General features: G+C 64.2%; 50 protein-coding genes, 2 tRNA genes and 1 riboswitch (2 of these 53 only partly in view). Of the genes, 24 read left to right on the top strand and 28 right to left on the bottom strand.

Annotated features, from left to right (window positions below):
* On the bottom strand, nucleotides 1-297 hold the start of the coding sequence (locus AC1IN8_RS03235) for a methyl-accepting chemotaxis protein (RefSeq protein WP_479758052.1). 1,716 nt of this gene lie to the left of the window's left edge; the window shows 297 of its 2,013 coding nt (coding positions 1-297); it begins with the start codon at nucleotides 295-297; the stop codon falls past the left edge of the window.
* Nucleotides 298-555: 258 nt separating this feature from the next.
* Between AC1IN8_RS03235 and hinT the strand changes: the two genes are divergently transcribed.
* From hinT to secF, 9 genes are all read left to right on the top strand, one after another.
* A complete protein-coding gene (hinT, locus tag AC1IN8_RS03230; RefSeq protein WP_025326574.1) occupies nucleotides 556-906 on the top strand; it encodes a purine nucleoside phosphoramidase in 351 nt (116 codons plus the stop codon).
* The gene (locus AC1IN8_RS03225) at nucleotides 906-2,339 is read left to right on the top strand and encodes a COG3014 family protein (protein WP_479758051.1); all 1,434 of its coding nucleotides are present in this window, start codon (nucleotides 906-908) and stop codon (nucleotides 2,337-2,339) included. The genes hinT and AC1IN8_RS03225 overlap by 1 nt, the downstream gene beginning before the upstream one ends.
* Before the next feature lie 66 nt (nucleotides 2,340-2,405).
* A complete protein-coding gene (locus tag AC1IN8_RS03220; RefSeq protein WP_247626719.1) occupies nucleotides 2,406-2,804 on the top strand; it encodes a YcfL family putative periplasmic lipoprotein in 399 nt (132 codons plus the stop codon).
* Nucleotides 2,804-3,400 carry a penicillin-binding protein activator LpoB gene (gene lpoB, locus AC1IN8_RS03215; protein ID WP_319912968.1) on the top strand — a complete coding sequence of 199 codons (597 nt, stop codon included), beginning with the start codon at nucleotides 2,804-2,806 and terminating at the stop codon, nucleotides 3,398-3,400. The genes AC1IN8_RS03220 and lpoB overlap by 1 nt, the downstream gene beginning before the upstream one ends.
* On the top strand, nucleotides 3,390-4,253 hold the full coding sequence (locus AC1IN8_RS03210) for a phosphotransferase (RefSeq protein WP_479758049.1): 864 nt from the start codon (nucleotides 3,390-3,392) through the stop codon (nucleotides 4,251-4,253). The genes lpoB and AC1IN8_RS03210 overlap by 11 nt, the downstream gene beginning before the upstream one ends.
* Before the next feature lie 51 nt (nucleotides 4,254-4,304).
* Complete coding sequence (locus tag AC1IN8_RS03205; protein ID WP_139436046.1) at nucleotides 4,305-5,165, top strand: DUF6279 family lipoprotein; 861 nt, start codon at nucleotides 4,305-4,307, stop codon at nucleotides 5,163-5,165.
* Nucleotides 5,166-5,233: 68 nt separating this feature from the next.
* A complete protein-coding gene (locus tag AC1IN8_RS03200; protein ID WP_479758048.1) occupies nucleotides 5,234-5,731 on the top strand; it encodes a hypothetical protein in 498 nt (165 codons plus the stop codon).
* A 146-nt stretch (nucleotides 5,732-5,877) separates the two neighbouring features.
* Nucleotides 5,878-7,680, top strand: coding sequence for a protein translocase subunit SecD (gene secD / locus AC1IN8_RS03195; protein ID WP_479758047.1), 1,803 nt, complete (start codon nucleotides 5,878-5,880; stop codon nucleotides 7,678-7,680).
* 100 nt (nucleotides 7,681-7,780) lie between these two features.
* Nucleotides 7,781-8,695: a protein translocase subunit SecF gene (gene secF, locus AC1IN8_RS03190; protein WP_202045164.1), complete on the top strand. Its 915-nt coding sequence runs from the start codon at nucleotides 7,781-7,783 to the stop codon at nucleotides 8,693-8,695.
* Nucleotides 8,696-8,761: 66 nt separating this feature from the next.
* Here the strand turns inward: secF and AC1IN8_RS03185 are convergent, their stop codons facing one another.
* On the bottom strand, nucleotides 8,762-9,364 hold the full coding sequence (locus tag AC1IN8_RS03185) for a DUF924 family protein (RefSeq protein ID WP_479758046.1): 603 nt from the start codon (nucleotides 9,362-9,364) through the stop codon (nucleotides 8,762-8,764).
* A gap of 209 nt (nucleotides 9,365-9,573) precedes the next feature.
* On the opposite strand from AC1IN8_RS03185, the gene AC1IN8_RS03180 reads away from it, so the two are divergent.
* The 5 genes from AC1IN8_RS03180 to AC1IN8_RS03160 all read left to right on the top strand — a co-directional run bounded on the left by AC1IN8_RS03180 (nucleotide 9,574) and on the right by AC1IN8_RS03160 (nucleotide 16,580).
* Nucleotides 9,574-10,488: a DUF808 domain-containing protein gene (locus tag AC1IN8_RS03180; RefSeq protein ID WP_139436055.1), complete on the top strand. Its 915-nt coding sequence runs from the start codon at nucleotides 9,574-9,576 to the stop codon at nucleotides 10,486-10,488.
* Between the two features lie 173 nt (nucleotides 10,489-10,661).
* A complete protein-coding gene (locus AC1IN8_RS03175) occupies nucleotides 10,662-12,440 on the top strand; it encodes a M3 family oligoendopeptidase (protein ID WP_479758045.1) in 1,779 nt (592 codons plus the stop codon).
* 194 nt (nucleotides 12,441-12,634) lie between these two features.
* Complete coding sequence (locus AC1IN8_RS03170; RefSeq protein WP_479758043.1) at nucleotides 12,635-14,464, top strand: M3 family oligoendopeptidase; 1,830 nt, start codon at nucleotides 12,635-12,637, stop codon at nucleotides 14,462-14,464.
* Nucleotides 14,465-14,673: 209 nt separating this feature from the next.
* Nucleotides 14,674-15,213, top strand: coding sequence for an alpha/beta hydrolase YcfP (gene ycfP, locus AC1IN8_RS03165; protein ID WP_005331594.1), 540 nt, complete (start codon nucleotides 14,674-14,676; stop codon nucleotides 15,211-15,213).
* A 74-nt stretch (nucleotides 15,214-15,287) separates the two neighbouring features.
* Entirely contained in the window at nucleotides 15,288-16,580 is a 1,293-nt protein-coding gene (locus tag AC1IN8_RS03160; protein ID WP_139436062.1) for an NAD(P)/FAD-dependent oxidoreductase, read from the top strand.
* 72 nt (nucleotides 16,581-16,652) lie between these two features.
* Here AC1IN8_RS03160 and AC1IN8_RS03155 read toward each other — a convergent pair whose 3' ends face one another.
* Nucleotides 16,653-17,843 (bottom strand): OmpP1/FadL family transporter, encoded by a 1,191-nt coding sequence (locus tag AC1IN8_RS03155; protein WP_479758042.1) that lies wholly within the window; start codon nucleotides 17,841-17,843, stop codon nucleotides 16,653-16,655.
* Nucleotides 17,844-18,096: 253 nt separating this feature from the next.
* On the opposite strand from AC1IN8_RS03155, the gene AC1IN8_RS03150 reads away from it, so the two are divergent.
* Both AC1IN8_RS03150 and AC1IN8_RS03145 read left to right on the top strand, forming a co-directional pair.
* Complete coding sequence (locus AC1IN8_RS03150; RefSeq protein ID WP_427230815.1) at nucleotides 18,097-18,414, top strand: heavy metal-binding domain-containing protein; 318 nt, start codon at nucleotides 18,097-18,099, stop codon at nucleotides 18,412-18,414.
* 328 nt (nucleotides 18,415-18,742) lie between these two features.
* Nucleotides 18,743-19,753 (top strand): S66 family peptidase, encoded by a 1,011-nt coding sequence (locus tag AC1IN8_RS03145; protein ID WP_479758041.1) that lies wholly within the window; start codon nucleotides 18,743-18,745, stop codon nucleotides 19,751-19,753.
* 145 nt (nucleotides 19,754-19,898) lie between these two features.
* Here AC1IN8_RS03145 and AC1IN8_RS03140 read toward each other — a convergent pair whose 3' ends face one another.
* Complete coding sequence (locus tag AC1IN8_RS03140; protein ID WP_479758040.1) at nucleotides 19,899-22,160, bottom strand: LTA synthase family protein; 2,262 nt, start codon at nucleotides 22,158-22,160, stop codon at nucleotides 19,899-19,901.
* A 249-nt stretch (nucleotides 22,161-22,409) separates the two neighbouring features.
* On the opposite strand from AC1IN8_RS03140, the gene AC1IN8_RS03135 reads away from it, so the two are divergent.
* On the top strand, nucleotides 22,410-23,504 hold the full coding sequence (locus AC1IN8_RS03135; protein ID WP_265436214.1) for a protein kinase family protein: 1,095 nt from the start codon (nucleotides 22,410-22,412) through the stop codon (nucleotides 23,502-23,504).
* Nucleotides 23,505-23,636: 132 nt separating this feature from the next.
* Here AC1IN8_RS03135 and lysC read toward each other — a convergent pair whose 3' ends face one another.
* Together lysC and argA are read right to left on the bottom strand one after the other, a co-directional pair.
* The gene (lysC, locus tag AC1IN8_RS03130) at nucleotides 23,637-24,989 is read right to left on the bottom strand and encodes a lysine-sensitive aspartokinase 3 (RefSeq protein WP_479758039.1); all 1,353 of its coding nucleotides are present in this window, start codon (nucleotides 24,987-24,989) and stop codon (nucleotides 23,637-23,639) included.
* Between the two features lie 86 nt (nucleotides 24,990-25,075).
* A riboswitch (Lysine riboswitch) is annotated at nucleotides 25,076-25,297 on the bottom strand.
* Nucleotides 25,298-25,405: 108 nt separating this feature from the next.
* On the bottom strand, nucleotides 25,406-26,734 hold the full coding sequence (gene argA, locus AC1IN8_RS03125) for an amino-acid N-acetyltransferase (RefSeq protein ID WP_479758038.1): 1,329 nt from the start codon (nucleotides 26,732-26,734) through the stop codon (nucleotides 25,406-25,408).
* 252 nt (nucleotides 26,735-26,986) lie between these two features.
* Here argA and msrA point away from each other — a divergent pair, with 252 nt between their 5' ends.
* Nucleotides 26,987-27,619: a peptide-methionine (S)-S-oxide reductase MsrA gene (msrA, locus tag AC1IN8_RS03120; RefSeq protein WP_479758036.1), complete on the top strand. Its 633-nt coding sequence runs from the start codon at nucleotides 26,987-26,989 to the stop codon at nucleotides 27,617-27,619.
* Between the two features lie 276 nt (nucleotides 27,620-27,895).
* On the opposite strand, the gene AC1IN8_RS03115 is transcribed toward msrA, so the two are convergent.
* The 3 genes from AC1IN8_RS03115 to AC1IN8_RS03105 are packed head-to-tail and all read right to left on the bottom strand — an operon-like array spanning nucleotide 27,896 to nucleotide 29,171.
* Entirely contained in the window at nucleotides 27,896-28,231 is a 336-nt protein-coding gene (locus tag AC1IN8_RS03115) for a DUF3802 family protein (RefSeq protein WP_139436190.1), read from the bottom strand.
* Between the two features lie 11 nt (nucleotides 28,232-28,242).
* Nucleotides 28,243-28,806 (bottom strand): GNAT family N-acetyltransferase, encoded by a 564-nt coding sequence (locus AC1IN8_RS03110; protein ID WP_479758035.1) that lies wholly within the window; start codon nucleotides 28,804-28,806, stop codon nucleotides 28,243-28,245.
* Nucleotides 28,803-29,171 (bottom strand): MmcQ/YjbR family DNA-binding protein, encoded by a 369-nt coding sequence (locus AC1IN8_RS03105; RefSeq protein WP_479758033.1) that lies wholly within the window; start codon nucleotides 29,169-29,171, stop codon nucleotides 28,803-28,805. The genes AC1IN8_RS03110 and AC1IN8_RS03105 overlap by 4 nt, the downstream gene beginning before the upstream one ends.
* Nucleotides 29,172-29,279: 108 nt before the next feature.
* Here AC1IN8_RS03105 and AC1IN8_RS03100 point away from each other — a divergent pair, with 108 nt between their 5' ends.
* Nucleotides 29,280-30,080, top strand: a complete 801-nt coding sequence (locus tag AC1IN8_RS03100; protein WP_479758032.1) for an alpha/beta fold hydrolase — start codon at nucleotides 29,280-29,282, stop codon at nucleotides 30,078-30,080.
* Between the two features lie 161 nt (nucleotides 30,081-30,241).
* Here AC1IN8_RS03100 and AC1IN8_RS03095 read toward each other — a convergent pair whose 3' ends face one another.
* From AC1IN8_RS03095 to AC1IN8_RS03080, 4 genes are all read right to left on the bottom strand, one after another.
* A complete protein-coding gene (locus AC1IN8_RS03095) occupies nucleotides 30,242-31,150 on the bottom strand; it encodes a hypothetical protein (protein WP_479758031.1) in 909 nt (302 codons plus the stop codon).
* A 507-nt stretch (nucleotides 31,151-31,657) separates the two neighbouring features.
* Nucleotides 31,658-32,698, bottom strand: coding sequence for a lipocalin-like domain-containing protein (locus tag AC1IN8_RS03090; RefSeq protein WP_479758455.1), 1,041 nt, complete (start codon nucleotides 32,696-32,698; stop codon nucleotides 31,658-31,660).
* Nucleotides 32,699-32,883: 185 nt separating this feature from the next.
* A complete protein-coding gene (locus tag AC1IN8_RS03085) occupies nucleotides 32,884-35,322 on the bottom strand; it encodes an ABC transporter permease (protein WP_479758030.1) in 2,439 nt (812 codons plus the stop codon).
* A gap of 21 nt (nucleotides 35,323-35,343) precedes the next feature.
* Entirely contained in the window at nucleotides 35,344-36,018 is a 675-nt protein-coding gene (locus AC1IN8_RS03080) for an ABC transporter ATP-binding protein (RefSeq protein ID WP_479758029.1), read from the bottom strand.
* 152 nt (nucleotides 36,019-36,170) lie between these two features.
* Here AC1IN8_RS03080 and AC1IN8_RS03075 point away from each other — a divergent pair, with 152 nt between their 5' ends.
* From AC1IN8_RS03075 to AC1IN8_RS03065, 3 genes are all read left to right on the top strand, one after another.
* Nucleotides 36,171-36,644 (top strand): DUF4357 domain-containing protein, encoded by a 474-nt coding sequence (locus AC1IN8_RS03075; RefSeq protein ID WP_404838215.1) that lies wholly within the window; start codon nucleotides 36,171-36,173, stop codon nucleotides 36,642-36,644.
* 120 nt (nucleotides 36,645-36,764) lie between these two features.
* Nucleotides 36,765-38,189: a sodium:proton antiporter NhaD gene (nhaD, locus tag AC1IN8_RS03070; protein ID WP_479758028.1), complete on the top strand. Its 1,425-nt coding sequence runs from the start codon at nucleotides 36,765-36,767 to the stop codon at nucleotides 38,187-38,189.
* Nucleotides 38,190-38,219: 30 nt separating this feature from the next.
* The gene (locus tag AC1IN8_RS03065) at nucleotides 38,220-38,786 is read left to right on the top strand and encodes a pyridoxamine 5'-phosphate oxidase family protein (protein ID WP_247626697.1); all 567 of its coding nucleotides are present in this window, start codon (nucleotides 38,220-38,222) and stop codon (nucleotides 38,784-38,786) included.
* A gap of 81 nt (nucleotides 38,787-38,867) precedes the next feature.
* On the opposite strand, the gene AC1IN8_RS03060 is transcribed toward AC1IN8_RS03065, so the two are convergent.
* The 15 genes from AC1IN8_RS03060 to AC1IN8_RS02990 form a co-directional block, all read right to left on the bottom strand.
* Nucleotides 38,868-40,070 (bottom strand): Bcr/CflA family multidrug efflux MFS transporter, encoded by a 1,203-nt coding sequence (locus AC1IN8_RS03060; RefSeq protein WP_247626696.1) that lies wholly within the window; start codon nucleotides 40,068-40,070, stop codon nucleotides 38,868-38,870.
* Nucleotides 40,071-40,186: 116 nt separating this feature from the next.
* Complete coding sequence (locus AC1IN8_RS03055) at nucleotides 40,187-41,830, bottom strand: hypothetical protein (RefSeq protein ID WP_479758027.1); 1,644 nt, start codon at nucleotides 41,828-41,830, stop codon at nucleotides 40,187-40,189.
* A 77-nt stretch (nucleotides 41,831-41,907) separates the two neighbouring features.
* Complete coding sequence (locus AC1IN8_RS03050) at nucleotides 41,908-43,227, bottom strand: hypothetical protein (RefSeq protein ID WP_479758026.1); 1,320 nt, start codon at nucleotides 43,225-43,227, stop codon at nucleotides 41,908-41,910.
* A 143-nt stretch (nucleotides 43,228-43,370) separates the two neighbouring features.
* A complete protein-coding gene (locus tag AC1IN8_RS03045) occupies nucleotides 43,371-43,931 on the bottom strand; it encodes a hypothetical protein (protein ID WP_479758454.1) in 561 nt (186 codons plus the stop codon).
* Nucleotides 43,932-44,070: 139 nt separating this feature from the next.
* Nucleotides 44,071-45,492 (bottom strand): FAD-dependent oxidoreductase, encoded by a 1,422-nt coding sequence (locus tag AC1IN8_RS03040; protein WP_479758025.1) that lies wholly within the window; start codon nucleotides 45,490-45,492, stop codon nucleotides 44,071-44,073.
* A gap of 76 nt (nucleotides 45,493-45,568) precedes the next feature.
* Nucleotides 45,569-46,393: an FTR1 family iron permease gene (locus tag AC1IN8_RS03035; protein ID WP_454009443.1), complete on the bottom strand. Its 825-nt coding sequence runs from the start codon at nucleotides 46,391-46,393 to the stop codon at nucleotides 45,569-45,571.
* Nucleotides 46,393-49,362 carry an NHL repeat-containing protein gene (locus tag AC1IN8_RS03030; RefSeq protein WP_479758023.1) on the bottom strand — a complete coding sequence of 990 codons (2,970 nt, stop codon included), beginning with the start codon at nucleotides 49,360-49,362 and terminating at the stop codon, nucleotides 46,393-46,395. The genes AC1IN8_RS03035 and AC1IN8_RS03030 overlap by 1 nt, the downstream gene beginning before the upstream one ends.
* 4 nt (nucleotides 49,363-49,366) lie before the next feature.
* The gene (locus tag AC1IN8_RS03025) at nucleotides 49,367-49,816 is read right to left on the bottom strand and encodes a hypothetical protein (RefSeq protein ID WP_479758021.1); all 450 of its coding nucleotides are present in this window, start codon (nucleotides 49,814-49,816) and stop codon (nucleotides 49,367-49,369) included.
* A gap of 122 nt (nucleotides 49,817-49,938) precedes the next feature.
* Nucleotides 49,939-50,424, bottom strand: coding sequence for a YqhA family protein (locus AC1IN8_RS03020; protein WP_139436110.1), 486 nt, complete (start codon nucleotides 50,422-50,424; stop codon nucleotides 49,939-49,941).
* Between the two features lie 87 nt (nucleotides 50,425-50,511).
* Nucleotides 50,512-51,213, bottom strand: a complete 702-nt coding sequence (locus tag AC1IN8_RS03015; protein ID WP_479758019.1) for a proteasome-type protease — start codon at nucleotides 51,211-51,213, stop codon at nucleotides 50,512-50,514.
* Nucleotides 51,214-51,244: 31 nt separating this feature from the next.
* On the bottom strand, nucleotides 51,245-52,045 hold the full coding sequence (locus AC1IN8_RS03010) for a transglutaminase family protein (protein WP_265436237.1): 801 nt from the start codon (nucleotides 52,043-52,045) through the stop codon (nucleotides 51,245-51,247).
* Entirely contained in the window at nucleotides 52,042-52,968 is a 927-nt protein-coding gene (locus AC1IN8_RS03005) for an alpha-E domain-containing protein (RefSeq protein ID WP_247626688.1), read from the bottom strand. Before AC1IN8_RS03005 ends, AC1IN8_RS03010 begins: the two co-directional genes overlap by 4 nt.
* The gene (locus AC1IN8_RS03000) at nucleotides 52,962-54,398 is read right to left on the bottom strand and encodes a circularly permuted type 2 ATP-grasp protein (RefSeq protein ID WP_041998737.1); all 1,437 of its coding nucleotides are present in this window, start codon (nucleotides 54,396-54,398) and stop codon (nucleotides 52,962-52,964) included. The genes AC1IN8_RS03005 and AC1IN8_RS03000 overlap by 7 nt, the downstream gene beginning before the upstream one ends.
* A 311-nt stretch (nucleotides 54,399-54,709) precedes the next feature.
* Nucleotides 54,710-54,785 (bottom strand) — tRNA-Asn (locus tag AC1IN8_RS02995).
* 2 nt (nucleotides 54,786-54,787) lie between these two features.
* A tRNA-Asn gene (locus tag AC1IN8_RS02990) sits at nucleotides 54,788-54,863 on the bottom strand.
* Nucleotides 54,864-55,075: 212 nt separating this feature from the next.
* Between AC1IN8_RS02990 and AC1IN8_RS02985 the strand changes: the two genes are divergently transcribed.
* The gene (locus AC1IN8_RS02985) at nucleotides 55,076-55,363 is read left to right on the top strand and encodes a hypothetical protein (RefSeq protein ID WP_479758017.1); all 288 of its coding nucleotides are present in this window, start codon (nucleotides 55,076-55,078) and stop codon (nucleotides 55,361-55,363) included.
* Between the two features lie 157 nt (nucleotides 55,364-55,520).
* Nucleotides 55,521-56,069: the beginning of a C4-dicarboxylic acid transporter DauA gene (dauA, locus tag AC1IN8_RS02980; protein ID WP_479758016.1), read on the top strand. Its footprint extends 1,188 nt past the window's final position; the window shows 549 of its 1,737 coding nt (coding positions 1-549); the start codon lies at nucleotides 55,521-55,523; the stop codon falls past the right edge of the window.

Below are 56,069 nucleotides of genomic sequence, written 5' to 3'. Positions count from 1 at the left end.
CTTGTCGACCTGGCCCTTGGCCTGCTGCAGCTCGGCCACTTCCGCCGGCAGTTGCTTGGGATCCTGCTCGGTCAGCACGTCGGTGAGCCACTTGTTGGCGCTGAGCAGGCTGATCTGGGTCTGGCTGCTGGCGATCACCAGCGGCATGGACTCTTGTGTTACCTGGTCCAGGGCATCGCTGAGTTCGCTCTGGCCGCGAAAGGTCAGTACCGCGCTGGCGACCATGACGGCGACCAGGATGGCAAAGCCCAGATAGACTCTCTGTAAGATCGAGAGGTCTGACATTGTTTGTTTCATTATTGTCCCGCTGTCTATGCAAAAGTCCCTTGCCTGAGTACCCCGTCCCTTTGGTACCCTGCATGCCCTCACGGGGAATGCCGCTGGGGTACTCGGGACGTCATCCTCACTATCGGTATTCTTCACAATAACTGAAGTGATTGGGACAACGGCTGTGTCAAATGTCGGCTTGTGTCACACTTGGCGGGCTGTGGCGACATTTTTGGGAGTCGCTTGAGTTTTGCATTGAATTTTCTTTTTCATATAAAGGAGTTACCCATGGCGCAAGAAACCATTTTCAGCAAAATCATCCGCAAGGAGATCCCCGCCGACATCCTTTATCAAGACGATCTGGTGACCGCGTTCCGGGACATCCAGCCCAAGGCCAAGACCCACATTCTGATCGTGCCCAACGTGCTGATCCCCACGGTCAACGACGTGGAAGCGGATCACGAGCTGGCGCTCGGCCGCATGTTCACCGTGGCCCGCAAGCTGGCGGCGGATGCCGGGATCGCCGAGGACGGCTATCGCCTCATCATGAACTGCAACCGCCACGGCGGGCAGGAGGTCTACCACATCCACCTGCACCTGGTGGGTGGCCAGCCGCTGGGACCCCTGCTCAGCCTGTGATGCGTCCCGCCTCATTGACCGGCCTGCTGTTGGCCGGTCTGCTGCTGGGAGGCTGCGCCTCCCGCTGGCAAGATCTCTTCGTCTCCTATTCCGATCAGATGGTGCCCCTGCGCAACCAGCTGCTGCTGGGTCATGCCGCCGAGGCCCTGCCGAAGGTGCGGGAATCGACCCCGGGGGACGACACCTATGTGCTGGATCAGCTGGAGAGAGGGCGCATCGCCTGGCTGGCGGGTCAGGACGGGGTCAGCAAGCAGGGCTTTGCCGCCGCCGACAGCCGGCTCGCCTGGGAAGACAATCAGGCCCAGTATCGCCTGAGTCACGGCCTCGATCAGGCGGGCAGCCTGCTCACCAACGATCAGACCATGGCCTACCGGGCGCCGGACTACGAGCGCACCATGCTGCACCACTATCTGGCGCTGAACTACCTGCAACGGGGGGATGCCGAAGGTGCCCTAGTGGAGGTGCGCCGCGCCAACCAGGTGCAGGAGCGGGCGCTCAAGGCGCGGGCCGACGAGGTGCGCAAGGCCAAGGAAGAGAGCGAAGAGACCGAGGCTGATACCGTAGCAGAGGGGGAGATGCGCCAGCTGATGTCGCGCGGCGCGCCCGAGCTCGATCGCCTGATAGGTCAGGTGAAAAACGGTTTCCAGAACGCCTACACCTTCTATTTCTCCGGCGTGCTCTACGAGGCGGCCGGGGATCTCAACGATGCCTGGGTGGACTATCAGCGCGGCTACCAGATAGCGCCGGACAACCAGAGCCTGCAGGATGCCTTGCTGCGTCTGGCCCGGCTTCGCGGCTCCGTGGATGAGCTCAAGGAGACAGAGAAAAGGGTGGGCCGCAAGGCGCCGCCGCTGCTCAAGGATCAGGGCCAGCTGGTGGTGCTGTTTGAAGATGGCCTGATCCCGGCGCGGCGGGAGATCTTCCTGCCCCTGCCGATTTCCACCTCCAGCGGCGATTTTCGTACCTTCACCGTGGCGGTACCCTATTACGACAACAGGGCCAGCGATACCGGCCCGCTGACGGTGTCGGCGGGCAAACAGGCCGGGCGGACCAGCTCGCTGGTGCGACTCGAGGCGCTGGCGGCCAAGGATCTGCAGGAGCGGCTGCCCGGCATGCTGACCCGCCAGGCGCTGCGGCTGGTGGCCAAGGAGCAGCTCAGACGCTCCGCCGCCAAGGAGGGGGGAGATGTGGGCAACATACTGGTGGGGATCTTCAACACCCTCTCGGAGCGGGCCGATACCCGCAGTTGGCTGACCCTGCCCGCCGAGGCATCGAGCTGGCAGGTAATGGTCCCGGCCGGGGAGGTGCAACTCCGGCTGGGGGCGGGCAGCGCCATGCGCACCCTGCCCCTCACAGTACACGCCGGCCGTACCACGCTAGTCTGGGTGCAGCGCCTCGGCGCAGGACTGAGCACCCGGGTGATGCCCCTATGAGTGTCCGTTTGGGCAAGATCACACACTGACCGGCTCGGCCCATCGGCCGCCGGCAAGGAGAGCAAGATGAAAGCATATGGCTTGGCCCTCGGGCTGGTACTGCTGCTGGCGGGCTGCGCCACCAACACCTCGGGGGTGGCGCTCTATGGCGCGCCCGGGGCGGCGGCGGTGGCCGAGCAGCACCAGAACGTCAATGTCACCCTGACCGAGCTGAGCCGCCGTCAGCAAAACGGCCTGCTGCAGGTCAACGTGGCCGCCGCCAGCACCCAGCGCGGCGACAACAAGCTGCAATACCTGTTCTATTGGTATGATGACGCCGGGCAGGAGGTGGCCAGCGATGGCCGCGGCTGGACCCCCATCAAGCTGCACGGCTACCAGACCCGCACCCTGTCCGCCCTGGCGCCGAGCCCGGCCGCCCGGGGCTACCGGATTTACGTACGCGAAGTGATTGAGGAATCGAACTGATGAGAATGAACCATGCCCTGCTGATCCTGACTTCTGCCCTGCTGCTGGGGGGCTGCTCCAGCACCACCGTCAGCTATGGCGACGCGACCGAGACAGAGACGGTGACAGTGGATTACGGCTCCTCCGACTTGCAGGCCATCGCCGACAAGATGGCGGACTCCATGCTGGCCTCACCGGTCACGGGCGAGATCACCGCAGGGGGCCGTCCCGTGATGTTCATGGACTCCATCCGCAACAAGACCTCGGAGCACATCGACACCGAGGCCATCACAGACACCATCCGCACCAAGCTGCTGCGCGCCGGCAAGTTCCGCTTCGTGGACATGAGCAAGGTGAGCGCGGTCAAGCAGCAGCTCGAGTACCAGCAGAGCAGCGGCATGGTGGATCCCGCCTCCATGGTGCGCCTTGGCAAGCAGACCGGCGCCCGCTACATGGTCTATGGCAACCTGGCCAGCATCGTCAAGGACAACGGCAAGGTGAAGGACGTCTACTACCAGATGACCATGAACCTGATGGATCTGGAGAATGGCGAGCTGCTGTGGGCCGATCAGAAAGAGATCCGCAAGCAGGCGAAGACCTCCACCTTTGGCTGGTGAGGCGATCCGGCAGCAGGGGGATCTGGCGGAGCTGACCCTGCTCGCCAGCCTGCCGGCCCCCTGGAACCAGGGGCGCCTTGAGCCACTGGCGAGCGGCCTGACCAACGGCAACTACCGGCTGCACCTGCCCTCGGGGCAGAGCGGCTTCCTGCGCCGCGGCCACCCGGATCCGGTCCGGCTCGGCATCGACAGGGCCACCGAGTGGCAGCTCTATCAGGGGGCCGTGGGGCAGGGGCTGGCCTTGCCCTGCCATCACGGCGATCCCGCCACCGGCCTGATGCTGCTGGCGTGGTGCGACGAGCCGAACTGGGCCGAGCAGGCGCCGCCCCTCGCCGAGCAACCGCCCTTGATGGCGGAGGTGCTGGCGCGGCTGCATCGCCTGCCGCTGCCCCGGGTGGTGATGGCGGTGCGGGCCCACAGCGCCGGCTATCGTGCCCGTCTTGCCCGGATCCCGGACTGGTTGCCGGCGCTGGAGCGGGCCCTGCTTGCGAGCCGGGAGCCGGACGACTGCTGGCTCCCTTGCCATCACGATCTCAATCCGGCTAACTTGTTGGGCCACAGACCCTGGGTCATCGACTGGGAGTACGGGGCCGCCGGCCATCCCGGCTTCGAGCTGGCCAGCATACAGCGCACCCATGGCTGGAGCGAAGAGCTGCGGTGCCAGTTGGAGAGCTGCTATCTTGAAGGCAGGGGAGGCGCTCATAAGCTGCTCAATGGCAAGGGATTCCAGGCCGATGCCTTCCTGCCCTGGGTCGATTACATCGGCCTGTTGTGGGCGTTGCTGATGGCGGAGCAGCAACCCGGGCCCGACTATCAGGCCCTCATAGACACCAACCGCCAGCGCCTGGAGTGAGTCCGGGCAAGGGCCAGCGCGACGCTTATTTTCTACGACTTGGAGGCATGCATGGTGACCAGATTCTCATGGCGTCAACCCCGCAGCTGGAGCCTGCTGCTGCTCTGCCTGCTGCTGACCGGCTGCGCGACCCGGGTGATCTACTACTGGCTCGACTCGGCCATCGTCTGGCAACTGGACGACTACTTCTCCCTGGACCGCAGCCAGAAGACCCTGCTGGACAGGGAGGTGAAGGGGCTCATGGCCTGGCATCGCCAGCACGAGCTACCCATCTATGCCCGGGATCTCGATGCCCTGGCCAGGGCGGTGGCCAGCCCCATGACCCCGGCCCAGGTCACCCTGCACCTGGATCGCACCCAGGCCAGCCTGACCCGCACCCTGGAGAACGCCATTCCCCGCACCGTGCGCCTCGCCAGCACCCTGACCGATGCCCAGGTGGCGCGCTTCATGACCGACCGGGTGAAGCGCCAGCAGGAGCGCAAGCATGATTTCGCCACCGAACCCAAGGCGCAGATGCTCAAGGAGTTTCGGGAGAAGATGAACGAGCGGCTGGTGTTCTGGATTGGCAAGGTGAAGCCGGCCCAGGAGCCGCTCATCGCCCAGTGGGCCGAGTGGCAATACGAGATGATGCCCCCCTGGCTGGAGTTCCAGGAGGCCTGGACCAAGGAGCTGGAGCGGCTGATGAAGCAGCGCCAGAGCCCGGACTTCGGCAGGGAGCTGACCCGCCTGCTGCAACAGGGAGACGGCCTGATGGATGGCCGCTTCACCGGTTACACCGACCAGTCACGGCAGCGCACCATACAGTGGCTCAGCGCCCTCAGCCAGTCGATGGATCTCTCCCAGCGCGCCCACCTCTACACCCTGCTCAAGGACTATGCCGAGGACTTCGAGGCCATGACCCGCAGCCGCTGATTGACAGGATCCGCGCGGCAAGGGCGGCAGGCGTCATGGCCTGCCGCCCTTGTCCTTGTGGGGGTACTATGGTAATTTACCCTTTCTATTATTCGGGAATTAACTTTTTGAGCCTGCTGGACAAAGTGAAACTGGCGGCGATGACCCTGCTCATCGCGCTCACTCTGCTGCTCTCTACCGTTTCGGTGGAGGGGCTCAAGGTTCCCGCTTCCCAGCTCGCCGCCCAGCTGATGGGGGAGGCCGCGGACTCCGCCGACGGCGCCCGGATCCAGCACGGCGCCAGCGACAGCGACGACGGTGTCGTCAAGTTCATCGGCTCCCACCAGAGTCACCTGCTGCGCCTCGAGCACTCCCTGAGCCGGGATCATCAGCCTGGCAGCGTGGTCTACGAGCTGGTCATGAGCTGGGCCCAGCAGGCGATACTGTTGCTGCTGTGCGGCCTGCTGCTCTACGCCGCCCTCTTCTACCCGAGGACGAGCTTTCGCGATCACTTCGCCAGCATCCACCGGCGCCGCCTGCAGCGCCGGCACCTGCAATACCGCTTCTCCCAGAGCTTCCTCGCCTGACCCCGATGGGGTCAGTCTGCCTGCTGTTGCCTCATCTTCTCTCTGTTGCTGTTCACTTTTAGTGAACGGCTAGGCTGTCTTGTTTCATTTTTTTGCACGGTGCGACCCTGTGTCGCCCTTGCCATCGCCTGACAGAGGCCGATTTCATGAGAAAAAAGAGTCATACCATATTGAACCGCATGAGCCTGTGGCAGTACGCCCTGTTGCTGCTGATGCTGCTCACCTTCACCTTCTACTCCCTGCCCACCTTCTTCGGTGAGCAACCCTCCCTGGGCCTCCATGGCCAGAGCCGCCTGAGCGGGGCGCAGCAGCGCCTGCTGCAGGAGCACCAGATAGCCCCCCAGCTGCAGATCGAGCAGAAGGAGCGGGTCGAGCTGGTGTTCGCCACCCAGGCCGAGCAGCAGCGGGCCAAGCAGTTGCTGGAGCAGCAGGGGGTGGACAGCGCCGCCCTCACCCTGGAGTTTCACTCCAATGCCCCGACCTGGATAAGCCGGCTCGGCGCCGATCCCATCAAGCTCGGGCTGGACTTGCGCGGCGGCTCCCAGCTGCTGATCGGGGTCGACGTGGACTTTGTCATCGACAACCAGACCAAGAACCTGGTGGACACCCTGCGCACCCGCTTCCGTGAGGCCAACCTGCGCGGCGCCAGCGTGATGCGCACCGCCCAGGGGGCCCTGGCCATCACCCTGCCGGACGTCGACGGGCAGGAGGGCTGGCTCAATATCATCAAGGAGAGCGCCGGCACCCGTCAGGATCAGTGGAAGCTCTCCCGCTCCGGCAATGAGCTCAAGCTGGTGCTGAGCGACGCAGAGCGCACCCTGTTGGTGAACAACGCCGTGACCCAGAACCTGTCGATCCTCAAAAAGCGGATCAACGAGCTCGGCATCGTCGAGGCCTCGGTCCAGCGTCAGGGCCAGGACGGCATCCGCATCGAGCTGCCCGGGGTGCACAACCCCAAGCAGGCGAAAGAGGTGATAGGTGCCACCGCGTCCCTGGCCTTCTACGAGGCCAAGGCCGACAGCCGCTTCTTCATGGCGGATCGCAGCGGCCAGGCGGTCGGTCTGGCCCGCAAGCCGGTGCTGAGCGGCGAGCACATCGTCGATGCCCGCGCCAACATGGGGGAGATGGGTCAGCCCCAGGTCAACATAGTGCTCGACACCCTGGGCGGCAGCAAGATGAACCAGTTCAGCCGCCAGCACGTGGGCAAGCCCATGGCCACCGTCTTCACCGAGTACAAGACCAACGCCGAGGGCCGGCTTCGGGCCCGAAGCGAGGTGATCAACGTCGCCACCATACAGACCGCCCTTGGCAACCAGTTCCGCATCACCGGGATTGGCAGCCTGCCGGAGGCCCAGGAGCTGGCCATGCTGCTGCGGGCCGGCGCCCTCACGGCACCGCTCAAGATCCTGGAGGAGCGCAGCATAGGCCCGACCCTGGGCTTGCAGAACATAGAGGCGGGCTTCACCGCCCTGGCGTTCGGCATGGCGGGCATGATGCTGTTCATGATGGCCTGGTATCGCAAGTTCGGCTGGGTCGCCATCACGGCGCTCATCGGCAACCTGCTGATGCAGGTGGGGATGTTGGCGGTGCTGCCGGGGGCCGTGCTGACCCTGCCCGGGATCGCCGGCCTGGTGCTGACCGTGGGCATGGCGGTGGATACCCATGTGCTCATCTTCGAGCGGATCAAGGACAGGCTGCGGGAGGGGGGCTCCTTGGCGAACGCCATCGACTTTGGCTATCGCTCGGCGTTTCGCACCATCTTCGATGCCAACATCACCACCCTCATCTGCGCCATGGTGCTCTATGCCATCGGCTCAGGGCCGCTGCAGGGCTTCTCCATCACCCTGATCCTGGGGCTCATCTCCAGCATGGTGACCGGCATCTGGGGCACCCGCGCCATCATCAACCCCTTGTGGGGCAACAGCCGCGCCAAGCTGCTGAGGGTATGACCATGACTGACCACCTGTGTCATAACACCGCGCGTTCGAGCCTGCTCCGCGCCACTTGCTTCCTTGCGGGAAGCCAGCACCAACTGTCGAGGGAAGAAGAATGCTGAGAATGATCATTGCCATGGGCCTGACCCGCTGGCGTTACATCGGGATGTGGGCCTCGGTGCTGCTGACGGTGGCGAGCATCGCCGTGCTCGCCATCAACGGGCTCTCCCTCGGGCTCGACTTCACCGGCGGCATACTGCTGGAGTTTCGCATCCAGACCCTGAAGGAGGCCCACGAGCTCAACGCCCTGCTGAGCGCCCCCCTGGCGGGGGCCGTGGAGCTGCACGGCGCCGGCGTGCCCGGCGAGTGGCTCATCAAGCTGCCTCCCCACGAGTTGCCCTGGGCGGCGGAGGATCTCGCGACCATGCTGGGGCAGCAACTCGCCCTGCCGGTGGAGCTGCTGCGCACCACCATAGTGGGCCCCCAGGTGGGCGCCGAGCTGTTCCAGCAGGGGATGCTGGCGGTGCTGGTGGCGTCGCTGGCCATCTCCGCCTACCTGGCGGTGCGCTTCGAGTGGCGCCAGGCCATCGGCATCCTGGTGTCTGTGCTGCACGACGGTCTGGTGGCCCTGGGGCTGCTGGCGCTGTTCAACATCGAGTTCGACCTCAACGTCATCGCCGGTCTGATGGCGGTGATCGGCTACTCCCTCAACGACAGCATCGTCATCTCGGACCGGCTGCGTGACCTGCTCGGCTCGCGCACCCAGATGGGGATCCACGACTGCTCCGACGTGGCCATCAAGGCCACCTTCAGCCGCACCATGATCACCTCGGGCACCACATTGTTCACCGTGGGGGCCCTGCTGCTGTTCGGCGGCGACGCCCTGTTCGGCTTCTCCTTCACCCTGTTCGCCGGCATCCTGGTGGGCACCATCTCCTCCATCACGGTCGCCTCGACCGTGCAGGAGCTGCTGGGGCTCTCCCCCCAGGCCTACCAGAAGAAAGAGGAGGCGCTGGCGGAGGCGGCATGACCCCGTCACCCTGCATGCAAAACGGGCCCGAGGGCCCGTTTTTTTATGCGCGTTATGCGGCACGGCTCAGAAGCCGGAGCCCGGTTGGCGCAAGAACTCGGCCTCCTCCGGGGTGCTGGTGCGCCCCAGAACGGCGTTGCGGTGGGGGAAGCGGCCAAAGCGCTGAACGATCACCTGATGGCGGCGGGCGAAGTCGGCGAATCCCTCGAAGGTCTCGCGCGCCTGGCCGTCCACCTGCTCGGCCGCCAGCGCCTCGAACAGGGCCACGCTTCTGGCCTGCTGCTCCCGGGACTCCGCATGCTCCAGCGGCAGGTAGAAGAAGACCCGCGCCAGCGGGGAGAGGGCCTTGTCCGCGCCAAGGGAGAGGCCCCTGAGGCAGAGATCCCGGGCCTTGGCATCCTGGGCAAAGGCCGCGGGTGTGCCACGATGAAGGTTGCGCGGCAGCTGGTCCAGCAGCAGGATCAGCGCCAGCCTGCCCACCGGCACCTCGGCCCAGGGGGCGAGCTCCCCCTCGGCGGCGGCCTGTGCCAGCTCGCCAAAGCGGTGTGCCAGCAGCGCGTCCGTCTCGCTGCTCTTGCCCCACCAGAGGGGGGCTTGCCGGGCGGCGCGGGGAGCGTCGCCTGAGTCGTCGCCAAACCAGAAATCGAGCAGGGGTTGCCAGGGTTGCATGGGTACTCCTTGGGCCTGGGGCCTTCAGGTGAAACAAGGCCGGTTGACCCTGTCATGGGGGGCTGCCGAAAGGGCGGCTTCTCGCTACACTGTGCCATCTTTTGCCTGAAATGCGGAACCCCAGATGAGCAAGGTCGTCGCCAGACCACCTGGGAAGAACGCTGTGCTGCCTGGGGAGATGTTTCCCACTGATATAAGGAATACCTGATATGGCCGGAACCAGTCTGTTGGCCCTGCTTGACGATATTGCCAGCGTGCTCGATGACGTGGCCCTAATGACCAAGATGGCGGCCAAGAAGACCGCCGGTGTGCTGGGGGACGATCTCGCCCTCAATGCGGAGCAGGTCTCCGGGGTGCGGGCCGAGCGGGAGCTGCCCGTGGTGTGGAAGGTGGCCAAGGGCTCGTTTCGCAACAAGCTGATCCTGGTGCCCGCAGCCATCGCCATCAGCGCCCTGATCCCCTGGCTCATCACCCCCTTGCTGATGCTGGGGGGCGCCTACCTCTGCTTCGAGGGGGCCGAGAAGCTGGCCCACAAGTTCCTGCCCCACGACAGCGGCGAGACGGCCTCGTCGGCGCAGGCGATCCCGGACGATCTGGAGGCCTTCGAGCAGCAGAAGATAAAGGGGGCCATTCGCACCGACTTCATCCTCTCCGCCGAGATCATCGTCATCGCCCTCGGCACAGTGCAGGGCTCGAGCCTCGGCCTGCAGATTGCCGTGGTGGCGGGCATTGCCCTGCTGATGACGGTGGGGGTCTACGGCCTGGTGGGGCTCATCGTCAAGCTCGACGACATCGGCCTGCACCTGCTGCAAAAACCGGATGCCGGCGCCCTGCGCCGGGCAGTGGGCCGGGGGCTCTTGGTGACGGCGCCCCGGCTGATGCACCTGCTGGCCCTGGTCGGCACCATCGCCATGTTCATGGTGGGGGGCGGCATTCTGGTCCACGGCTGGCCCTTTGCCCATCACCTCATCGAGGGGGTGGCCGCCAGCCTGGCACCCCTGACCGGGGGCGCCGTGCTGGCCGCGGTGACGCCGACCCTGCTGAGCGCCCTGGTGGGGGTGGTGGCCGGTCTGCTGCTGGTGCTGGCCATGACCCTGGTGGGCAAGCTGACTCCCGCGAAATAACAGCGGCGGTCGCTCAGGAATCGTCCCCTGCCGACAGGGGGCGTCGCAGGTCGGATCTGCTGTCTGTTGACCAGAATGGGGGCTAGGCAAGGGCCGGCCCCCTTCGTACTATTTGGCGGTCACTGCCCACAGAGGCGGGATGCCCACATGGACGCAAACAGACAAGGACAGTTATGACCACCACCCTCTGGCAGGATGATCACATCTATGCCGCCCCCGATTGCCCGGCCATCGACGCCGACTTCCAGCGCGCCGCCCTGGCCCTGACCGAGATCGCCAGCCTGCTGGCCAGCCTGCCAGAGACGCGGGACATCAATGCCTTGCGCCACCTGCTTCGGGCCATTCGCCGCCAGGCCAACGCCGTGCGCAGACAAGCCTGGAACAGCCAGACCTTCGCCTACAACAGGCTCAGCCGCAACGGCCGCGACGAGGCCGCCCGGGTGCTGCTCTCTCGTGGCCAGCAGTTGCAGGCGAGGCTGGCCCAGCTCGTCAAGCCGGTGGCCCTGTTCTGGCTGAACGCCCCCGAGGATCAGGTGCGGGCCCTGCTGCAGGATCCCGAGCTGTTCGAGCTGGCCTACCTCATTCGCCACGATCGCCGGTTGCAGGATCAGGCCCTCTCCCTCGAGAGCGAGCAGCTGATCGAGGGACTGGCGGTGGACGGCCTGCAAGCCTGGGGGGATCTCTACGACAGCCTGGTGGCCAGACTCAGGCCAGAGGTGGCGGGGGAGCCCATGGGGCTGGCCCAGGCGGACAACCTGCTCTCCCACCCGGACAGGGCGCGGCGTGCCAGCGCCTGGCACGGCATTCAGGCCGCCTGGGCTGGCGAGCAGGAGACGGTGGCTGCCATCCTCAACGCCATCAACGGCTGGCGCAACGAGCTCGCCACCCAGCGCGGCAAGGGGCGGCTGCTCGATGCGCTGGATCTCTCCTGCCACCAGGGGCACCTGGAGCGCATCACCCTGGAGACCCTGATGGCGCAGGCCGAGGCCCACAAGGCGCTGGGCAGGCGGGCCCTGCGAGCCATGGCAAGTGCCCAGGGGATAACGGATTTCGCCCCCTGGGATCTCTATGCCCCGCCGCCCGACGGGGCGCAGGCCAGGTTTGGCTTCGGACAGGCGCTGACCCTGGTGGCCGATGCCTTCGCCGCCTTCGATCCCGAGATGGGGGCCTTCGCCCGCATGATGGCCCAGCGGGGCTGGATCGATGCCGCGCCGAGCGACAACAGGCGCAGCGGCGCCTATTGCACCGAGTATGCCGACCCCGCCGAGCCCAGGGTCTTCCTCACCTTCGAGGGCACCATGGACAACGTCATCACGCTCGCCCACGAGCTCGGCCACGCCTGGCACAGCTGGCTGCTGCGAGACCTCCCGCTGGAGCAGCGTGACTACCCCATGACGCTGGCCGAGACCGCCTCCCTGTTTGCCGAGGTGCTGGTGCGAGACGCCCTGCTCGCCCGTGCTCAGACCCGGGAGCAGCGCCTGGCCATCGCCTGGATGGACGGGGAGCGGGTCGCGAGCCTGCTGCTCGACATCCCCTCCCGCTTCCACTTCGAGCGGGCGCTGGTGGCAGGTCGGGCCCAGGGGTATCTGGGGGCGGGCCAGCTGAGGGCCATGATGAAATCCGCGAAGCAGCAGTGGTATGGTGACAGCCTCAGCCAATATGACGAGCTGTTCTGGGCCAGCAAGGGCCACTTCTCCATCGCCGAGTTCGGGTTCTACAACTACCCCTATCTGTTTGGCTACCTGTTCAGCCTGGGGCTCTATGCCCAGAAGGAGCGGGTGGGCGATGACTTCGTCGAGGCCTACCGGGCGCTGCTCACCGACACCGGCCGCATGAGTGCCGAGAGCCTGGTGGAGAAGCACCTGGGGGTCGACATTCGCGAGCCCGCCTTCTGGCAGGAGAGCCTGCGTTCTGTCGAGGAGGCGGTGGAGCGCCTCGAGCGGCTGGTGTAGTCGCGACTCCTCCTGAGCTTCTGGCAGGAGAGCCTGCGCTCTGTCGAGGAGGCGGTAGCGCGTCTCGAGCGGCTGGTGTAGTCGCCGCGTTTGATCCGGCTGGTGTCGCCGCCAGCCTTGGTATTCCTGTGCGTGGCCCTGGGGCCACCCCTGTTTCACGACGGGCCGGACCCGTCTCTGACAATGAGCGTTCGATGCAACAACGAGTCTACCCACAGCAGTGGCAAAATCAGCACATCTACCCCTCCCTCGACAGCAGCGTGCTGGAGGCGGACATGAGCCTGGCCCGCGCCAGCCTCGCCGAGCTGGCGGTTTTCATCGACGGCCTGCCGTTGCGTGATCTGGACGCCGCCCTGCAGGATGGCTTGCGGGATGGCCTACGGGATGGCTTGCGAGAGGTGCGGCTGCGGGCCCGCCGCATCCGCGAAATCGGCTGGAACATCGCCGTGCTGGCGGCCTGCACGGGGAGCCAGGACGCCCGGGATCCCCTGGCCAAGCAGCTGGCCTCCCGGGCCCGGGCCCTCAATGCGGACCTGTTCAAGACGCTGGCCCCCATCGAAGATCTGATGCTTGGGCTGCCGGAGGCCGAGTTCGAGCAGCTGATGCAGGACTCCCTGCTCGGGGAGGAGGAATACCGGCTGCGCCACGAGCGCCGCCTGCAGGATCAGCGGCTGCCGGTGGAGGCGGAGCAGCTGGTCATCGGTCTTGGCACCGACGGGCTGCACGCCTGGGGCAACCTCTACAACGATCTGGTGGGCAAGATCCGGGTACAGGTCGCCGGCCAGGAGCGGGGGCTGGCGGAGGCGAGCAACCTGCTCTCCAGCCCGGATCGGGCCCTGCGCAAAGAGGCCTTCGACGCCATCAGCGCCGGCTGGGAGGGGGAGCAGGAGACGGTGGCCGCCATCCTCAACGCCCTCAACGGCTGGCGGCTGGAGCTCTCGCGCCAGCGCGGCAGGGTGCGGACCCTGGATGCGCTGGATCTCTCCTGCCACCAGAGCCACATAGAGCGGGCGACCCTGGATACCCTGATGCAGGAGACCTGGCAGGCGCGCCATCTGGGTCAGCGGGCCCTGGGGCTGATGGCCCGGCGGCTCGGCATCGAGGAGCTGGGGCCTGAGGATCTGTTCGCGCCGCCCCCGGCGAGCAGCCACCGCAGCATCCCGTTCGAGGAGGCGATCGAGATCATCGCCCTGGCCTTCACCGGGTTCGATCCCGAGATGGGGGAATTTGCCCGCATGATGGCCGAGCGCGGCTGGATTGATGCGGCTCCCACCCCGAACCGGCGCACCGGGGCCTACTGCACCAAGTTTGCCGATCCGGTGGAGCCGCGGGTCTTCATCACCTATGCCGGCACCATGGACAACGTCATCACGCTCGCCCACGAGCTGGGACACGCCTGGCACAACTGGCTCATCCGGGACTTGCCCATGAGCCAGCGCAGCTACCCCATGACGCTCGCCGAGACCGCCTCCATCTTCGCCGAGACGCTAGTGCGCAGCGCCCTGTTCGAGCAGGCCCGAAGCGCCGAGGAGCGCCAGGCCATCGCCTGGGCGGAAGCCGACGGCGCCGCCACCTTCCTGGTCAACATCCCGGCCCGCTTCGCGTTCGAGCAGGCCCTGGTGGCCGAGCGCGAGCAGGGCTATGTCTCCTCGGCCCGGCTCAAGGCGCTCACCGACGAGGCCTGGGGGCGCTGGTATGAGAAGAGCCTTGGCCGCTATCACCCCATGTTCTGGGCCGCCAAGGCGCACTTCTCCATCGCGGGCTTCGGCTTTTACAACTACCCCTACCTCTTTGGCTACCTGTTCAGCCTCGGGGTCTATCAGCAGCTGATGAGTCGTCAGGCCGCGGGTGAACAGGATGTGGCACAGGCCTATCGCGCCCTGCTGCGAGACACGGGCCGCATGAGCGCCGAGGCGCTGGTGGCGAAACACCTGGGGCAGGACATCCGCGAGGCGGCCTTCTGGCAGGGGAGCCTGACCCTGGTGGCGGCGGCGGTGGATCGCTTCGAGCAGACCCTGGGCTGAGGCCGGGAGCAGGCAGGGCAGCGCGCCTGCCCTCGTCAGGGGCCTGGCGCCCCTTTTCCCCTGCCGAATGCGCCCAAACGGGGTGGGAAAACGATTTTCCGGCGGCGGGGGGCGTGATCCAAAGCAAGAAAGTGCGATGTTTTGGTGGCGCCTCTGCGGTTCGCTGGGGTAGTTTCGATAGAACCGACACAGTTCTTGAGGTCTTATCCATGATCATCTATCTGCATGGCTTCGATGCCACCAGCCCCGGCAATCATGAGAAAGTGCTGCAGTTGCAGTTTATCGATGATGATGTGCGCTTCGTTCACTACAGCACGGTTCACCCCCGCCACGACATGAGCCACCTGCTCAAGGAGGTGAAGAAGCAGCTCGACATGAGCACAGACCCCAAGCCCCTCATCTGCGGGGTAGGGCTCGGCGGCTACTGGAGCGAGCGGATCGGGTTTCTGTGCGGCATCAAACAGGTGGTCTTCAACCCCAACCTGCACCCGGAAGAGAACATGCAGGGCAAGATCGACAGGCCGGAAGAGTACGAGGACATCGGCACCAAGTGTGTAACCGAATTTCGTAATAAAAATTCAGGAAACTGCCTGTGCATCCTTTCCGTTCAGGATGAAATCCGCGATAATCGGGACACTGAACGTGAATTGAAGAACTATTACGACATCGTATGGGATGAGCGCGAGACCCATAAGTTCAAGAACATCTCGCACCATCTGCAACGGATGAAGGCCTTCAAAGAAGCCTGAGCCATCACGTCAACCGATTTCGTTTTAGGGAGCCAATGGCTCCCTTTCGTTTTGAGGAACCAAGGAAAATCATCATGATGAATATTGTCGTTGTAGGCGGTGGCGCCGGCGGTCTCGAGCTCGCGACCAGCCTGGGCCGCAAGCTGGGCAAGAAGAACAAGGCCAGGATCACCCTGGTGGATCGCAACCGCACCCACCTGTGGAAGCCCCTGCTGCACGAAGTGGCCACCGGCTCCATGGATGCGGGCATCGACGCCCTGAGCTACCAGTCCCACGCCAAGAACCACGGCTTCGAATTCCAGCTCGGCAGCCTGACCGACATCAAGCGCGACGAGAAACGCATCGTGCTGGCCCCCATCCACGACGAGAGCGGCGCCCTGGTGGTCAACGAGCGGGAAGTGGCTTACGACGTGCTGGTGATGGCGATCGGTTCTGTGTCCAACGACTTCAACACCAAGGGCATCAAGGATCACTGCATCTTCCTGGACAGCCCCTCCCAGGCGCACCGCTTCTACAACAGCATGATGAACCGCTTCCTGCAGTTCGCCACCGAATACCAGCCCGGTGACAAGGTGAAGATCGCCATCGTCGGCGGCGGCGCCACCGGCGTCGAACTCTCCGCCGAGCTCTACAACGCGGTGGAGCAGCTCTACGCCTACGGCTTCAAGAACCTCACCACCGACAGCCTCAAGGTGACCCTGGTGGAAGCGGGCCCCCGCATCCTGCCGGCCCTGCCTGAGCGCATCAGCGGCTCCGCCCACCAGGAGCTGGTGAAGCTGGGTGTGGACGTGCGCACCGCCACCATGATCACCGAAGCCACCGCCGAGGGTCTGCACACCAAGGATGGGGAGCTGATTGAAGCAGACCTCATGGTGTGGGCCGCGGGCATCAAGGCGCCGGACTTCATGAAGGAGATAGCGGGGCTCGAGACCAACCGCATCAACCAGCTGGTGGTCAAGGAGACCCTGCAGACCACCCGCGACGAGAACATCTTCGTCATCGGCGACTGCGCCGCCTGCCCGCAGCCGGACGGCAAGTTCGTGCCGCCCCGCGCCCAGTCCGCCCACCAGATGGCGACCCAGGCGTTCAAGAACATCCTGGCCAGGATGAACGGCGGCGAGATGAAGCCCTACCTCTACCACGACCACGGCTCGCTCGTTTCCTTGAGTCGCTTCTCCACCGTGGGCAGCCTGATGGGCAACCTGATGCGCGGCTCCATGATGGTGGAAGGCTACATCGCCCGCATCGTCTACATCTCCCTCTACCGGATGCACCAGGTGGCCCTGCACGGCTACATCAAGACCGGCCTCATCATGCTGGTGGGCCGCATCAACCGGGTGCTGCGCCCGAGCATGAAGCTGCACTGAGCGGCGTCGGCAAGGGAAACCAAAAGGAGAGGCCTGGGCCTCTCCTTTTTTTATGGCCGAAGCGGGGCCTGCCTAGAAGCGTCTGCCGTAGTTCAGGGCGAAGAAGTAGAGGGCCGGGGTGGGGTAGTGACCCGAGAGGGAGCTTTCATCAACGCTGGCGCTCTCCATGTGAATGTACTCAAACCCGGCCCCCAGGGTCTCCTGGGCGTTGAAGGCATAGGTCACCCCGGTGCCGAGGCGCAGCGCGGCGCCGCTCGGCACCGTCAAGGAGGTGTGCTCCTGATCCCGATAGGCGCTGCTGTCGTAGGCCAGGCCGCCATTGAGGGTCCACTGCGGCGTCAGCGCGTGCTGGAGCCCCACCGCCAGGTGGTAGCTGTCCTGATAGAGCCCCTTCTGCGAGGCGGTGCGGTCGAAGATGGCGACCTCGTTGTCGTTGTAGCGGCTCCAATCCTGCCAGCCCAGATTGCCCATGATGGCCCAGTCGTGGGCGAAGCCGTGAAAGGCGCTCACCATCAACTGTTGGGGGCTGTTGACCATGCCGGAGAGGGGGAGGGTGGCGCCGATCCCGGGCAGATTGGGGCGCGAGAAGGTGATGTCGCGGTCGATGGCGAAGTGATAGGTCACCTCGCTGGCATAGCCGAGTCCGAGTCGGGTGCCCGGGTTCCACTCATAGAGCAGCCCCAGCCTGGCATTGAGGGCCCAGTCACTGTCGTCCTGCTTCTGCTCCCCGCCACTGCCCTCCCGGGTGAGGGCGAACAGGCCGTAGTTGATGCCGACCCCGGCCCCGATCGACCAGTGCTGGTCGAGGCGGTAGGCGATGGATGGCTGCAGGGTGAGGGCGAGCAGGGTGGCCTCCTTGATGAGCTGCTTGCCGGCCCAGTCGCCAAAATCGAGCCCCAGCCCGAAGTTGCCATAGAGCGCCAGACCCGCCGACCAGCGCTCATCGAGCTGCTGGCTGTAGTAGGCGGAGGCCGCGGGGAACCAGCCGATGACGGTATCGACATCCCCCTGCGCGGGATCGTCCAGATCGTAGGGGACGTCCCCGTAGAGCAGTTGCCCGCCCAGGGTGAGGTGGCGCCCCTCCAGGTGGCTCAGGCCGGCGGGATTCACCAGCTGCACTGTGGCATCCTGGGCCCTGGCGGCCATACCGGCGGAGGCGAGCCCGAGATCGTTGGTGCCGGTTTCGTACAGATAGAGGCCGGCCCCCTCGGTGGGGGCGCTCAGCAAGGTGGTCAGTGGCAACAGCAGCAGCGTTCGTTTCATCAAGGTCCCTCTCCCATCAATCCTGAGGATCGGCCCCCTCAGGCGAGTGCCAGATGCATCTGACAAAGAGGGAGAAGATCCGCGACACAGGCAGTATAGATGGCACTTTGAATGCTGAATCAATCACTTGTCAGTGCCGGGGGCGCAGCGTCTCCCGCGGTCTCCGGCAAGGCGGGGTTATGCTTTGGCCAGCGCCTTGCTACCATGACGGCAACGGTGCCCCGCGCACCCAGCCCAACCCACAGGAGACCTCATGATCCTCTCAACCACCCCCACCCTGGAAGGCAAGACCATTCGTGAATACCGCGGCATCGTCGTGGGTGAAGCCATCCTCGGCGCCAACATCTTCAAGGATCTGTTCGCCGGCATCCGCGACATCATAGGCGGCCGCTCCGGCGCCTACGAAAAAGAGCTGGCCCGGGCCCGGGAGATCGCCTTCGAGGAGCTCAAGGAGCGCGCCGCCGCCCTGGGGGCCAACGCCGTGGTCGGCATCGACATCGACTACGAGGTGGTGGGGCAGAACGGCAGCATGCTGATGGTCAGCATCAGCGGCACCGCCGTGGTGGTTTAGTTCGCCTTTGCCCCTGGCTGCCAAAGGCGGCCCGCAGCAAGCCGACCCCAGGGTCGGCTTTTTATTGGGCGCGGCGCCTCCATGGCATCGGGGGCGATTCACCCTTCTTCCTTGCGGGAGAAGGGTGGGGGATGAGGGGGATACCTGGGCCGGGAACGTTGTTTATTTTTTCTATCCGACTGGCTCGTATCGTTTGGTTTACCCAAACAAAAAGGGTCTGTTCGGAGCCCGTTGGCCCTTGTCGGGGAGAAAACAGCTGGATTAGGATGGAACCTGCTGCCGGATCTTGGGGATCCCGGCCCCAGACTCTCAGGAGCGACCATCATCCATGGCACTGCGCAAGCCCGCCGGGCTCAAGCCCGGCGACACCATAGGCTTCTTCTCTCCCTCCAGCGCGGCCACCGCCTGGGCTCCCCGGCGGTTCGAGCGTGCCAGGGCGTTTCTGGAAGGGCAGGGTTTCAGGCTCAAGGCGGGCAGCCTGACCGGGGAGCGGGATCACTGGCGCTCCGGCTCCATCGCGGCGCGGGCCGAAGAGCTCAATGGCCTCATCCGGGATCCCGAGGTGCGGGCAATCATGTCGGTGATTGGCGGCAGCAACTCAAACTCCCTGTTGCCCTATGTGGACTACGAGGGGCTGAGAGAGGATCCCAAGATCATCGTCGGTTACTCCGACGTGACGGCCCTGCTGCTCGGCATCCATGCCCAGACCGACCTTGTCACCTTCTATGGCCCGGCGCTGGTGGCCTCCTTTGGCGAGCTCTCGCCGCTGGTGAACGAGACCCTGGCGGGTTTTCGCCAGATCTGTCTGACCGGTGGCGCCGCCGCGCCCCATACCCTGCCGACCCCGACGCAGTGGACCGACGAGCGGCTGGATTGGGAAAACCAGACCCGGGCCAAGCTGTGCCAGCCAAACCGGTTGATCTCGGTGGGTTCTGGCCGGGTGCGGGGCCGGCTGATCGGCGGCAACCTCAACACCCTGACGGGGATCTGGGGTTCGCCCTATATGCCGCCCATAGCGCGGGGGGACATTCTGCTGCTGGAAGACAGCCTCCTGTCGGCGGAGACGGTAGAGCGCTCTTTTGCCCACCTCAAGCTGTGCGGGGTGTTCGAGCGCATCGGTGCCCTGGTGCTCGGCAAGCACGAGCTGTTTGACGGCCAGGGCAGCGGCAGGCGGCCGCTGGATATCCTGCTGGAGGTGGTGGGGGAGCCGACCTTCCCCATACTGGCGGAGTTTGACTGCGCCCACACCCACCCCATGCTGACGGTGCCGCTTGGTATCGAAGCCGAGCTGGATCTCGACGCCCAGACCCTCACCCTGTGCGAGTCCTGGCTCCGCTAGCAGCAAGAGAAATGCAAAGAGGCCGCAGTTGCGGCCTCTTTTTATTGCGCGTTCAGGCAGGGCAGGGCAGGGCAGGGCATCGGCCCGGAAGCCCGGAAGGTGTGGCAAGGATCTGCGGCCCCCGTCTCTTAAATGTCTATTGATCTCAGGGTAATGCGTCGGCCCGGAAGCTGGCGCGGATCTGCGGCACCAGGGGCGAGGGGTCGAAGCCCTTCTCCTCCCCGAGCACCGGGTGGAGCAGGGGTCTGTCCTCTATGGGGGTGAGATCCCCCGCCAGCAGCGCTCGGGTGGCCTGGCCCATCTGGTAGAGCTGGCGCACCGGGGCAAACTGGCGATCGAGTGCGATGGCGCCATCGTTTCGGGTGAAGGCCATCATGGGGATCTGGTAGGGGGCATCCCGGGGGGGCTTGGCGCCATGGATGCCCTTGCCCGCCGACATCAGGAAGGGCTGGTGATCCCCGAAGGCCACCACCAGGTAGCGCTTGCCTGAGCCGTCCAGGGTCTTGAGCAGTCGCTCCAGAGAGGCCATGGCGTCCACCACCCCGGTGTAGTAGGTGTTGAGCAACTGCCTGTCCGCCGGGCTCTGATCCGGGCAGGCCCTGTCGATCTGCTGGGCCCGATAGCGATCCCCGTCGAAGGGGCCGTGCCCCTGCATGGTGACCGCGTAGGCGAACAGCGGCTTGTCATCCTGCTCGCTGCGCTTGATCAGGTGATCGATGAGGGCGTCGTCCGAGATGTAGAGCCCCTTGTGTTCCAGGGTAGTGAAGCGGGTGTCGAACCAGCGCTCCTGGTAGCCGAGCGCCGGAATAGCCTTGGCGCGGCCCCAGAACTTCTCCACATAGGGGTGGGCGAACAGGGTCTGGTAGCCGTTCTGCCTGGCGCTGCTGGCAAGGCCTGGCACCTTGTCCGAGAGGTAGTAGTAAGGCACCACCCCCTGCTTGAGCAGGCCCACCGGCAGGCCGGTGTTCATCTCGAACTCCGCCAGCACCGTCATGCCCCCCGTGGTGGGGGAGTGGATGGTCTTGTGCCACTGGGCCACCCCGGCGGGCAGGCTCAGGGTGGGGGCGGGGGCGCAGATCCTGCCCTGCCAGTCGAGCCAGAGGGACTCATATTGCAGCACTATCACCAGATCGAAGCGGGGCGGCTGGCCCGGGGCCGGCTGGCTGAGCTCTGGGGTGCGCTCGTTGATCTGCAGGGGGTAGCGGAAGATGTTGCCGCTTTGCAGCATCTCGTCCACCAGGTTGAACAGGTAGAGGCCGGGGCCGGCGCGGATGATGTCCCTGTGATAGTTGACCGCCCTGTCCACGTAGCGGATGTTGGCTCCCAGCAGTTTGTTGCCGGTCTGGGTGGCGAACACGCAGAGCGCGAAGAAGGCGGCGGTGGCGGCGGTGGTGCGCAGGATCCAGCGCGACAGCGCGAAGCGCCAGCACAGGAACAAGAGCCCCAGCAGGGCCAGCACCGGCAGCACGGGGTGCTGATCGAGCAGTATGTGCAGCAGGGCCATCAGGTTGCCGAGATCGTCCCCCCCCAGCGGCACCCCGTAGATGGCTATCTTCATGAAGTTCGCGAGCAGGCCTATCCCCGAAAGGGCCGTAAAGACCAGCCCCATATAAAGGTTGAAGCCCGCCAGGGCGCAGAGGCTCCAGCCCAGCACCATGCTGCCCCAGGCGAGGTAGTAGTGCTCGGGCCGAAAACCCGACCAGAGCAGAAACTCCCCCAGCTTGAACACCACGAAGCCGTGCAGCAGCACGAAGGTGAGGTTGCCGAGCAGCAGGCTGCCCAGCACCCGGGAGCGGTAGCTGCGACGCAGCCGCGGCAGCAGGGCCCTGAGCACGGCGGCGCTCACCAGCAGCACCAGCAGCAGGCTGGTCATCAGATAGGTCAGGTTGAAGCCGCGCTCCGGCAGGGTCTGCAGGATCTGGCTGTACTCGGCGCTCTCGGGTCTGTCTGCCAGCAGCAGGCCGATGCGCAGCTGGTAGCGGCTGTCCAGGGCGTCGTCGGGGGCGCGCAGGGCGCTATTGAGATCCAGGGTGCAGCGGTTCTGGCGACACTTCTGGCGCTTCTCCACCGCCTGGCTCAGCTGATCGATGCGAATGCCCTTGTCGTTGAGCAGCTCCACCCGCACCTTGTCCCCCGCCTGCAGCGGCTTGAGCAGTTGCCACTGGCTGCGCACCACCAGATAGAGGCCGCGACTGTCGCTCTTGTAGAGCAGGCTGTGGCGGGTGAGGGTGGCGATGGGCTGATCGGCGGGCCCCAGGATCAGCGGTTGTGCCTTCCCGAGCCAGCCGGCGGGATTGAGCAGCGGCAGGGCCAGGGTCAGCAACAGCAGGGCGATCAGCAGGCCGAACAACCACCCGGCCAGAGACCGGGAGAGGGAGGGGCTGTGACCACAGACGGGGGCATTCATAGGGGCTCATCCTTGGAGCGGGCAGGGCAGCAGTGCTGCATCTATTTTGACCCGATGGTGAGGGGCTTGTTCCTTGATGTCAATTTAATGACGACGGGATGAATCCTGGGTGACAGCCTGGGCGTGCAAATTGTGATCCCGATCCGGGAGGGGCACTCATTCTGTGATGAAAGCGTCATCATGGGGCTTTGCCGCTGGTCTGGGAGGGGGGCGCTGTTTAGTCTCTCAGTAACGGTTGGAGGTACATGTATGAATCCCAAGGTTGCGGCACGTCAGGCAAGATTGCTCCAGATGCTGGAGAACGGGGACGAGATCCGGATCGGGCGTGAGCGGGACTGCCCCCTGCCCCTGGCCCAGTTGACCAGGCTGACCGAGGATCACCCGGACGTCGTCAAGGTCTATGGTCACGGGCTCACCGCCGAGGTGTTCCACCTCAAGGTGGAGGGGCACCACTGGTGCCTGAAGCGCTGCCGGCCAGACTCCCTGGTGGCCAACGTCGACGGCAAGACCGCCTTTCTCACCGAGCTGGAGCGGCGCCGGGAGATAGAGAGCCTGCGGGAGCTGCACCCTACCATCCTCTCCAACGTGGTCTGCACCAGCTTCGGCTCCGCCCGCGCCGGGGTGCTGGTCTCCCCCTGGCTGAGGGGCGAGCCGGTGCGCAGGCTCAATGAGCGCAACCTGGCGCAGATGCTGGCGGTGGAGGCGGAGCTGGCCCGCTGGGGCTGGTTTGACTGGGATCCGAGCCCGGGCAACCTGCTCGACGACGGCCAGCAGATCTCGGTGTTCGACTTTGGCTACATGTGGCCCTTCGATCCCCTCCACGAGTTCAACTCCAACGGCCTCACCGATCCGGCGTTTCATGTGCCTGAGCGGCTGGAGACGCGCACCCTGTCCGGGCTCTGGCTGGAGCAGAGCGATCCCCTGCCGCTGTTTCGCCACTGGCGCACGCTCTGCCTCGCCTGGGCGAAGGGGGAGTTGCAGTACCTGAGCCGGGAGGGGGCCAGCGCCCCCGTGCTGGCCCGGATGCAGGGGTTGGTGGGGGAGTGGAGCGCGGCGCTGGCAAGCGAGCAGGCGCTCGCCGCCAACTGGTGGCGCGACATGTATCGCAGCCATCGGCTCGACATCCAGGACGATCTCAGCGGCAAGAGCTGCGGCCCCATGACCCTGCGCCGCCTCGACTGGCTGGAGCTGGCGGTGCGGGATCACTTCCCGGCGCTGGCCGATAACCTGGGGTTTGACGAGGCCGGGCTCAGCCAGGCTGCGCTGTTGCAGCGGCTGGGGGGGCTGCGCGAGCAGATCCGGGCCAACCTGTTGCCGACCCGGACCCGCCAGCCTGCGCGCTGACATGGGGACGACAGCATGACGAGAGGGGCGCATCGGCGCCCCTCTTCGTTGGTATAGGGTCGCCATGGGCTTCCCCTGATGCCAGCCCCTTTTCCCTCGCGGGGAGAAGGGGCTGGCAAGGTTTTGTCAGGCTCAGTCGAGCAGCTCCTGATGGAGGCGGTTGACGATGTGGCCCGCCTCGCTCTCCTTGACCAGGAAGCAGAGGTTGTGGGCGCTGGCGCCGTAGCAGATCATCCGGATGTTGTGCTCGCGAATGGCGTCGAACACCCGGCTGCCCACCCCGGCGGCCTCGCTCATGCGGTTGCCGATGAGGGCCACCAGCGCGAAGTCAGTCTCCACCTCCACCTTGCACAGCTGGCCGAGCTCCGCCAGCACCTTGTCGCCCAGGATGGGCTCGCCGTTGCTCTGGCTGCCGGTGTGATCCAGGGTCAGGGAGACGCTCACCTCGGAGGTGGTGATGAGATCCACCGAGATGCGGTGACGGGCCAGGATGCCGAACACCTCGGCCAAAAAGCCGTAGGCGTGGAACATGTTGAGGCTGTGCAGGGTGACCAGCACCTGCTGGCGGCGCAGGGCCACGGCGCGAAACAGCGGGTTGCTGCCGGTGCTGGCGCGGATCCAGGTGCCACCGGCTGCGGGATCCCTGGCGGAGCCGACGAACACCGGAATGTCCTGGCGCAGGGCGGGTTGCAGGGTGGCCGGGTGCAGCACCTTGGCGCCGAAGGTAGCCATCTCGGCCGCCTCCACGAAGCTGATTTCCGGGATGGGGCGGGCCCGGGTGACCAGGCGCGGATCCGTGGTGTAGATGCCGGGCACGTCGGTCCAGATCTCGATACTGCCGGCGTCCAGCGCCTCGGCGAGCAGGGCCGCGCTGTAGTCGGAGCCGCCCCGGCCCAGGGTGGTGGTGCGGCCATCGGCGTCGGCGCCGATGAAGCCCTGGGTGATGATGAGGCTGTCACCGAGCAGGGGGCCCAGGGTGGCTTGGCAGAGGGTGCGGGTGGCGGCCAGATCCACGGTCGCCTTGCCAAAGCGGCTGTCGGTGCGCAGCAGCTGGCGCGCGTCCTGCCACTGGGCCTTGATGCCCCGCTGGTGCAGCAGTTCGGTGAAGAGGCGGGTGGACATCAACTCGCCGCAGGCGATGAGGCGGTCGGCCAGCTCCGCATCGGTGTGCTGGCAGGCCTGGCGGGCCATGGTGCGAATCTCGCCAAGCTGGGCGTGGATGAGAGCGCTCACCTCGTTCGGGTTGCCGAGCGCCGTGAGTATGGCCTGCTGGATCCCGGTCAGCTTGTCGAGCTGGGCATCCTGCCCGGCTTCGTCCAGTTCACCCTGGGCCAGGCTCACCAGCAGGTTGGTGACCCCGGCGCTGGCGCTCAGTACCACCACCCGGGTCGCCGGATTGGCCAGCACCACGTCGGCGCAATGGTTCATGGCCGCGGCATCGGCGACACTGGTTCCGCCAAACTTGGCGACGTTGATCGGGTTCATTGCATACTCCTGTCTCAAGGTGAAAATCCGGTTTCATCGGGCAAAAGAGAGGAGGAGGCAGAAAATGGCAGGAATAGCGAAGGATCCCGGCCAGAAGCACTCCATCCGCGGTGCCCATCCCACAAGGATCCTGCTGGATGCCTGTGGGATGCACACGACCGATGACAACCCGGGGGATTCAGCCCCCGCAGCCGACGTTGAGGTATCCAGTTGCCTCACTCGTCTCGGCGCTGCTCCCCCTGACCCAAGTTCACCGGACTCTGGTGTCCTCCCTTGGGCTGCCTGGGCAGCGCTCCTCTTCTGGTGCCACCCTGGAGGGTGGCGTGCATGTAGAAATACCCTGCACTGGATTGCACTGTCAATCGAGTTTGTAAAAAAGTACACAATTGGCAACAACCAGGCACAAGATCAATCAGTTACGAAATGGTCTTGGACAAAACCTTGGAGCGGCGCTGCCAGTTGTAGAGCCGCTGGCGCGCCACCGGCAGATCTTCCACCTCCAGGGGATCGAAGCCCCGCTCCCGGAACCAGTGGATGGAGCGGGTAGTGAGCACGAACAGGCGGCGGATGCCGAGCCGCTTGGCCCGCTCGGCCACCTTGGCTACCAGCTGATCCCCCCGGTTGGAGTTGCGGTACTCGGGATGGATGGCGACGCAGGCCATCTCGGCCATGGCCTCTTCCATGAAGCAGTAGAGCGCCGCGCAGCCGATGATGAGGCCGTCGCGCTCTATGATGGTGAACTTGTCTATCTCCATCTCCAGCTGCTCCCGGGAGCGGCGCACCAGTATGCCTTCCTCCTCCAGCGGCCGGATGAGATCCAGGATGCCGCCGATGTCCTCTATGGTGGCGGCCCGCGCCCGCTCGGCGCTTTCGCGCACTATCTGGGTGCCGAGCCCCTCGCGGCTGAACAGCTCCTGCAGCATGGCGCCGTCATCCTGATAGCTCACCAGGTGGGAACGCGGCACGCCGCCGCGGCAGGAGGCGATGGCCGCGCGCAGGTAGCGGGCGGTGCCGGACATCTCCTCGCCCGCCTGCTCCAGCTCCACCAGCAGCTCCTCGGCCTGCTCGGGGAAGAGTTCGGAGATGGCCACGCCCTGCCTGTTCATCACCCCCTGGGTGCTGCTGAAGCAGATGAGCTTGTCCGCCTTGAGATCCACCGCCACCCGGCGCGCCACCTCTTCCGAGCTCAGGTTGAAGCTCTCGCCGGTGACCGAGCAGCCGATGGGGGAGATGAGCACCAGCCCATGCTGATCCAGCTGGCGGGTGATCCCCTCCACGTCGATGCGCCGCACCCGGCCGCTGTGGCAGTAGTCGATGCCATCTTCCACCCCCAGCGGCTGGGCGGTGACGAAGTTGCCGCTCACCACGCTGATGCGCGCCCCCTGCATGGGGGTGTTGGCCAGCCCCATGGAGAGCTGGGCCGTGATGTCGTATTGCAGGCCGCCGCACACCTGCTTGATGATGGCGAAGCTCTGATCGTCGGTGACCCGGATCCGTCTGTGGTATTGGGCCTGGATGCCTGCGCGGGCCAGCGCCTCGTCGTTTTGCGGACGCGAGCCGAACACCAGAACCAGGCGGATCCCCAGCGTCTGCAGCAGGGCGATGTCGCTCACTATGTTGGCAAAGTTGGGGTGGCAGATGGCTTCCCCGCCCATCATCAGCACGAAGGTGGCACCCCGGTGCACGTTGACATAGGGGGTGGATTGCCGAAAGGCATGGACCAGGCTGGGTTCGCGTTCACGCACGTGTTTCGTTCCATAAAAAAGCAGCAATTTGCTCAATATATGAAAATAAATTCATAAATCAAGACTAAATATTTGTTTTGATGTTTTGTGCCGCCATTTTGACCAGCCGTAGACGCCCTGCGCCCGGGCGAGCCGGAAGGCGGTCAGCCCGCTGAAGGGACCGCCCTGGTTGATCCGGGCTCATAACCTGTTATCTTCGGGGTTCCTTTTCGTCAGCCGCGTCGCGCGGGATTTTATTCAAGGACAGGGCATATGGAGCAGATTATTTCACCGGCAGAGGCCCTGCCGGGACGACGGGAAGCGCTGGCGATCGGCCAGCAGCATGCTGTCAACGGCCACCCGACCCAGGGCCCCTGGCCCGAGAGGATGGAGCTGGCCTGGTTTGGCATGGGTTGTTTCTGGGGCGTGGAGCGCCTGTTCTGGCAGCAGCCCGGCGTCTATTCCACCGCCGCCGGTTATCAGGGGGGCCTGACGCCCAACCCCACCTACAAGGAGGTGTGCAGCGGCCTGACCGGTCATGCGGAGACGGTGCAGGTGGTGTTCGACCCCAAGGTCATCAGCTATGGCGAGCTGCTCAAGCTATTCTGGGAGCAGCACGATCCGGCCCAGGGCATGCGCCAGGGCGGCGACATCGGCACCCAGTACCGCTCGGTGATCTTCTATGGGGATGAAACCCAGGAGGCCATCGCCCAGCAGAGCCTGGCGGCCTACCAGCAGGCCATGATGGCGAGCGGCGATGCCCGCGCCATCACCACCCGGATCCTGCCGCTGGCGCCCTTCTACTACGCCGAGGATTACCATCAGCAATATCTGGAGAAGAACCCGGAAGGCTATTGCGGACTGGGGGGCATTGGCGTCTGCCTGCCCCCCAGCCTGAACCGCTGAGGCGCAGTCTGGATAAAACAGGGGCCATTAGGCCCCTGTTTCGTTTTTTTGAAAGAAATATTAAAAAAAGCATCCTGGCCGGGAACTTAACCGAACCTCGGCAGACTAATAGGGTAGCTACCATGGACGGCAGCCAAGACCAGACATATTTCTTGCCTCGATATTCATTCAACTGACAAGCGCGATGAATCGGAAGTGATAGCAAGCAGGGCTGCCCTTTGAGGCGGCCCTTTTCATTGCGGATCGTTGCGGGCCCTGCGGCCGCGGGGGAGGGGACTAGCCGATGGTGCTGTCGAACAGGTTCTTGATGAGATCGATGAACTCATCGAGGAAGGCGTGCTGGGCCGGGGTGGGCGCCCGCAGCCAGACGGCGGAGAGCACCTCCTCCAGATCGGCCACCACGGCGTCGGCCTCCTGCATGATCATGAAACGCACCTTGGGGTCGAGCTGGGGGTTCTGCTCGCAGATGGCCATGAGGTTGCCTGCCACCCGGTTGCTCACCAGATCCTCTATGGTCTGGGTGCCCGTGCCCTGCTGCTGGCTCTCGAACAGGCCCAGACTCTCTACCAGATACTCGATAAGCGCAATATAACCGTCGCTCTCTACCACCATGATGGCTGCCTTCATTCATCGCTTTGGGGAAATGGTGGGTATTTTAGTGGCTGGCCCCCGCTTGGCAAGCGGCAGTAGAGGCGATGGCGGACAAAACTGACCCCGCCGCGCTCCACGGTTTCCAATCCGGCCTGCTCGAAGCCGTGGCGCAGAAAGAGCGCGAGGCTGAAGGCGCTGGCCTCTGTGGTCAGGCTGTGCAGGCCCAGCTGGCTCGCCGCCTGCAGCGCCTGCGCCAGCAGCAGGCCGCCGAGCCCCTGGCGCGGATGATCCGCACTCACATAGAGCAGGCTGAGGTGGCCGTCATCGCTTAAGGTGACAAAGCCAAGGGGGATGCCCTCCTGCTCGATGATCCAGCCGTGGTGCTCGCGCAACTGGCTGGCGAGACCCGGATGACGGGCGCCCAGCGCCCATTGCTCCACCTGCGCCGGGCTGTAGTGCTCCGGGCCCATGCGGCGCACCGACTGTTCGAACAGGGTGAGCAGGTCGGGGATATTGCGCTCATCCAGGGGAACGACGCGATAGAGGTCAGGGTTTAGGGAGTGCGGAGCAGGGGAATCAGACATGGGAGGGCTCATGGTTTGGAATGGGGGGTCGGCGCCTGTGGCCGCTTGGCTTTGGGCAAGCCCGCCACCACCCGCTGGTAGGAGTGTTCAATCCAGCCCTGCCAGAGCTCGGCGTCCAGATCCTCGCTCAGGGTCACCGTATTCCAGTGCTGCTTGTTCATGTGCCAGCCGGGTTTGACCTCGGGGTGGATCTCTCGCAGCAAAAGCGCCAACTCCGGCTCGCATTTGAGGTTGATGGTCAGCGGTTCGGCCTGCCAGTCCACCAGGGCGAACATCTTGCCGGCGATGCGATAGACCAGGATCTCCGGGCCGAAGGGGGTATCCTCGGTGGCCCCCGGCTGGCTGAGCAGAAATTCGCGCAAAAGGGTGAGCGTCATACAGGCCTCCAGGCTGGTCCGATCATGAGAGCAAGCATATTCATCGAGGCGAGGCTTCTGTTAATATGCCCGCCGAGTATATCCCTCAACCCCCCGGGAGCCCATAAGATGTTGTACCACAAGACCTTTGAGCTGGGCCCCGATCGGGATTGGGTGGTGTTCGTGCACGGTGCCGGCGGCAGCTCCTCCATCTGGTTCAAGCAACTGCGGGCCTACCGGGAGCACTTCAACGTGCTGCTGCTGGACCTTCGCGGCCACGGCCAGTCCAACCAGTTGCAACAGGTGGTCAAGGGGCACTACAGCTTTCGGGCCGTGACCGAGGACATACTGCGGCTGCTCGATCACCTGCGCATTCCCCGCGCCCATTTTGTCGGCATCTCCCTTGGCACCATCCTCATTCGCCACCTGGCCGAGCTCTGCCCCGAGCGGGTCAAGAGCATGGTGCTCGGCGGCGCCATCCTGCGCCTCGACATCCGCTCCCGGGTGCTGGTGCAGCTCGGCCGGGTCGGCCAGCACATACTGCCCTACATGTGGCTCTACCGCTTGTTCGCCTTCATCATCATGCCGCGCCAGCACCATCAGGAGTCCCGCAACCTCTTCGTGCGCGAGGCCCGCAAACTCTGTCAGAAGGAGTTCAAACGCTGGTTCCGCCTCGCCACCGAGGTCAACCCCTTGATGCGCTACTTCAAGGAGCGCGCCCTGCCCATTCCCACCCTCTACGTGATGGGGGAGGAGGATCATATGTTCCTCGCCCCGGTGCGCGAGCAGGTGGCCCGGGACCCCTACAGCCGGCTCGAAATCATCGAAAACTGCGGCCACGTCTGCAACGTGGAACAGCCGGATCACTTTAACCGGCAGTCGTTGGCGTTTATCTCTACCCAGGCCTGTGCTCCCAAGCACCCACTATGACAGCCAGAGCTTTAGCAATTGCCGCACCGGTGAAATGGGGCTGAGTCAGGTGATAACTAGATCTGTACAAACTATGCCCCCCCAATAGTCAAAGCGGCTGGTATGAACAAATACATTTCCCTGATAATCTCTACTGTTGAAATATGCAATTAAATTCGAATTTAATAAAATGACTTTTCTTTACTCTTTACTATGATTTTGCACTTGTTGAACTCGGATAGTTTACTGTCTAGCCAGCGACCAAAGATCATCATTTTTTTCTCGAATCGTCCCTCTTTATAATGGGCAATATACCTTTCAAAGTTATCTGGCTCAAAGCCTTCGGCAATCAATGCTGATATAGCTTGATGAAAATGCTTTGGTGGATATTTTGTGTTGTGAAACTTAGTATCTATAACTCGCTCAATACGAAATATACTATTAGTGTATTCAATATTTTTTTTAGGTATCTCCATCGTACCATCATCTGATTGACAAACAACAATGAACTCTTCATCATCTCCCGGTAATTCGAGATCTTTCAGTGTGTAGGCGCTGGCCCAAACCCAATCAATAGGACAGTCAATAGATATTTTTAGTTGCCGATTGAATGCACTGCATAAATGGTTGAAAAAAGTAATGGTTTGGAAGTAATAGCTTATTCTATCACCATCTATTTCTTCTAGCAGTTTTGCACATACAGAAGCCTCGATACCATCAATGCCCCTAACTAAGTTTATTTCATGGGCGTGTTTTTTCATTTCTTTTTGAGTATGAGAATATATTCTTTGGATATCTTTTACTGCACCATGAGGCTCATTGTTACTAATATATTCAAAGTGTGATGAGTTGAGAACAATGTCATAAGTCCCTGGTCGTCTAACGATCCCTAAACCTTTTCTCATTAGATATGAAAGAACTTGTCTTGCCTGGCAATTCTGTCCATGACCATTGTAGACGATTGGGTTTATATTTTTATATTTATTTATTCGGCGCTTGTTAACTAGTAAGGCTTCAAGAAGATCATCTTCGATCTCAGTCCTATCGCAATCAGAGAAAATGCTTCTCCCTCTAAAATGGCGTAGATTCATGTAAAAACACCCTTATTTTTAATTAGCATCACAGTACAACATAGTAACTGTAATGTAACCTTATATCGCTTTGTTTACAAGTTGACAATAGATATATGTGGCTGAATTATCAACTAGGATAATGTTACTCATTATCAGAAGCATTGATGCGTAGGGCCTTGTCATAATCTAACTGCAAAGTTCAGACGTACAATACGCACTCAATACTATGTCAAATATCATATGAGTATAGTTGTATTTTATTTATAATAACCATTGGCTTTGGCAAGGAAGTAGATAAATATATCCATCAAATAATCACTAGTCTAAACAATAGGAAATTCACCTGATTGAATTGTCTTTGAGTAAAAATGTAATCTCATCATAGTATGTGCCGGATCATATCCATATATCTGACTCTATGGGCATCCCTTGATACTGAAACGGCTTCTTTGTAATAGTCAGCAGCTGGTTAGATAGATACTAATTTTGGCTTTATAAATCCAGATGGGGCTCTGATTGTATCCATCAATACCCCGTCATCTCCAGATAGCCCAGCCCTTGGGCATCTCCTTCTACAACCACAGCCCCCTCCCAGTAATCGAAGCGTCCCGTCATGGCCTGATTGGGCTGGCGCGCCTGGATAACGAGGTTCAGATCCCCGGCCTTAAGCTGCCACTCGACGGGGTAGTCTTGCCCCTTGGGGCCGCGCCAGGTCTTGCCGGGGGTGAGGACGATGGATTCCGGGGAGAGTACCCGGCTGCTGCCGTCCCGCTCGATCAGTATGCCGTAGCGGTTCTCCGGCTCAGTGTGTCCGGCCTTGGTGCGCAGGCGAAACAGCATTAGCTCGCGGCCATCTTCAAACTGCAGCGAAAACCAGTCCCAGCCCGATTGCCACTGGGCCAATACCGAGCTGCTCCACTCGTGATCGAACCACCCCTGGCCCGTGACATTGCGGGTCTCTCCCTCCAGGATCAAAGTGCCGCTAAGCGTCAGGCGCGGGTAGGAGTAGTAGAAGGAGGCGTTGCCCGGGCTCTTCTCGCTGTAACCCTCCCTGCCTTGCAGCACCACTGGCTTGGCGGCGCTCACCTTGAGGTTCAGCTCACCCATCTTGCTCTGCACCTTGAGGGTGGCGGGAAAGAGCGATTCCCCTTGAGAGGCGAGCACCCACTCCTTGAGCCAATACTGGCCGCCACTGGCGCCGGCGAGCCCAGGTCCCTGGCGGCTGGTGCGCTCGTCTTGCAGATGCTTGCCGGTGGCTAAATCCGTGATGGCGAACTGGGCCAGCCAGAGCTGGGGGCTGAGCCAGGGGTTGTCCGATTGTATCTGCTGCTCGATACCCTGGCGAAACAGGGTCCACTGCAGGCCGTAGTCGCGCCCCTGCTCATCTTGCAGGTTGCCGGTGAGATACCACCACTCGGATCTGTAGTCGGGGTGGGCGCCGTGATCGGCGGGCAGCCGGATGGGTTGGCCCGGCAGGGCCTTCTTGAATTTATCGCTGCCGCCGCCAAGGATGCTCCCCAGATCGCTGGCCTGCGCGTTGCCGCTCATGGCAATAAGCGGGATCAAGAGGGCTGCGAGCCACAGGGTCCGTAAAGAGGACAAGATTCCCCTCACCCTGGCCCTCTCCCGAAGGGAGAGGGGATGGTTCGCGGCAGCTCTATGCGCTTCTCTGCGCTGAATCAAGAGCGGTGACAGGGATGTGGTCAATGGGAGCGTCAAGCCATGGCCGAGCCAGTGCGGTAACCGATATTTCATACCACTCTCCTTGCGGCATACCAGGAGGCGAGCGCTCCGCACACCGGCGCCAGCAAGAGCGCCGTGACGGCGTGCAGGGGGGCGGCCTCGAAGGCGAGGCGCCAGCCGAAGGCGCGGGGGTTGACCACTTCAATCAGCACCCAGGCGAGGCCATAGCCCACCGGCAGGGCCAGCAGCGCGGTGAGCAGCCCCAATCCCGCCCCTTGCCACACCAGCAGGCGGCGGCAGTGGCGGGGGCCAATCCCTAGGCTCTGCAAGGTCTGCAACTCGCCGCGCCTGGCCAGCCCCAGCACCATAAAGGCGGAGCCTATGCCGACGAAGGCGATGCCGAGGATCAGCAGTTTCAATAGCTCGGTCACCACAAAGGTCTGATCGAACACCTTGAGCGCCGCGGCGTGGATGGCGGGGGCAGGCAACAGGTTCACCCGCTCGCCAAGGCGCGAGCGCAGCCGATCGCCGAGGCGCTCGGGGTCTGGGCTGAAGAGGGCCAGGGATTGCACCGCCCCCCCTTCGAAGGCGTGCAGTATCTGCCCCTTGTCGCTGCCGTAATCCTGATAGACCCCGGTGACGGTGAGCCGCCTTGGCCCCCCTTCGCTCGTTACATCCAGGGTCTGGCCCACCCTGACCCCGAGGCGCACCGTGAGCGGTTCGCTCGCCAGCACCTCGTCGGGGGCGGCGGGCCAGCGCCCGGCCAGCAAGGGGTAGGCGGCCTTGAGCTCGGGGATAAAGTCCATCTGCGCCCACTCGATGGGGTGTCCCTGCCAGCGGGCGGGGAGCACGGCGCGGCGCGAGGCGGCGCTCACCTGCGGCTCGGCGAGGATGGCGGTCAGGGTCTGCTCGCTCAGCTGGCCTCTGCTGCCCGCCACCCCCTTGGGGGCGCTGACATAGAGATCGGCGGCGAGACGCTGGCCGAGCCAGATCTCCACGCTCGAGCGAAAGCTCGACACCATGACCCCGATGCCGATGGCCGCGGCGATGGCAAGTTGCAGCGCCATCACGGCGATGGCGGTGCGATCCAGATGGTATTGGGTCTCGGCCACCCCGAGCCGGACGCTGAGGGGGCCGTGCCCGCGCAGCCGCCCCAGCAGCGCGCGCAGGGCATCGGGCAGGGCGAGGGCCATGGCGAGCAGCCAGCCCCCGGCCACGAAGAGGGCGCCCCCCAGGCCGGTCTGCGGCAACAGGAGGCAGAGGGAGCAGAGCAGCAGTATGGCGATGGCGAACAGGCGTCTGCGCCAGGGATAAACCGGCGGGCGGCTGCTCCCCTCCCGCAGTTCAAGAGGGGATTGGCGCAGCAACTGCCACCAGCCGGGCAGGTTGGCGGCAAGGGTGCCAGCCAGGCCTATCAGCAGCGCCTTGATGAGGCTGGCGGGGGAGAGGCGCAGCAGGTCGATGGGATTGGGGCCATAAAGGTCGGCCAGCGCCTGGGTGAGCTGCCCCATGAGGGCCAGCGCCAAGAGGCTGCCGAACAGCAGCCCGAGCAGGGTGCCTAGGGTGGCGAGGATGGAGAGCTCCAGGGCCAGCCAGCGGAGCACCCGGCTTGGCGGCATCCCGAGGATGATGAGCTGGGCGAGCTGGGGGCGGCGCACGCTCTGCACGAAGCGTTGGGCGTTGAACACCAGAAACAGCCCTACCGCCATGGCGAGCAGGGAGAGGGCGCTGAGGTTGAGGGCCAGGGCATCCCCGAGCTGGCTGGCATCGAGGGCCGGGCTGATGGGCTCGAGCCATAAGGGCTGAGCGAGGAACTCGGCTCCCTGCGCGGCCTGCAAGGCGCTTTGCAAGGCTTTTTGCAAGGTATTGGCCTGCGCATCGCTCAGCTTGAAGACGATGCGATCCAGCCTTCCGGCCTTGCCAAGCAGTGACTGAGCGAGACCGATGTCGGTCACCAGCAGCCGCTCCATGGGAACGGCGCCCGGCTCGAAGGTGCCTGCGAGGGTGAGGGTCAGGGGGCGCTGCCCCTCATCGCCCAGCATAAAGGCCCGCGACTGGCCCGGTTGCCAGTCAAGGCGCCTTGCCTCGGGGGCCGAGAGCCAGACGCTGTCGGCGCGGCTCAGGGTGAAGTCGGGCTTGCGCCCCGGTTGCTCCCCAAAGAGTCGGCGCAAGGGGCCCGGGTTGAAGAGATCCATCCCCAGCAGCTGGAAACTGCGCCCCTGCTCGTCCTTGAGCCAGGCGTGCAGTTCTGGCATGGCGTCCAGACCTGGCTGGCTTCGCACCAGCGTCACATAGAGCTGCTCATCCAGGCCGCCCTGGGGGGCCAGGCGGTAGTTCGCTTCCCCCGCAAGCTGGCTGCGGGCGGCGACGAAGTTGGTGCGGGCGCTGTGGTTCAAGAGCTCGATGGCCACCACCAGGGTGACCCCCAGCATAAGCCCCGCCAGGCTCATCAGCAGCAGCCAGGGGTGGGTGCGATAGAGGCGCAGCAGCGCCTTCAGCGGCAGCATGGCTCATCCTTGCGGCTTGCATCACCCATGGGGTCTGCCCTCGAGCAACTGCCCCCCTTCCAGGCGCAGCACCCGATCCGCCAGGGCGCCATAGCCCGGGTTGTGGCTCACCAGCAAGAGGCCGGCGCCGGTATCGCGCACCGCCGCCATCATCAGCTCCATCACCTGCTCGGCGTTGTGCTCGTCGAGACTCCCGGTGGGCTCGTCTGCCAGCAGCCAGGTTGGCTGGTGAACCAGGGCCCGGGCCAGGGCCACCCGCTGGCGCTGGCCGCCGGAGAGCTGCTCCGGCCAGGCGTGGCGCTTGTGGCTCATCCCAAGACGCTCCAGCAGGGCATCGAGGCGCGCCATGTCCCGGGGCAGGTGGTTTATCTCCAGGGGCAGGCAGAGATTTTCCAGCACGGTGAGGGTCGGCAGCAGGTTGAAGTCCTGATAGACGATGCCAAAATGCCGGCCCCGCAAACGGGCCCGCTCGTCCGGGGACTGGGTGTCGAGCCGGGTCTCTCCCAGCCAGATCTCCCCCTCGTCCGGGGTGATGAGACCGGCGATGAGGTTCAGCAGGGTGGACTTGCCACAGCCGCTCTGCCCCAGCAGCAGACAGGTTTCCCCCGGGGCGAGCTTGAGATCCAGCCCCTCAAACAGGGGGAGCGTCTCGCCGCCGCTGGCGAAGCGTTTACTGAGGTTGCGCAGGTTCAGCATGGGATAACCGGTTGATGGCCAATGGCTTTCACAATGTCAGTCACTATGCCAGTTAGTGATCGCGCCTGCAAAAGGGATGAGGATCCTTGCTGGATCCCGCTCGCCAGAGGTGGTTAGAATAGGGGCTTCCATGGGTCACAGGATGAGCAAGGATGTTACACAAGCAAGTCAGTTTTATCGTCGACAGCAAGGGGGCCAAGCAGGCAGCCGTAGTCCCCATCGATATCTACAACGAGCTGATGACCCTGCAAAAGGCGCTCTCCGACAACAAGCCCGGCGAGCGCGAGCTCTACCACTTCAACGGCAAGGGTGCCGAGGCCCATGGCTATCCGGTGGGCAAGCGGCAGAACCCCGGCTTCATGGTGCAGGCGGGCTCCACCGCCAATGGGGAAGATGCCGCCTCCCTGCGCGAGGCGGTGATCGAGCTGCGCCAGGAGCTGCTGGCCAAGGGGGTGCTTGTGCCCCGGGCCGAGGGGGGCTTCGTGTTCGGCGCCGATCAGCTGTTCAACAGCCCGAGCCTGGCCGCCAGCCTGGTGGCGGGCAACAACAGAAGCGGGCTGGATGCCTGGCAAAACAGCGCAGGCTACACCCTCAAGCAGTCCGGTTTTGGCAAAAAATCCCCCTGATATCCCCTGAGTCGCGCCGCTAGGTCGAGGCGGGCGGCTCGTCCTGCGGACAGGGATGAGGGTGACTTCCCTGTCCGCTGCTAGCCTCAATGCCAGACGGTTCTCAAGAGACGCGCACTCATGTCTGGATCCTCACGCCTTGCCCCCTTGTCCGGGCTCTGCCTGTTCTGCGGCCCCGCACTGGCCGAGGGCCCCCTCGCCCTGACCCAGAGTGGCGTTGGCGTATTCGCCCTCGTCATCTTCGTGCTCGCCTACCTCCTGGTGATGGCCGAAGAGTACCTGAAGCTGCGAAAATCCAAGCCGGTGCTGATCGCCGCCGGCATCATCTGGATAGCCATTGGCGTCGTCTATGCGGACGCGGAGCAGAGCCCCCTGGCCCACGAGGGGTTTCGGCAGAACCTGCTGGAATACGGGGAGCTGATGCTGTTCCTGCTGGTGGCCATGACCTACATCAACGCCATGGAGGACAGGCTGCTGTTTGCCGCCCTGCGCGCCCGCCTGGTGCGGGCCGGGCTCAGCCTGCGCACCCTGTTCTGGCTCACCGGGTTGCTGGCCTTCTTCATCTCCCCCGTGGTGGACAACCTCACCACGGCGCTCCTGATGTGCACAGTGGTGCTCAATGTGGCCAACGAGGATCGCCGCTTCATCAACCTGGCGTGCATCAACATCGTCGTGGCGGCCAATGCCGGCGGCGCCTTCAGCCCCTTTGGCGACATCACCACCCTGATGGTGTGGCAGGCGGGCAAGGTGCCCTTCGGCCAGTTCTTCGCGCTCTTCATCCCCGCCCTGCTCAACTTCCTGATCCCGGCCCTCCTGATGAGCCTGATGGTGCCGCGCCATGCCCCCAGGGTGCTGGACGAGGAGGTGACCCTCAGGCGCGGGGCCGTCGCCATAGTGTTGCTCTTCCTCCTCACCATAGGGACGGCCGTCGCCTGCCATCACTTCCTGCACCTGCCCCCGGTGCTCGGCATGATGACGGGGCTCGGCTATCTGCAATTTTTCGGCTTCTACCTGCGCAAGACCCAGCCAGGTGCCCTGGCGCGGGAGCGCGCCCTCTATGAGCGCACCGGTGACGAAGCGCGGCTGCTGCGTCTCGGCTCCATAGTGCCGTTCGACGTGTTCAACAAGATTGCCAAGGCCGAGTGGGACACCCTGCTCTTCTTCTACGGGGTGGTGATGTGCGTCGGGGGGCTCGGCTTCATGGGGTATCTGGCGCTGGCGTCCCAGCTCCTCTATCAGGGGGATCCGATCCAGGCCAATGTGCTCATCGGCCTGCTCTCCTCCGTCATCGACAACATTCCCGTGATGTTCGCCGTGTTGTCGATGGAGCCGCAGATGAGCACGGGGCAGTGGCTGCTGGTGACCCTGACCACTGGGGTGGGGGGCAGCCTGCTCTCCATCGGCTCCGCCGCCGGGGTGGCCCTGATGGGGCAGGCCAGGGGCATGTACACCTTCCTCGGTCACCTCAAGTGGTTGCCTGCCATTTTGCTTGGCTATATGGTCAGCATAGGGGCGCATCTGTGGCTCAACCGCGCCCTGTTCTGAGCACAATCGACACAGCAGGGGAAAGGGACTATGGGACAACTGTTCGAGGCGCTCTCGCCGCGCCATGTGGCCTTTATCGAGGCGCAGAAGATCTATTTTGTCGGTACGGCGGCGAGGGAGGGCACGGTCAACCTCTCCCCCAAGGGCGGGGATTCGTTGCGCATTCTCGATGCCCATACCCTGGCCTGGCTCAACCTGACCGGCAGCGGCAACGAGTCGGCGGCCCATGTGTTGCAGAACCCGCGCATGACGGTGATGTTCTGCGCCTTCGAGGGGGCGCCCATGATAGTGCGGGCCTATGGCCAGGCGCGGGTGCTGCACCGGGGCGATCCTGACTGGGAGACGGCGCTGGCGCGTTTCCCGGCCAGCGTGGCGGCCCGCCAGATCTTCCTGCTCGACATTGAACGGGTCCAGACCTCCTGCGGCATGTCGGTGCCCCTGTTTGACTATCAGGGGGACAGGGAGGATCTCGCCAACTGGTCGGCCCGCCAGGGCAAGGAGGGCATAGAGGCCTACTGGCGCAAGAAGAACCAGCTGAGCCTGGATGGCGTGGAGAGCGAGATCCTGGCTCGCAGTGGCTTGGAGGCCGATGCCTGAGGGCCGCGCCCCTGATGCAAAAAGCCCTGTCCGGTGGACAGGGCTTTTTCGTGTCGGCATCGCGGTGAGCCGAAGGGATCGTCAGGCCGCCCTGGCGCGCTTGCCGGTGAGCAGCCAGTAGCAGAGCGCCGAGCTCAGGCCACAGGCGGCGATGGCGATGGCCATGGGCAGCGGCGACTCGGGGGGATTGAGGTTGACCAAAATGCCCACCACGGCGCCTATGCCAAAGCGAAGGGTGCCCGCGAGCGCCGAGGCGGTGCCCGCCGACTGGGGGAAGTGGCCCATCAGGCCCGTCATGGCGTTGGCCCCCACCAGGCTGATGTGGCCGACGAAGAGCACCACTGGGATGACGATGCCCCACAGGCCCCCGGTCTGGCTCCAGGCGTTGTAGATGAGCAGAGCCCCGGCCAGCGGCAGCACCGTCAGGCCGTACTGCAGCATGCGCTCGGCGCCCACCCCCTTCACCAGACGGCTGTTGACGAAGGTGACCACCATCATCAGCAGGATGTTGAGGCCAAAGAGCCAGCCGTAGTGCTCGGTCGGTACCTTGAAATACTCGATATAGACATAAGGGGAGGCACTCAGGAAGGCGAACATGCCCGAGCTCGACAGGGCGCCGCACAGCACATAGCCCATGGCGCCGCGGTGGGAGAGCACGCCCCAGTAGTTGCGCAGCACCTGGCCGAGCTTGAGGGGCTGCTTGTGTTCGGGTTTGAGGGTCTCCTCTATCTTCCACTGCATCACCACGCAGATGAGCAGGCTGATCCCCACCAGCAGCCAGAAGATCACCCGCCAGTCGGCATGGGCGCTGATGTAGCCGCCCACCACCGGGGCCACCAGGGGGGCCAGCGTCATCACCAGGATGACGAAGGACATGGCCCGCGAAAACGCATCCTTCTCGAACAGATCCCGCAGCAGGGCATTGACCACCACGGATCCCGCCGCCCCGCCGGCGGCCTGCAGCATGCGCCAGGCCAGCAGCTCCGGCAGGGAGTCCGCCAGGGCGCAGCCCACCGAGGCCACGGCGAACATGGAGAGGCCCGCCAGGATCACCGGCTTGCGGCCGAAGCTGTCGGCGAGCGGCCCGTAGAACAGCTGGCCGATGGCGAAGCCGCCGAGGAAGGCGCTGATGGTGAGCTGGGCCCCGTCTATGCTGGTGGCCAGATCCCGGGCAATGGCCGGAATGGCGGGCAGGTACATGTCCACCGCGAGCGGGGTCAGGCCCGCCAGGGCGCCGAGCAGGATGAACAGGAAGCGGGGAGAGAGGGTCGTGGCTTGAGGCATAGGGTATCCGAGTCGTGGCAGGGCCGGGAAAAGGGGCAAGTGCTGAGTCTATCAGCTTTGGCAGGCTTGGGCAGGTCTATCCTGTCCCGGGCCCAGAGGTCAGATCTGCGACGGACTCAGCGCACCGGACGCCTTGCCCTGTGGTGGCACAGAAGCAGCCAGCCGAGCCACCCGAGCAGGGAGAGGGCATTGCCTGCCCGCTCGGGCCAGCGCGCCGTCAGCCTGAGGGTGAGGCTGTGGCTGCCCGCCGGCACCCAGAGCTGCATCAGGCCCTGGGGGTTGGCACCCACCGTCAGCATCAGGCGCTCGTCGAGCCAGGCCTGCCAGCCGGGGTAATCATACTGGTGCAGGACCAGCCGGGTCGGCACGGCCGCCGTTACCGCCAGGGTCAGGGTCCTGGGCTGCCAGCGGTGCACTGTCCAGCTGGCGCCCGGGGGCTCGGCGCTCACCGGGGGCTGGAACTCGTCCTTCCAGGCGAGCAGGGTGGGGGCGAACATGCCCCCCGGCACCTGTCTTGGCCTGTACTCCCGGGCGCTGCGCTTGCTGTCGAACTCGAGGGCCATGGCCTCCCGGGTGGGGGCCTGGGTGAGGGGGGCGTGGCGCACATAGGCCAGGGTGGAGAGGAGGGTCAGCAGCAGCATGCCCCACCAGAGCCACTGCCAGGGACGGTGAGTGGGGGTGCCGAGCGCCACCACGGCGATGGTGGCCAGGGTGAGGATGAGATTGAGCCGCCAGGGAAACTGTACCCGTTGCAGGGGGGGCAGCAGGCTCCAGAGGGGCTGGCTCACGGGCAGCATCATCAGGAAGGCGGTGACGCCGATCGCCCCCCAGCACAGCAGCTCGGGGTGGCGCGGCTCGCGGGCGGCGGCCCAGGCGATGAGCAGCAGAGCCAGGGTCAGCAGGCTCTGCCACGCCAGGTGACCGCGAAAGCGCCAGTCCCCCCAGCCCGAGGGCAAACGGTCGAGGAAGTTGCGCCTAAAGTCGAACATGCCGCCGCGCATCAGCTCCATGGAGATGGCCCCCTGATCCGCCAGGGCGGGCAGCAGCAGGGCCGCCGCCATGCAGAGCCCCAGCCCCTGGGCCCCCAGGGCTATCCAGCAGGGCGCCAGGGTGCGGGATCGCCAGGCGAACCAGAGGGCTCGCACGCTGACCAGCCCCATCAGCAGCAGCAGGCTGGGCAGGTGGGAGAAGGCCAGCAGCGCCAGCCCCAGGATCAGCAGGGGCAGGCCCTGGCGCAGGCCGCGATGGGCGAGATCCTGGCCAAGCAGGATCAGCGGCGCCCAGGCGAAGGCCCAGAACTCCGCCAGGGCGAAGCGGGCATAGAGATCCATGGCCAGGTGATAGGGCAGGATCAGGTAGAGCAGGCTGACCGCCAGGGCCCGGCCCGGGGGCGTGGTGGCGCGCAGCCACAGATAGGCGAACGTGCCCGAGAGCAGCAGCGCCAGGGTGGCGCTCCCGAGCAGGGGGTAGATGGCCTGCTGGGCGGGGGCACCGGGGCCGGCAAAGAGGGCGCTGACATAGTAGGGGAGCGGGGGATAGAAGAAGAAGGTGGGGCTGCCAAAGCCGCCATTCATGGCCATCAGCCAGCGGGGGTAGAGCTCCCCCTGCCACAGCTGGCGGGCAAAGTAGTGGCCGGAGAGCAGGTGGTGGAACAGATCGTGCCCCTGAGTGCCCCCCTGCAGCCAGACAGGCAGCACCAGGAGCGCACTGGCCAGCGCCAGAACCAGGGGCACCAGTGCCCACTCCTTGCCTCCCTTCATGCATCCTCTCCCTGCCACGCCCATGCGCAGTGAGTGTAGACGAGTCAGCTGACGCAGCGACGCGTTTGGGCCAGATGTCAGCGCGGGATGGCGAGCCAGAGGCCGGGTTCGGCGCCAAAGCGGGGGGCAAACCAGTGCCCCTGGTGGGGGAGCGGCATCTCGCTCTGCGCTATGGGGCGGCGGCTGAGGCGGCAGGCCCCCTGGGTGAGTGCAAGGGCGGCATCCCCCTGATACCAGCCGTCCGTCACCGGCAGGGTCGTGGTTTCCCTAAGCAGCCTCACCCCCCACTGGGTCACCAGGGCCGGACACGTCTGCTCGGCCAGCCGGGCGGCCTGTACCATGGCGGGCGGCGCTGGCGCTGTGAGTGTGGTGCAGAGCAGCAACAGGGCTCCCAGCATGGCAGGGCGCTCGCCCCATCGGGGCAGCCTGCCCGCCAGCAGCACTATACCGAGCAGGGTGATGGGTGCCAGATGGCGGGGATTGTCCGGGTTCTGGCCAAACAGGGTCCAGAGCAGCAGGGCGAGCCAGTAGAACGACCAGAGCGGGGAGAGGGCGGCAGTCTGGCCCTTTGACCGCTGCCAGAGCGGCAGCAGGAGCAAGGCCCCCATCAATAGGGGCCAGAGCGGGGTGAGCTGATCGTTGAAGGTGCGCGCCCAGTTCAGCAGCCGATCCCCGTGGGCCGCCGCCGTGTTGCCCCAGAGGGTGAAGTGGCCGTCGGTAAAGCGCCGCCCCTCGGCAAAATAGGCCCAGCCATCGGCCTGCCAGACAAAGAGCAGACTGATAAGCCCCACCAGGGTGATGGGGAGCACAAACCTTAAGCGCGTTCCCTGCTGCGCCATCCCGAGCCAAAGGGGGAGCAGGGCCAGCACGAAGTAGGAGGGGCGCAGCGCCAGCAGCAATCCAAGCAGCAGACCCGCCAGCGCGATTTTGCGATGCTGCAAGGCCAGCAGCGCCCCGAGCCAGGCGGCCAGCGCCGGCCCATCCGAGAGGCCGGAGAGCGCCAGGGTCGGGGTGAGCGGCAGAGCCAGCACCAGCAGCCAGACCGGCGCCAGCAGGTTTGGCCGTTGCCATAGTTTCACCGCCAACAAGGCGGCGAGGGGCGCTATCAGCGCTGTGCCGAGCAGGCTGGCCCACTGCACCGCGCGGGCCGGGTCGTCTACCGCGAGGTTGATCAGTCGCGCCAGCCAGATAAAGGCGGGGTAGCCCGGAAAGTGGGGGGAGAACTCCAGCACGCTAAAGCGCACTACCCCATGGGCGAAATTGAGGGCGTCGTCGGAGTCGAGCGCCACCGGGAAGGTAAATAGCCAGCCCGTCCAGACCAGTTGCAGCAGGGCAAGCAGCCAAATGGCGGTTGTGCAGGGGGAAGCCCAACGCCGAGACCTTGCCTTCCCCCTCATCCCCAGCCCTTCTCCCGCAAGGGGAGAAGGGGGCAAACCGGCGTGCGGGTGCATCTATCGGCCGGTCGTGCGTAGGGTGGGTAGAGCGCAGCGAAACCCACCATTTGTCACAGCGAGGTGGCGCAATGAGTGGCTGGTGGCCATCAGAGCGGTGCCAGCACGGCCATCAGCGCTTTTTCGGCATCGCTAAAGGCGGTGGCATCGGCGGGCTTGGCACCTACCCCGAATACCCCCGGGTTGCCGATGGCATCGAGCACCTTGGCCAGCGCCTGTTCGGCCGCCTTGCGATCCCCTTCATTGAGGGAGGGGAGGATCAAGTCGAGGAAGCGCTTGCTCTTGACCACCAGCACCTTGGCAGTCTGGTAGTCGCCAAGGTTCTGAGCCGCCCCTTCGAGGCGGCGCTCGATCTCCGCCTTGTAGGCGCGGTTGAGCAGGGCAGCGGTGGTGGCCGCGTCTTTCCCCTTGATGGCGGCGGCCAGGGGCGCTTGCAGTGTCACCTTGTGGTGCTCTTCCAGATAGGTCAGCTCGTCGGCAATCTCGCTCAAGGTGGCGCTGGCGTCCTTGCCGTCAGTGGCGGCGCCAAGCAGCGCCTCGCGGGCGTCGATCAGCGGCTCCTTGCCGGCGGCGGCGTAGGAGTAAGCCTGCGCCTGACCGCTCAGGGCTAGCAGCAGGGTGAGGGCAAGCAAACCCGGGCGTATGGTCATCCTGTTCTCCTTGTTGATTTGTTCTGACGGCATGGCGCCAGTCCTGATGAGTTGGACCCCCGACGCTCCCCTTGTCAGGGGAGGGAGTTTTACCCTGCCCCTTTCGAAGGGGGAGGCCGGGAGGGGGTTGTTCTTGTTGCTACGCCACGCTCTGGGTCTCGATGACGGTATTTTCGTTGCGATGGTTATAGATGGCGTGGCGTCTGTCCACCCCGTCGATCACCATGTCGGCGGCCATCATCCCCATCTCCATGGCGGTGTCGGTGAAGATGTAGCGGAATGTCCCCTGACGGCCGGTCATGATGAGGTTGGCTATCGGCATCAGCGCCTGGATGGCGTCGTTGCGGCGGGCCTGATAGCCGAGATCCATCAGCGGATAGGCGTACTCGCTGCGCGCCTCGAAGGTCTCGTCGCCAAGCTTCTGGGTATCGACCCCAAGGCTCGCCAGATCTTCTGTCACCCGGCCGCGCAGATCGGCCAGCGGCGCCTGCCAGGTGGCATCCCCCGGATTGCAGGGGATCTCCAGCATCACCGAGCTCTGGCCTTCTGGCGCCATAAAGGGGCTGCGCCGGCGCGGCTCCTGCAGACGGGTGGCCAGGATATGGGGGTCGGAGAGGTACTGCCAGGTGTTGTCCGACAGGTTTTCCTGTTTGAGGGGCATATTGACGAAGCGCAGGGATCGGTAGTGCAGATCGCAGGGCAAGCCCAGATGCTGGCAGGTGAGCGGTAGCGGCAGGGTGGAGATCACCTGATCAAATTGCTCGCTTTGTTCCACGTTATCTTGTGACCAATAAACCCGTTCGATGCGGCCATCAGCCTGCTCGAGGCGGGTGATGGTGGCGCCGGTCTTGAGTTCGACTCCCTCTGCCACCAGCCGCTCCCCCAGGGTGGTGAAGATCTGGCCGAAGCCGTACTTTGGATAACGATACTTGCGGGCATAGGTGCGCACCGAGAGGTTGCCCTTGCGCCTTGGCAGCAGGCGGCGCGCCACGTCTTTCAAATCGATGAGGCTGATGCGCTGGCCGGCCCAGTCGGCGGAGAGACGGTCAGGGTTGATGCCCCACAGCTTGCCGGTGTAGCCCTCGAAGAACTGGCGGTAGAGGGTGCGACCGAAGTGGCTCTGGATCCACTCGGCAAAGCTCGCCTTGGCAAAATCGGTGGGCTTCTTGGCAAAGGGCAGCAGCAGCAGATCCTTCACCGTACCGGCCATCAGCGGCAGGGGGGCGGTTTTCAGCAGGTTCGGCAGGTTCAAGGGGTAGTCATAGGTGCGCCCGCCAAAGCGGATCACGCTCTTTCGCTCGGCGTGGAGCAGATCGTCCCCCATCAGCTCGTCGATAAAGGCGAGCAGCTCGGGGTTCTTGGTGATGAAGCGGTGACCACCGTAGTCGAAGCGATAGTCGCCATCGCGCCCCTTGAAGGTCTGGGTGGCGCACATGCCGCCGACGACCGGCTCCTGTTCGAACAGGGTGACCGCAAAACCGGCCTGGCAGAGGCGCCAGGCGGCCATCAGACCGGCGGGCCCGGCACCCAGTACCGCAATCTTCTTTTTGTTGTCGCTCATGAGTGTTCCGACACTGCTTGATAGATAAGGGAGCCGCACCAGGGCGCGGCCCCCGAATGGGGTTGCAACCGCGGGTTTATCCCTGCGCCCGAGGGCGATAGCTGCGATGCCAGAGGGTGACGAAGATGGCCAGATAGGCGGCCCAGGTCAGCAACTGCAGGCCGGCCGGCGAGGCATTGTAGCCAAACAGGGCGCGCAGGAAGGTGCCGAAGACCCCCTGATCGTCGAGGATGTGGCTGATGTTGAACACCGGTGTGGTCCAGAAGGTGATGATGTCTGCCGCCTGCAACATGTTGACGGCGGACGAGAGCAGCCCCGCGGCTATGATGATGATGAGCAGCCCGGTCCAGCGGAAGAAGGGGGCCAGCGCCACCTTGCGGGTGGAGCGCAGCAGCCCCCACACCAGCACCACAGAGACCAGCAGCCCCGCCAGCGCCCCCATCAGTCCCTCGTGCAGATCCACCCCTTGCCCTGAGTAGACCAGGGCGGAGAAGAAGAGCACGGTTTCAAAGCCTTCGCGCATCACAGCCAGGAAGGCGAGCAGCACCAGACCGAACAGGTTGCCGCCATCGATGGCGGCATCGATGCGCGCCGTCATGGCCCCCACCTGGGATTTGGCCTGCTTCTGCATCCAGATTGCCATATAGGTGAGCACCAGGGTGGCGAAGATGAGGATCCCCGCCATCAGGAGGTGGTTGTAGCGCTCGCTCTCGAACTGGCTCACCACCACCTGGAACAGGAAGGCGACCACGAGGGAGGCGACGAGGCCGAGCCCCACCCCCAGATAGATGAGCTTGTTGTAGCGGCTCGCCCCCAGCTTGGCGAGGTAGGAGAGGCAGATGCCCACCAGCAGGAAGGCTTCCAGCCCCTCGCGCAGGGTAATGAGAAAACTTGCAAACATCAGGTTTGAGGCTCCGTATCGGGCGTAACGGGGAGGGGCTGCAGGGTCAGTTGCAGCCGATTGAGTTGCACTATGGGTGGCGCCGGCAAGCTTGGCTCGGCGGCGCGCACCGCATCACTGACCCACTTGGGGTAGGTGCGGAAATTGAGTCTGATATCGGCCTTGAAGGGCCCCTTGGCATCTGCGGGCAGCGGCCAGGCTTCATCGCGCCAGCCATCGGCTGGAATGCGGGTATCTTCCAGCAGCTTGGCGTAGCGCCAGAACTTGAGCCCCACCGGCTTGCCCTCGGCATCGCCGAACACCTTTCTGAACAGGCGCGCATCCTCAGGCACGGCGCCGTCCACCGGCTGGCCGCTTCTGAGCACCACCTTGCCGCTGGCGTCGGTGATGGTCAGCTCCAGCCAGAGTTCACGGAAATCGGCGACCCCGGTGGGCAGGGCGTGGCCCGCGCCTGTATTGGCGACCCGCACCACCAGTTGCTGGTTATCGGCAGCCCCTTCGATACGGGCCGAGAGGGTGGCGCTTGAGCGGAGCAGCGCCAGGCTCTCCTGTTCAAGGTCAGGATTTCGCAGCCCCACCAGCTGATGCTGGGCGCCGGTGAAGTTGTGGCGATAGAGCCGCGCCTTCATGGTGCCGTTCTCGGTGGACTGGCCCGCCACCGGTGCGCCGCCATTGCCGGGCTCCGGGTTCATATGGCAGTCGATGCAGGTGCGCCGTTTGGCGGGATCCTCGGCCTTGGCGAAGCTGGATTTCTCCCACTCGTCCCAGGTGTTGACGATGTTGGCGCCTGTGCCCGGGGCAAACTCGTTGTGGCACGACTTGCACAGGGCCGCATCCTGGTAGAAATCCTTCTGGTAGGAGGCCTTGTGCATGGCGGGACGGGCGTTGATCTGCCGCTCGGCCAGCCAGTGTCTGAGGCTGCCACCCGGGGAATCCTCGAACACATAGCTCTCGCGGTCTTTCAAATTCACCGTAAAGGCGCTGTTGCCGCCCGCGTCTTCCACTTTGGTGATGCGATGGCAGAGCACGCAGCCGGTCCCTTCTTCCACCACGGGCTCGCCTTTCTGGTGGGCGGCAATCAGCGAGGCGCCGCCCTGCTCGAACATGTGGGAGCCCTTGGGCAGATCCTGCTGGCCGGTCAGCACCTGCTGGGGCATGTGGCAGCCCTGGCACCACTGGCCGAAGGCTTCCCCTTCGGTTTCCCGGGCCAGGGCCTGCACCACCTTGTAATAGGGGTGGGAGTTGCCCATCAGCCGGTGGTTGCTCTCGCTCCAGTCCTTGAACGCTTGGCTGTGGCAGTTCTGGCAGGAGGCGGAGTTGAGCCACTCTTTCGGGTGAGTGGTCGGCGCCTTGGCGGGATCCCTGCGCGGGGCATCGAGCCTGAGCCAGTTGGCGAGATAGGGGAGGTTGCCATCGGCGGTGACGAAGGCGTGCAGATCCTCCATCATCGCTTTCACTTCCGGTTGCGGGCTCTCGGGATCCACCGGCTCGGCCCCATCCCGGGTGTCGTGGCCCATGCCGCCCTGGGTCTGCTGGGTCATGCGCAGGTACTCGCCGACGAAGTCTCCCGCCACCATGTTGGTGAGGTTGGCGTGGCCGTTGATGGCGTTGTCGCCGCTCTTCTGGCGATGGGCCGCCATCAGATGGCGGTTGGTGAAGTTGAAACCGTCCAGATGGCAGGAGTTGCAGCTCATCCAGTTGTCCCCCGCCATGGGGAAGCGGCTGTTGGCGGCGGTATTACCCAGGTTGAACAACCGCTCGCCGCGCCTGAGCGCTTCGGGGCGGGGATCCGTCTCCACCAGTTTGGCGAAGTGGGGCACATCGACGGTGACCCGGGCAAATGGGCCACTGCCGCCGCTATTGAGGCGGGTAAGATCCTGCCCCATGGCGTTGTGCACCAGAATATGGTCGCCATCGATCAGCAGATCGCGCGGATTCTGGCCCGGCAGGTGGCGCAGCAGCTGGGTCGCCTTGGCCCCCCCCTGAAACTTCTTGCGGCGGTGACGGTTGCTGTTGGATTTGCCGCTGCGCGACAGGTCAAACACCAGCAAGTCCTCGGAACCCGCTAGGGTCAGGTAGACCCGCTTGCCGTCGGCGGCGAAGCGCGCCGCGAACGGGTTGGAGACGATCTGGCTGCGGTTGCCGACGCTTGGCAGATTGATCTGCAAGAAGAGCTGCTTGCGCTCGTCTACCCGTTCTTTCTCCTCATCCAGATCGATGATGGAGACGGCCGGGAAGACGGTGCTCTGAAACTGGAAGGGGTGATCGAAGCTCCACAGCACGTGAGGCAGCCAGGCTTCGCTGCCATCGGGGGAGAGGGTGATGCCGTCCAGCAGGCGCGGCAATCCCTGGGAGTCGCTTGGGGTGTCGCTGTGGGTTTCCGCCAGGGTAATGAGCTTGGGTTTGGGAAGCAAGGAACCCTTGGCGCTGTGGCCAAGCTTGGCGAGATCATAGATGGCGAGCTGGCCTGTCATGGCGTGGGTCAGCAGCAGGCGATCGTCGTCGGTCAATGCCAGTCCACGCGGAGTCTCGGCGGCTTCTGTATCCAGCTGGAGGTTGCCGGCGGTGTCGTAGGCCTGCAGGCGAGCGGATTCGAACAGCGTGACCCAGAACCACTGCCGCTTGGGGTCAAAGATGACGCCGTAGGGTCTATGGCCGGTGGGGATTGCCTTTTCCAGAGTGAGATCATCATCCAGCAGCAGCAACCGATCGCCGCTGTAGTCGGTGACCAGTAGGGTGCCGTCGTCTGCCCGGGCCAGTTGGCGCAGATCCCCCCCCAGCTGCACCTCTTTCAGCCGCTTGCCGCTCTGGCGTTCAAGCAGGGTGACGGAGCCGGCGCCCTGGTTGGCCACCAGCAGGCGCGGGGCGGCGCCCTCGGCATAGGGGATCATGGCGGTGCCCATCTCCTGGGCCGAGGCGGTCCCCAGCAGCAGGGCGGCGAACATCAGGGAGAACAACCACTTCAACATAAGATCAGGTGCGCCATGTCAAGATGGTCCAGCGCCAGGCGTGGCGCAGCACCAGGGGCGTCAACGCGAGCGCGCTCAGCCAGTGGGCCCAGCTGGCAAGGTTGCCGAGGCTATCCCCCGGGGTGCCGTGCAGCACCAGCAGCAATCCGCTGGCGAGACAGACCAGCAGCAGGGTTTCGATGATGCGCCCCGTGGTGCGCAAGAAAGGTCTGCGGCTCTTGTTCAGCAGGCTGCGATGGGAGAGCCAGAAGGCGCCAAACAGCAGGGGAAACAGGGAGAGCGAGAGCATCACATGGAGAAACAGGTTCCAGCGCGCCAGGGACCAGACCGGGGTCAGGGGCTCCCACAACAGCAGGCCGGAGAAGAACATCAGGTAGAGGGAGCCCTCGGCGGCCTGATGGTGATAGGCCAGCCATTGCCAGAGGTGTCGCGGTGAGAGGGAAAGGCTTGTCATAGGTGCTCCAGCACCCGGGCAGTTCAGCCCGGGGCGAGCAAGTTTACAATGGGGTAAGGGTAATGAAAAGAGTTATCAATTCGGCCGCTGATGAATAGATCCTGAATGAAATCAGGGCCGGGTCACTTGTGATCCGCCAGTCGCTCCGTGATGGCGTAGATGAGGGCGGCGGTGGAGAAGGCCAGGAAGACGATGACAGACCACTTCATCTCTGTCTCGTTGCCGGTGCCGTCTTCCAGGAAGGCCTTGAGCACCTCGATGCCGGCTATGGTGACCAGGGAGTTGATGACGATGAGTTTGAGGGAGGCGAAGTTGATCTTGCTGAGCCAGTTGTCCCCCAGGGCCGCCCGCTGCTCCGGGGTCTTGATGAACTGCACATAGCCGCAGATGGCCACCAGGATCAGCATCTGGGCCACCAGCACGAAGTCCACCAGGGTGAGCACCCCAGTGATGAGATCCAGATAGTCGATCTCTATGATGTCGCGGCACAGCACATAGAGCTGCATGGCGAACTTCACCATCAGGAGGGCGACGCAGATAAGGATGCAGACATAGAAGGGGAACATCATCAACCGGCTGCCGTTGAGCATGACGTTGAAGCGGCGCATGGGGACTCCATCGAGAGGGAAGCGAATGGCAGCCAGAATATCTGGAAAGAGGGGGGCGGGAAAGCGCCATGGCGCTTCCCCGCCCGTTCAGAGGGGGAAGGGGGGGAGATCTCGAAACAGCCGCTGCAACCCCTCGCCCCAGGCCTTGCGCAGAGCCAGGAAGTGGGGGTTCTGCTCTGTGATGCGGTGCAGGTGTGCCGCCGAGAAGCTCCCCTCGGGATAGACCAGGGCGTCCAGGGGCAAGCCCACCGAGAGGTTGCTGCGCAGGGTCGAGTCGATGGAGATGAGGGCGCACTGCAGGGCGGTCTGAAGCGGCGTCTCGTACTGGATGATGCGATCTATGATGGGCTTGCCGTACTTGCTCTCCCCTATCTGGAAGTAGGGGGTGTCGGCGCTCGCCTCGATGAAGTTGCCCTCCGGATAGATGTGGAACAGGCGGTGGCGCTCCCCCCGGATCTGTCCCCCCAGCAGTATGTTGCAGCCGAAGTTGACATGCCCCTGCTGCTGGCCCCCATCCCGGCTGATGACGGTGCGTATGGTCTGGCCGATGAGGGCCGCGACCTCGTAGAGGCTTGGGAGGCTGAGCAGAGCCGTCCCCTCCGTCAGCAGGCTGATGACACTCTGGGTGGTGGCCAGATTGCCGGCGCTTTGCAGCACTATCACCCTGTCCTCCTGGGTGAAGAGGTGCAGCTTGCGGAAGGTGGCGATGTGGTCCACCCCCGCATTGGTGCGCGAGTCTGAGGCGAAGACGATGCCATCTTGCAGGCACATGGCGACGCAATAGGTCATGGCCGCCCTCCCGCCAGCGCTTCCCGGGCCCTCATTGCTGCTGCCCATCCAGGCGGGTGACCCGCGCCTGGCTCTGCAACTGCTCGCAGCCGCCACCGTAGCGCACCCCGCGCACCGGGCAGGCATCCAGATAATCCATGCCGACCGCGAGCTTGAGGTGCTCGCTGGCGGAGCAGGTGAGGTTGGTGACATCGAAGGTGTGCCAGCGCCCCTCGATCCACACCTCGGCCCAGGCGTGCATCGCCACGTGGCTGCTGTCCTGGCTGTAGAGGTAACCGCTCACGTACCTGGCCGGCAGGCCGGCATGTCGACAGCAGGCCAGGAACACATGGGTGTGGTCCTGACAGACGCCGCTGCCCGAAGCGAGGGCCTCGTCGGCGCTGAAGGTGGCGTCCGTGCTGCCGGGCTGATAGGGCATCAGCACCAGGATGCGTGCCATCAGCCCCTGCAGATCGGCCAGGGTGGGCTCCTCTGGCAGACAGGCCTTCGCGAGATCCCGCAGGGCCGGGGTCGGGCTGGTGAGGGCGGTGGGCCTCAGGTAGCTCAGGGGGGAGATGAGGGAGTGCTCCTCATCGTCCTGGGCATCGTCGCAGATCTCCACCTCGCCACGGGCGCGGATGAGGATCCCCTCGTGGGGGGACTCCAGGCTCAGCACGTGCAGTATGTTGCCGTAACCGTCCGTGGTGCAGGTGGCCTCCCCCGGCAACTCCAGCTGCCAGGAGAGGATCTGCTGGCGGGCCGTGCTGTGGGGAGTCAGACGCAGGTACTGGGTGCTGCGGCGCACCACGTCGGCATAGTGGTAGCGGGTCTGGTGATCGATGATGAGTCTCATAATACCTCCAGGTAGGCGGCGTGGATGCTCTGGCCGATGGCGCCGATGTCGCTGAGAAAGTCCCTCAGGTACGCCTGCATGCCGAGGGCGAACACATCCTCGATGGCGCCATAGGTCAGATGGGCGTTGAGTATGGTGGTGAGGCGCCGGGGCGCCTGGCCGGCGTTCCCCTCGATCTGGGCCAGGATGTGCTCCATCTCGTCGAGGCAGGCGCGCAGGGAGCGCGGCACTTCGTTGCGCAGGATCAGCAGCTCGGCGATGGAGGCGTGGGAGAGGGTCTTGTAGAGGGTCTGGTGCGCCTCGTAGGCCCCCACCGAGCGCAGCAGGGCGTTCCAGCGGTAGAACTCGCGCACGCTGTCCTCGTCCTCCCGGATCACCTGATACTTCACGGTCAGGATGCGTGCCGTGTTGTCGGCCCGCTCGATGAAGGTGCCAAGGCGCAGGAACCAGAGCACGTCCCCGCGCATCATGGTGCCATAGGTGGCGCCACGGAACTGGTGGGATCGCTCCTTGATCCAGTCGAAGAACTCCTGGGCCTGGCCGCTGGAGAGCCCCGCCTTGCGGCGCCTGCGGATCTCTATCCAGGCGGCGTTGATGCTCTCCCACACCTCACCCGGGATCTTGCCGCGCACCCCGTGGGCATTGTCCCTGGCCATGCGCAGGCAGCTGAAGATGCTGCTCGGGTTCTCCTCGTCGAAGCAGAAAAATTGCAGCAGGTTCTCCATGTTCACCTGGCCGTAGCGGGCCAGGAAGGGCTCGTGGGTGCCGCTGATGGTGAGGGGGGCCACCAGCTCGCTGTGATCGGCGTCGATGGAGGGCATCAGCGACATGGTCTGGGTGACGTCCAGCATGCGGGCCGTGTTCTCCGCCCGCTCCAGGTGGCGGGACATCCAGTAGAGTTCGCTTGCGGTGCGGCTCAGCATGGGTTGCCCTCCATGACCCAGGTGTCCTTGGTGCCGCCGCCCTGGGAGGAGTTGACCACCAGGGAGCCTTCGGTGAGGGCGACCCGGGTCAGACCGCCCGGCACCAGGCGCAGCTCCTGTCCGGTGAGGACGAAGGGGCGCAGGTCGATGTGGCGGGGAGCGATACCCGCCTCGACGAAGGTGGGGCAGGTGGAGAGGGAGAGCGTCGGCTGGGCGATGTAGTTGTCGGGCCTGGCCTTGAGCAGCTCGCGAAAACGGGCCAGCTCCTCGCGGCTGGCGCAGGGGCCGATCAGCATGCCGTAGCCGCCGGCGCCATGGACCTCCTTGACCACCAGCTCCTCCAGGTGCGCCAGCACATAGGCCAGGGCATCGGGTTCCCGGCACTGCCAGGTGGGGACGTTGTTGAGGATGGGCTCCTCTCCCAGATAGAAGCGGATCATCTCCGGCACATAGGGGTAGATGGACTTGTCATCCGCCACCCCGGTGCCGATGGCATTGGCCAGCACCACGCCGCCGGCGCGGTAGACAGAGAGCAGGCCGGGTACGCCGATGAGGGAGTCCGGGTTGAAGGCGAGGGGATCCAGGTAGTCGTCGTCGATACGGCGATAGATGACATCCACCCTTTTCAGCCCAGTGGTGGTGCGCATCAGCACCTGACCATCCTTGACCACCAGATCCGCGCTCTCCACCAGCTCCACCCCCATCTGCTGGGCGAGGAAGCTGTGCTCGAAGTAGGCGCTGTTGAAGCGTCCCGGGGTCATCACCACCACGCAGGGGTTGTCCACCGGGCTGCTCTCGCGCAGGGTCTGGAGCAAGAGAGCCGGGTAGCGCTCCACCGGCGCTATGGGCTGGTTGTGAAACAGCTCAGGGAAGAGGCGCATCATCATCTTGCGGTTCTCCAGCATGTAGGAGACCCCGGAGGGGGTGCGCAGGTTGTCCTCCAGCACGTAGTAGTCGCCGTCGCTGTTGCGGATGATGTCGACCCCTGTGATATGGACATAGGTATTGCGGTGCAGGTCGACCCCCTGCATGCAGGGCTGGTACTGGGCGTTGGTGAGGATCTGGGCGGCCGGGATCACCCCCGCCTTCAGGATGCGCTGATCGTGATAGATGTCGTGCAGGAAGGCGTTGAGGGCGGTGACGCGCTGGCGGATCCCCTTGTCCAGATGCTGCCACTCCCGGGCGGGGATGATGCGGGGAATGCTGTCGAACGGGATGAGACGTTCGGCGCCGTCCCCGTCCCCATAGACGTTGAAGGTGATGCCGACCCGGTGAAACAGCAGATCGGCCTCCTCACGCTTGCGTTCTATGCTCTTCTCGTCGGTCTGGTGCAGCCACGCCAGGTAGGCGTGGTAGTGATCGCGAAACTGGTTGTCGGCGAGCAACATCTCGTCGTAGCAACCGGGTCCGGGCGGCTTGATGGGTAGCATAGGCAACTCCTTGTGACGTCCCTGAGGTCAGGAATTGCAAGGGCTGTGCCAGTCAACTGAGTCGCTACGAAGGCCGATGTCAGTAATTTTATACTGATAAATCAAAGAGATGAGTGCATTGTCATCAAGAGGAAAAGGATGCTGCACCAGACTGGTACCCCAGAGAGGGTATGCCTGCGCCATCTTGTGGCAGCGCCCCCAGGCGCAATGAGAGGAAACGGGCAGGGAGGGGAGGCCACGCTGCTTCGCCTTGCCCCGTGCTGGGGCAGTGGAAACGAAAAAGCCCAGTCCTGAGACTGGGCTTTAGAAGATGGCTCCCTCGACAGGACTTGAACCTGTGACATACGGATTAACAGTCCGCCGTTCTACCGACTGAACTACGAGGGAATTGGCTCCTCCTACTGGACTTGAACCAGTGACATACGGATTAACAGTCCGCCGTTCTACCGACTGAACTAAGGAGGAATTGCCTGTCTCGTCGAGACGGAGCGGATATTAATGATCCCCCGGACGGGTGTCAACCCGCCATGCCACGGAAAAAGGGCTTTTCGGCCCGTTTGCCCAAAACTTGGGCGCTGTGGACTATTTTCAGCACAATCAGCAGCTTGAGATGCCCTGCCTGCGGCCACGGTGGAGCTGGCCGTGAAGGCGCCCCCCGGTCTGGATGGGGCGCGGCAATGGATGAGCCGATCATGGAGGGGGGGATGCCTATCGGCGATATACCCATTGTCGATGGGCTTGCCTTTGAGGTGATGGGGGAGGCGGGGAAGATGCAGGTTCGCGATGACCGGGTCACTGAAGGGATGTCTGGGAAAATCGGTGGTATACCGATTGTCGAGGGGCTTGTCTCTGAGGTTATGGAAGGGGAGGCGGGGAAGATGCAGGCTCGCGATGAGCAGAGAGCGGAAGGGATGGCTGGGAAAATCGGCGATATGCGAGCTATCGATGACAATAATGCGGGGTAATGGCCATTTCTTGATCCTGCCCATCGAATTATCGGGCCGGCTCGGGTATGGTTGCTCTGGATACCATCGCCGCGTCGACAGCTCTGCCGGCCCTTGATGATGATCGGGTGCCGGTTCACCCCGGCCTTTGTCTCCCTCTTCTGGTATTACCCTAGACATGCACAATCAAGCTTCCTTACAAGGCGTGAAGCTGGCTATCGCATTGCGCCAATCCTGCATCGATGAACCCTATAGCGTGGCGCGCTTCGGCCGCGACCTCATCGCCGGCATCACGGTCGGCATCATCGCCATTCCGCTCGCCATGGCGCTGGCCATCGCCAGCGGGGTGCCGCCCCAGCACGGCCTCTACACCGCCATCATCGCCGGCATCGTCATCGCCGTGACGGGGGGCTCGCGCTTCTCGATTTCTGGCCCCACTGCCGCCTTCGTGGTGATCCTCTATCCGGTGGCCCAGCAATTCGGGGTGGGGGGCCTCTTGATGGCGACCCTCATCTCCGGCTTCTTCCTGGTGGCCATGGGGATGGCGCGCCTCGGCCGCCTCATCGAATACATTCCGCCCTCGGTGACGCTTGGCTTTACGGGCGGTATCGCCATCGTGATCGCCACCTTGCAGATCAAGGACTTCTTCGGCCTGCACGTTCCCGAAATGCCGGAAACCTATGTCGGCAAGGTGCAGGCGCTGGCCCATGCCCTGCCCAGCTGGCAG

The sequence above is a fragment of the Aeromonas sp. 130281 genome (assembly GCF_056642115.1).
Note: the sequence above shows the minus strand (reverse complement) of the source record. Positions and strands in the feature narration are given on the sequence as shown.

Coding starts and splice junctions, on each gene's coding strand:
- hinT (WP_025326574.1), top strand. CDS start 556: ATGGCGCAAGAAACCATTTTCAGCAAAATCATCCGCAAGGAGATCCCC.
- AC1IN8_RS03225 (WP_479758051.1), top strand. CDS start 906: ATGCGTCCCGCCTCATTGACCGGCCTGCTGTTGGCCGGTCTGCTGCTG.
- AC1IN8_RS03220 (WP_247626719.1), top strand. CDS start 2,406: ATGAAAGCATATGGCTTGGCCCTCGGGCTGGTACTGCTGCTGGCGGGC.
- lpoB (WP_319912968.1), top strand. CDS start 2,804: ATGAGAATGAACCATGCCCTGCTGATCCTGACTTCTGCCCTGCTGCTG.
- AC1IN8_RS03205 (WP_139436046.1), top strand. CDS start 4,305: ATGGTGACCAGATTCTCATGGCGTCAACCCCGCAGCTGGAGCCTGCTG.
- AC1IN8_RS03200 (WP_479758048.1), top strand. CDS start 5,234: ATGGTAATTTACCCTTTCTATTATTCGGGAATTAACTTTTTGAGCCTG.
- secD (WP_479758047.1), top strand. CDS start 5,878: ATGAGAAAAAAGAGTCATACCATATTGAACCGCATGAGCCTGTGGCAG.
- secF (WP_202045164.1), top strand. CDS start 7,781: ATGCTGAGAATGATCATTGCCATGGGCCTGACCCGCTGGCGTTACATC.
- AC1IN8_RS03185 (WP_479758046.1), bottom strand. CDS start 9,364: ATGCAACCCTGGCAACCCCTGCTCGATTTCTGGTTTGGCGACGACTCA.
- AC1IN8_RS03180 (WP_139436055.1), top strand. CDS start 9,574: ATGGCCGGAACCAGTCTGTTGGCCCTGCTTGACGATATTGCCAGCGTG.
- AC1IN8_RS03175 (WP_479758045.1), top strand. CDS start 10,662: ATGACCACCACCCTCTGGCAGGATGATCACATCTATGCCGCCCCCGAT.
- AC1IN8_RS03170 (WP_479758043.1), top strand. CDS start 12,635: ATGCAACAACGAGTCTACCCACAGCAGTGGCAAAATCAGCACATCTAC.
- ycfP (WP_005331594.1), top strand. CDS start 14,674: ATGATCATCTATCTGCATGGCTTCGATGCCACCAGCCCCGGCAATCAT.
- AC1IN8_RS03160 (WP_139436062.1), top strand. CDS start 15,288: ATGATGAATATTGTCGTTGTAGGCGGTGGCGCCGGCGGTCTCGAGCTC.
- AC1IN8_RS03155 (WP_479758042.1), bottom strand. CDS start 17,843: ATGAAACGAACGCTGCTGCTGTTGCCACTGACCACCTTGCTGAGCGCC.
- AC1IN8_RS03150 (WP_427230815.1), top strand. CDS start 18,097: ATGATCCTCTCAACCACCCCCACCCTGGAAGGCAAGACCATTCGTGAA.
- AC1IN8_RS03145 (WP_479758041.1), top strand. CDS start 18,743: ATGGCACTGCGCAAGCCCGCCGGGCTCAAGCCCGGCGACACCATAGGC.
- AC1IN8_RS03140 (WP_479758040.1), bottom strand. CDS start 22,160: ATGAATGCCCCCGTCTGTGGTCACAGCCCCTCCCTCTCCCGGTCTCTG.
- AC1IN8_RS03135 (WP_265436214.1), top strand. CDS start 22,410: ATGAATCCCAAGGTTGCGGCACGTCAGGCAAGATTGCTCCAGATGCTG.
- lysC (WP_479758039.1), bottom strand. CDS start 24,989: ATGAACCCGATCAACGTCGCCAAGTTTGGCGGAACCAGTGTCGCCGAT.
- msrA (WP_479758036.1), top strand. CDS start 26,987: ATGGAGCAGATTATTTCACCGGCAGAGGCCCTGCCGGGACGACGGGAA.
- AC1IN8_RS03115 (WP_139436190.1), bottom strand. CDS start 28,231: ATGGTGGTAGAGAGCGACGGTTATATTGCGCTTATCGAGTATCTGGTA.
- AC1IN8_RS03110 (WP_479758035.1), bottom strand. CDS start 28,806: ATGAGCCCTCCCATGTCTGATTCCCCTGCTCCGCACTCCCTAAACCCT.
- AC1IN8_RS03105 (WP_479758033.1), bottom strand. CDS start 29,171: ATGACGCTCACCCTTTTGCGCGAATTTCTGCTCAGCCAGCCGGGGGCC.
- AC1IN8_RS03100 (WP_479758032.1), top strand. CDS start 29,280: ATGTTGTACCACAAGACCTTTGAGCTGGGCCCCGATCGGGATTGGGTG.
- AC1IN8_RS03095 (WP_479758031.1), bottom strand. CDS start 31,150: ATGAATCTACGCCATTTTAGAGGGAGAAGCATTTTCTCTGATTGCGAT.
- AC1IN8_RS03085 (WP_479758030.1), bottom strand. CDS start 35,322: ATGCTGCCGCTGAAGGCGCTGCTGCGCCTCTATCGCACCCACCCCTGG.
- AC1IN8_RS03080 (WP_479758029.1), bottom strand. CDS start 36,018: ATGCTGAACCTGCGCAACCTCAGTAAACGCTTCGCCAGCGGCGGCGAG.
- AC1IN8_RS03075 (WP_404838215.1), top strand. CDS start 36,171: ATGTTACACAAGCAAGTCAGTTTTATCGTCGACAGCAAGGGGGCCAAG.
- nhaD (WP_479758028.1), top strand. CDS start 36,765: ATGTCTGGATCCTCACGCCTTGCCCCCTTGTCCGGGCTCTGCCTGTTC.
- AC1IN8_RS03065 (WP_247626697.1), top strand. CDS start 38,220: ATGGGACAACTGTTCGAGGCGCTCTCGCCGCGCCATGTGGCCTTTATC.
- AC1IN8_RS03060 (WP_247626696.1), bottom strand. CDS start 40,070: ATGCCTCAAGCCACGACCCTCTCTCCCCGCTTCCTGTTCATCCTGCTC.
- AC1IN8_RS03055 (WP_479758027.1), bottom strand. CDS start 41,830: ATGAAGGGAGGCAAGGAGTGGGCACTGGTGCCCCTGGTTCTGGCGCTG.
- AC1IN8_RS03050 (WP_479758026.1), bottom strand. CDS start 43,227: ATGAGGGGGAAGGCAAGGTCTCGGCGTTGGGCTTCCCCCTGCACAACC.
- AC1IN8_RS03045 (WP_479758454.1), bottom strand. CDS start 43,931: ATGACCATACGCCCGGGTTTGCTTGCCCTCACCCTGCTGCTAGCCCTG.
- AC1IN8_RS03040 (WP_479758025.1), bottom strand. CDS start 45,492: ATGAGCGACAACAAAAAGAAGATTGCGGTACTGGGTGCCGGGCCCGCC.
- AC1IN8_RS03035 (WP_454009443.1), bottom strand. CDS start 46,393: ATGTTTGCAAGTTTTCTCATTACCCTGCGCGAGGGGCTGGAAGCCTTC.
- AC1IN8_RS03030 (WP_479758023.1), bottom strand. CDS start 49,362: ATGTTGAAGTGGTTGTTCTCCCTGATGTTCGCCGCCCTGCTGCTGGGG.
- AC1IN8_RS03025 (WP_479758021.1), bottom strand. CDS start 49,816: ATGACAAGCCTTTCCCTCTCACCGCGACACCTCTGGCAATGGCTGGCC.
- AC1IN8_RS03020 (WP_139436110.1), bottom strand. CDS start 50,424: ATGCGCCGCTTCAACGTCATGCTCAACGGCAGCCGGTTGATGATGTTC.
- AC1IN8_RS03015 (WP_479758019.1), bottom strand. CDS start 51,213: ATGACCTATTGCGTCGCCATGTGCCTGCAAGATGGCATCGTCTTCGCC.
- AC1IN8_RS03010 (WP_265436237.1), bottom strand. CDS start 52,045: ATGAGACTCATCATCGATCACCAGACCCGCTACCACTATGCCGACGTG.
- AC1IN8_RS03005 (WP_247626688.1), bottom strand. CDS start 52,968: ATGCTGAGCCGCACCGCAAGCGAACTCTACTGGATGTCCCGCCACCTG.
- AC1IN8_RS03000 (WP_041998737.1), bottom strand. CDS start 54,398: ATGCTACCCATCAAGCCGCCCGGACCCGGTTGCTACGACGAGATGTTG.
- AC1IN8_RS02985 (WP_479758017.1), top strand. CDS start 55,076: ATGGATGAGCCGATCATGGAGGGGGGGATGCCTATCGGCGATATACCC.